Origin of the sequence: Leptospira gomenensis (assembly GCF_004770155.1) — a bacterium.
Lineage (GTDB): Bacteria > Spirochaetota > Leptospiria > Leptospirales > Leptospiraceae > Leptospira > Leptospira gomenensis.
Map to the genome: position 1 here is coordinate 1 of NZ_RQFA01000028.1, position 42,500 is coordinate 42,500.

44 protein-coding genes are annotated in these 42,500 nt (G+C 46.4%); 24 read left to right on the forward strand and 20 right to left on the reverse strand.

Features of this window, described 5'->3' with window-relative positions; translation table 11 throughout:
- Positions 1-312: 312 nt before the first annotated feature.
- The 3 genes from EHQ17_RS05735 to EHQ17_RS05745 are packed head-to-tail and all read left to right on the forward strand — an operon-like array spanning position 313 to position 2,452.
- Positions 313-777, forward strand: coding sequence for a hypothetical protein (locus EHQ17_RS05735; protein WP_135590459.1), 465 nt, complete (start codon positions 313-315; stop codon positions 775-777).
- Positions 774-1,178, forward strand: coding sequence for a pyridoxamine 5'-phosphate oxidase family protein (locus tag EHQ17_RS05740; protein WP_135590458.1), 405 nt, complete (start codon positions 774-776; stop codon positions 1,176-1,178). Before EHQ17_RS05735 ends, EHQ17_RS05740 begins: the two co-directional genes overlap by 4 nt.
- Before the next feature lie 2 nt (positions 1,179-1,180).
- On the forward strand, positions 1,181-2,452 hold the full coding sequence (locus EHQ17_RS05745) for an adenylate/guanylate cyclase domain-containing protein (protein ID WP_135590457.1): 1,272 nt from the start codon (positions 1,181-1,183) through the stop codon (positions 2,450-2,452).
- Between the two features lie 70 nt (positions 2,453-2,522).
- Here the strand turns inward: EHQ17_RS05745 and guaA are convergent, their stop codons facing one another.
- Complete coding sequence (gene guaA / locus EHQ17_RS05750; RefSeq protein ID WP_135590456.1) at positions 2,523-4,334, reverse strand: glutamine-hydrolyzing GMP synthase; 1,812 nt, start codon at positions 4,332-4,334, stop codon at positions 2,523-2,525.
- A gap of 97 nt (positions 4,335-4,431) precedes the next feature.
- Here guaA and queF point away from each other — a divergent pair, with 97 nt between their 5' ends.
- Together queF and EHQ17_RS05760 are read left to right on the forward strand one after the other, a co-directional pair.
- Entirely contained in the window at positions 4,432-4,833 is a 402-nt protein-coding gene (gene queF / locus EHQ17_RS05755; protein ID WP_135590455.1) for a preQ(1) synthase, read from the forward strand.
- A 16-nt stretch (positions 4,834-4,849) separates the two neighbouring features.
- Entirely contained in the window at positions 4,850-5,116 is a 267-nt protein-coding gene (locus EHQ17_RS05760; protein WP_135590454.1) for a SemiSWEET transporter, read from the forward strand.
- A 114-nt stretch (positions 5,117-5,230) separates the two neighbouring features.
- Here the strand turns inward: EHQ17_RS05760 and lsa33 are convergent, their stop codons facing one another.
- The gene (gene lsa33, locus EHQ17_RS05765) at positions 5,231-6,160 is read right to left on the reverse strand and encodes a surface adhesin Lsa33 (RefSeq protein WP_135590453.1); all 930 of its coding nucleotides are present in this window, start codon (positions 6,158-6,160) and stop codon (positions 5,231-5,233) included.
- 243 nt (positions 6,161-6,403) lie between these two features.
- On the opposite strand from lsa33, the gene EHQ17_RS05770 reads away from it, so the two are divergent.
- Positions 6,404-6,625, forward strand: a complete 222-nt coding sequence (locus EHQ17_RS05770; protein ID WP_069607179.1) for a ferredoxin — start codon at positions 6,404-6,406, stop codon at positions 6,623-6,625.
- An 85-nt stretch (positions 6,626-6,710) separates the two neighbouring features.
- On the opposite strand, the gene EHQ17_RS05775 is transcribed toward EHQ17_RS05770, so the two are convergent.
- The 8 genes from EHQ17_RS05775 to EHQ17_RS05810 form a co-directional block, all read right to left on the reverse strand.
- A complete protein-coding gene (locus EHQ17_RS05775; protein ID WP_135590452.1) occupies positions 6,711-7,352 on the reverse strand; it encodes a class I SAM-dependent methyltransferase in 642 nt (213 codons plus the stop codon).
- A 63-nt stretch (positions 7,353-7,415) separates the two neighbouring features.
- A complete protein-coding gene (locus tag EHQ17_RS05780) occupies positions 7,416-8,237 on the reverse strand; it encodes a helix-turn-helix domain-containing protein (protein WP_135590451.1) in 822 nt (273 codons plus the stop codon).
- A gap of 95 nt (positions 8,238-8,332) precedes the next feature.
- The gene (fliM, locus tag EHQ17_RS05785) at positions 8,333-9,358 is read right to left on the reverse strand and encodes a flagellar motor switch protein FliM (RefSeq protein WP_135590450.1); all 1,026 of its coding nucleotides are present in this window, start codon (positions 9,356-9,358) and stop codon (positions 8,333-8,335) included.
- Positions 9,355-10,338, reverse strand: a complete 984-nt coding sequence (locus EHQ17_RS05790) for a hypothetical protein (protein ID WP_135590449.1) — start codon at positions 10,336-10,338, stop codon at positions 9,355-9,357. Before EHQ17_RS05790 ends, fliM begins: the two co-directional genes overlap by 4 nt.
- Positions 10,339-10,391: 53 nt before the next feature.
- On the reverse strand, positions 10,392-11,033 hold the full coding sequence (locus EHQ17_RS05795; protein WP_135590448.1) for a hypothetical protein: 642 nt from the start codon (positions 11,031-11,033) through the stop codon (positions 10,392-10,394).
- A complete protein-coding gene (locus EHQ17_RS05800; RefSeq protein ID WP_135590447.1) occupies positions 11,030-11,923 on the reverse strand; it encodes a peptidylprolyl isomerase in 894 nt (297 codons plus the stop codon). The genes EHQ17_RS05795 and EHQ17_RS05800 overlap by 4 nt, the downstream gene beginning before the upstream one ends.
- On the reverse strand, positions 11,920-13,332 hold the full coding sequence (argH, locus tag EHQ17_RS05805; RefSeq protein WP_135590446.1) for an argininosuccinate lyase: 1,413 nt from the start codon (positions 13,330-13,332) through the stop codon (positions 11,920-11,922). Before argH ends, EHQ17_RS05800 begins: the two co-directional genes overlap by 4 nt.
- A gap of 14 nt (positions 13,333-13,346) precedes the next feature.
- The gene (locus EHQ17_RS05810) at positions 13,347-13,787 is read right to left on the reverse strand and encodes a heme-binding domain-containing protein (RefSeq protein WP_135590445.1); all 441 of its coding nucleotides are present in this window, start codon (positions 13,785-13,787) and stop codon (positions 13,347-13,349) included.
- A gap of 110 nt (positions 13,788-13,897) precedes the next feature.
- On the opposite strand from EHQ17_RS05810, the gene EHQ17_RS05815 reads away from it, so the two are divergent.
- The 3 genes from EHQ17_RS05815 to EHQ17_RS05825 are packed head-to-tail and all read left to right on the forward strand — an operon-like array spanning position 13,898 to position 16,266.
- Positions 13,898-14,368, forward strand: coding sequence for an NfeD family protein (locus tag EHQ17_RS05815; protein WP_135590444.1), 471 nt, complete (start codon positions 13,898-13,900; stop codon positions 14,366-14,368).
- Positions 14,369-14,393: 25 nt separating this feature from the next.
- On the forward strand, positions 14,394-15,332 hold the full coding sequence (locus tag EHQ17_RS05820; RefSeq protein WP_135590443.1) for an SPFH domain-containing protein: 939 nt from the start codon (positions 14,394-14,396) through the stop codon (positions 15,330-15,332).
- A 1-nt stretch (position 15,333) separates the two neighbouring features.
- Positions 15,334-16,266, forward strand: coding sequence for an SPFH domain-containing protein (locus EHQ17_RS05825; protein WP_135590442.1), 933 nt, complete (start codon positions 15,334-15,336; stop codon positions 16,264-16,266).
- Between the two features lie 185 nt (positions 16,267-16,451).
- On the opposite strand, the gene fliN is transcribed toward EHQ17_RS05825, so the two are convergent.
- Positions 16,452-16,970 carry a flagellar motor switch protein FliN gene (gene fliN / locus EHQ17_RS05830; protein WP_135590441.1) on the reverse strand — a complete coding sequence of 173 codons (519 nt, stop codon included), beginning with the start codon at positions 16,968-16,970 and terminating at the stop codon, positions 16,452-16,454.
- A gap of 95 nt (positions 16,971-17,065) precedes the next feature.
- Here fliN and EHQ17_RS05835 point away from each other — a divergent pair, with 95 nt between their 5' ends.
- From EHQ17_RS05835 to EHQ17_RS05850, 4 genes are all read left to right on the forward strand, one after another.
- Positions 17,066-18,361, forward strand: a complete 1,296-nt coding sequence (locus EHQ17_RS05835; protein ID WP_135590440.1) for an AAA family ATPase — start codon at positions 17,066-17,068, stop codon at positions 18,359-18,361.
- Between the two features lie 135 nt (positions 18,362-18,496).
- Positions 18,497-19,324, forward strand: coding sequence for a flagellar-coiling protein FcpB (gene fcpB / locus EHQ17_RS05840; RefSeq protein WP_135590439.1), 828 nt, complete (start codon positions 18,497-18,499; stop codon positions 19,322-19,324).
- A gap of 60 nt (positions 19,325-19,384) precedes the next feature.
- Complete coding sequence (locus tag EHQ17_RS05845) at positions 19,385-19,816, forward strand: hypothetical protein (RefSeq protein ID WP_135590438.1); 432 nt, start codon at positions 19,385-19,387, stop codon at positions 19,814-19,816.
- 6 nt (positions 19,817-19,822) lie between these two features.
- Positions 19,823-20,593 carry an RsmE family RNA methyltransferase gene (locus EHQ17_RS05850; protein WP_135590437.1) on the forward strand — a complete coding sequence of 257 codons (771 nt, stop codon included), beginning with the start codon at positions 19,823-19,825 and terminating at the stop codon, positions 20,591-20,593.
- Between the two features lie 6 nt (positions 20,594-20,599).
- Here EHQ17_RS05850 and EHQ17_RS05855 read toward each other — a convergent pair whose 3' ends face one another.
- A complete protein-coding gene (locus EHQ17_RS05855) occupies positions 20,600-22,258 on the reverse strand; it encodes a hypothetical protein (RefSeq protein ID WP_135590436.1) in 1,659 nt (552 codons plus the stop codon).
- Between the two features lie 299 nt (positions 22,259-22,557).
- On the opposite strand from EHQ17_RS05855, the gene EHQ17_RS05860 reads away from it, so the two are divergent.
- From EHQ17_RS05860 to metW, 3 genes are all read left to right on the forward strand, one after another.
- Positions 22,558-23,862, forward strand: a complete 1,305-nt coding sequence (locus EHQ17_RS05860) for an O-acetylhomoserine aminocarboxypropyltransferase/cysteine synthase family protein (RefSeq protein ID WP_135590435.1) — start codon at positions 22,558-22,560, stop codon at positions 23,860-23,862.
- Positions 23,863-23,980: 118 nt separating this feature from the next.
- The gene (metX, locus tag EHQ17_RS05865; RefSeq protein ID WP_135590463.1) at positions 23,981-25,081 is read left to right on the forward strand and encodes a homoserine O-acetyltransferase MetX; all 1,101 of its coding nucleotides are present in this window, start codon (positions 23,981-23,983) and stop codon (positions 25,079-25,081) included.
- A 15-nt stretch (positions 25,082-25,096) separates the two neighbouring features.
- Complete coding sequence (gene metW, locus EHQ17_RS05870) at positions 25,097-25,714, forward strand: methionine biosynthesis protein MetW (RefSeq protein ID WP_135590434.1); 618 nt, start codon at positions 25,097-25,099, stop codon at positions 25,712-25,714.
- A gap of 215 nt (positions 25,715-25,929) precedes the next feature.
- Here metW and EHQ17_RS05875 read toward each other — a convergent pair whose 3' ends face one another.
- The gene (locus EHQ17_RS05875; protein ID WP_135590433.1) at positions 25,930-26,979 is read right to left on the reverse strand and encodes a D-alanine--D-alanine ligase; all 1,050 of its coding nucleotides are present in this window, start codon (positions 26,977-26,979) and stop codon (positions 25,930-25,932) included.
- Between EHQ17_RS05875 and EHQ17_RS05880 the strand changes: the two genes are divergently transcribed.
- Genes EHQ17_RS05880 through EHQ17_RS05900 form a run of 5 tightly spaced genes read left to right on the forward strand, consistent with a single transcriptional unit; the run spans position 26,935 to position 31,680 of the window.
- Positions 26,935-28,437, forward strand: coding sequence for a hypothetical protein (locus EHQ17_RS05880; RefSeq protein ID WP_167881145.1), 1,503 nt, complete (start codon positions 26,935-26,937; stop codon positions 28,435-28,437). The genes EHQ17_RS05875 and EHQ17_RS05880 overlap by 45 nt on opposite strands.
- On the forward strand, positions 28,434-29,213 hold the full coding sequence (locus tag EHQ17_RS05885) for an MlaE family ABC transporter permease (protein ID WP_135590432.1): 780 nt from the start codon (positions 28,434-28,436) through the stop codon (positions 29,211-29,213). The genes EHQ17_RS05880 and EHQ17_RS05885 overlap by 4 nt, the downstream gene beginning before the upstream one ends.
- A 1-nt stretch (position 29,214) precedes the next feature.
- Positions 29,215-29,979, forward strand: a complete 765-nt coding sequence (locus tag EHQ17_RS05890; protein WP_135590431.1) for an ABC transporter ATP-binding protein — start codon at positions 29,215-29,217, stop codon at positions 29,977-29,979.
- A 33-nt stretch (positions 29,980-30,012) separates the two neighbouring features.
- Positions 30,013-30,762 carry a mammalian cell entry protein Mce gene (mce, locus tag EHQ17_RS05895; RefSeq protein ID WP_135590430.1) on the forward strand — a complete coding sequence of 250 codons (750 nt, stop codon included), beginning with the start codon at positions 30,013-30,015 and terminating at the stop codon, positions 30,760-30,762.
- A gap of 30 nt (positions 30,763-30,792) precedes the next feature.
- A complete protein-coding gene (locus EHQ17_RS05900; protein ID WP_135590429.1) occupies positions 30,793-31,680 on the forward strand; it encodes an NAD(P)-dependent oxidoreductase in 888 nt (295 codons plus the stop codon).
- Here the strand turns inward: EHQ17_RS05900 and EHQ17_RS05905 are convergent.
- The 6 genes from EHQ17_RS05905 to EHQ17_RS05930 all read right to left on the reverse strand — a co-directional run bounded on the left by EHQ17_RS05905 (position 31,640) and on the right by EHQ17_RS05930 (position 37,278).
- Positions 31,640-32,179 carry a GDYXXLXY domain-containing protein gene (locus EHQ17_RS05905; protein ID WP_135590428.1) on the reverse strand — a complete coding sequence of 180 codons (540 nt, stop codon included), beginning with the start codon at positions 32,177-32,179 and terminating at the stop codon, positions 31,640-31,642. The two genes, EHQ17_RS05900 and EHQ17_RS05905, sit on opposite strands and share 41 nt — an antisense overlap.
- On the reverse strand, positions 32,176-33,348 hold the full coding sequence (locus tag EHQ17_RS05910; RefSeq protein WP_135590427.1) for a DUF2157 domain-containing protein: 1,173 nt from the start codon (positions 33,346-33,348) through the stop codon (positions 32,176-32,178). The genes EHQ17_RS05905 and EHQ17_RS05910 overlap by 4 nt, the downstream gene beginning before the upstream one ends.
- A gap of 87 nt (positions 33,349-33,435) precedes the next feature.
- Positions 33,436-34,290, reverse strand: coding sequence for a M48 family metalloprotease (locus tag EHQ17_RS05915; RefSeq protein WP_135590426.1), 855 nt, complete (start codon positions 34,288-34,290; stop codon positions 33,436-33,438).
- Positions 34,291-34,440: 150 nt separating this feature from the next.
- Positions 34,441-35,292, reverse strand: a complete 852-nt coding sequence (locus EHQ17_RS05920) for a DUF2797 domain-containing protein (protein WP_135590425.1) — start codon at positions 35,290-35,292, stop codon at positions 34,441-34,443.
- Positions 35,289-36,047: an LIC_11883 family protein gene (locus EHQ17_RS05925; protein ID WP_135590424.1), complete on the reverse strand. Its 759-nt coding sequence runs from the start codon at positions 36,045-36,047 to the stop codon at positions 35,289-35,291. Before EHQ17_RS05925 ends, EHQ17_RS05920 begins: the two co-directional genes overlap by 4 nt.
- Positions 36,016-37,278: an exo-beta-N-acetylmuramidase NamZ family protein gene (locus EHQ17_RS05930; RefSeq protein ID WP_135590423.1), complete on the reverse strand. Its 1,263-nt coding sequence runs from the start codon at positions 37,276-37,278 to the stop codon at positions 36,016-36,018. The genes EHQ17_RS05925 and EHQ17_RS05930 overlap by 32 nt, the downstream gene beginning before the upstream one ends.
- A 65-nt stretch (positions 37,279-37,343) precedes the next feature.
- Between EHQ17_RS05930 and EHQ17_RS05935 the strand changes: the two genes are divergently transcribed.
- Entirely contained in the window at positions 37,344-38,585 is a 1,242-nt protein-coding gene (locus EHQ17_RS05935; protein ID WP_135590422.1) for a lipoprotein LipL46, read from the forward strand.
- 1,002 nt (positions 38,586-39,587) lie between these two features.
- On the opposite strand, the gene EHQ17_RS05940 is transcribed toward EHQ17_RS05935, so the two are convergent.
- Complete coding sequence (locus EHQ17_RS05940) at positions 39,588-40,058, reverse strand: hypothetical protein (RefSeq protein ID WP_135590421.1); 471 nt, start codon at positions 40,056-40,058, stop codon at positions 39,588-39,590.
- Positions 40,059-40,923: 865 nt separating this feature from the next.
- On the opposite strand from EHQ17_RS05940, the gene EHQ17_RS05945 reads away from it, so the two are divergent.
- Together EHQ17_RS05945 and EHQ17_RS05950 are read left to right on the forward strand one after the other, a co-directional pair.
- Positions 40,924-41,457 (forward strand): c-type cytochrome, encoded by a 534-nt coding sequence (locus tag EHQ17_RS05945; protein WP_135590420.1) that lies wholly within the window; start codon positions 40,924-40,926, stop codon positions 41,455-41,457.
- Between the two features lie 109 nt (positions 41,458-41,566).
- The gene (locus EHQ17_RS05950) at positions 41,567-42,076 is read left to right on the forward strand and encodes an HPP family protein (protein ID WP_135590419.1); all 510 of its coding nucleotides are present in this window, start codon (positions 41,567-41,569) and stop codon (positions 42,074-42,076) included.
- Positions 42,077-42,500: the final 424 nt, after the last annotated feature.

A 42,500-nucleotide genomic window follows, 5' to 3' on the forward strand; every position in this document is an offset into this window, starting at 1 on the left:
CGAAAACGAAAACGAAAACGAAAACGAAAACGAAAACGAAAACGAAAACGAAAACGAAAACGAAAACGAAAACGATTTTTTCCGAGACATTAAATCCAATCCGTTCAAATTAAAAAATGAACTTATCGATTTCTCACAAAAAACGATTTATTTGGAATTAAATTCTAAATTTAGAATATTCTATCCTTTGCATACAAAAAAATCGGAATACATTTTTCAACGATATATCGTTCCGTACGGAAATTTATACTTGCTGAAATCAAGAATTCCAAAACCGTACAAACACTTTTCTAAAGGAAAAGTGGAGGAACGATGTTATCATCAGAAGATACGGGAGAATTACACGGTCCCTTATCCATCAGTATCGCGACGAGGGACGCGGATCTCAAACCTCATTTCGTACGAGGATTCGGAATTCGTTTGAGTGAAGATCATCAGCACGCGACGGTTTTGATTCCGAGGGCGGCCTTCTCCGAGGGTTGGAAAGACATAGAAGACAATCAAACGATAGCCGCCACGGTCGCGCATATGTCTTCTTTTAAAACCAGACAATACAAAGGAAAAGTCACGGATATCCGGGAATGCGACGACTCCGATTACGAACTGATGGAATCCGTTCGAGCGGCAGGAAGCGAAAATAGTGCCTTATTTTTCGGGCCGAAAGCCGGCGAAGGCTGGAATCGATACGTACTACGCCCCGCGGTCGCTGTCACGTTCGAACTTTCCGAACTTTACGAACAGTCTCCAGGAGCCAAGGCGGGGGATAAAATCCGATGATCACAGAAACCCTACAACCCTGTCTTCAAGGAATCGTTCCCAGTATCATGGTCACCTGTTCCAAAGACGGGATTCCGAATGCTACGGTCGTTAGCCAAGTGTACGAAGTGGATTCCACCCACGTCGCGATATCCAACCAATTTTTCGGCAAAACCCACAAGAATTGTGTGGAAAATCCGAACGCCCTTTTACAGGTTTTGAATCCTGAAAATCTGGAACCTTGGATATTAGAAATTTATTATCAAAGAACGGAAACCGAAGGCGAACTTTTTGAAGCGATGGAGATGCAATTGGAAGCGATCGCCTCGATGTCCGGAATGAGCGACGTATTCAAACTCAAAGCGGCGGACATTTTCGAAATACGTTCCGTGCGGAAATTGACCGAGGCCAAGGAGCAATAATCGTGTCCAACGACCAGGAAATCGAAGACTTCAAAAAACAATTCGTGGAAAATCAAAAAGGAATCGAAGAGCTCAACCAAAAGCTGCATCGAAAAACCCGGGAGGTAGAGATCATTCAATCGATCTCCGCGGAGATCCTCAATACGTTGGATTTGGATCAGATTTTCGACCGAATCATGAAAGTGATGGATGAGGTCTTCGGTTTTAAACACGCGATGATCCTGCTCGCGGACGAAGAATCCGAAATTCTCAGAGTGGTTGCCAGCCGCGGTTACGAACAAGGAGGAATCGGGGCCAAAGTAGAATACGGCAAAGGTGTGATCGGAGTCGTAGCAAAACGAAAAAAGATCATGCGTATGGTCGGAATTTCGACACAGATGCGTTATGCGGGACAGGTCGGTCAATCCATGGGAATGGAGGAAAAACAGATCGAACTCCCCGGACTCAAAGAAGCCAAAAGTCAGATCGCGATCCCGCTTCTCGTAAAGGAAAAACTTCTCGGGGTCTTTGCCGTGGAAAGCGCGGAGATCAACGCATTCAAATTGTTGGACGAGATGATTCTGAGTATCGTCGGAAATCAAATCGCGGTCGCGATCGAAAACGCCGCCGCCTATCATACACAACAAAGACTTTCGGAAGCATACAGCCGTTTTGTTCCCAAGGAAACTCTCGCTCTTCTGAGTAAAAAATCCATCTTAGAAACGCAACTCGCCGATCAAACCGAAGGATTGATGACGGTGATGTTTTCCGATATACGGGGATTCACCACACTTTCGGAAAGAATGACTCCGAGCGAAACGTTCCGTTTTATCAACGACTATCTCGGAATGATCGCTCCGATCATCCGGGAACATCATGGTTTTATCGATAAGTTCATAGGGGACGCGATTATGGCGATTTTTCCGGCCAGAGCGGAAGACGCCGTTGAGGCCGCTTTGAAAATGCGGGAAGTATTAGCAAAATTTAATAGTCTCAGAAAGGAACGCGGAGAAGAAACGATCGATAACGGAATCGGAATTCATACCGGCCATCTTATGCTCGGGATCATAGGTCACGAAAATAGGATGGAATGTACGGTCATCGGGGACAGCGTGAATTTGGCATCCCGAATCGAAGGTCTCACCAAACAATACGGAGCGGCGATCATCGTAAGCGAAGTGACCGTCGCCTCCTTAAAGAATCCGGAAAAATTTCCGAATCGATTTTTGGACGAGGTGACCGTAAAGGGAAAATCGCAAGCGATCAAAATCTACCAAATCGAAAGTTCGTATTAAAACGATCCTTCTCCTTCGATCCATTGCTGCCGAGTTTCGAAAACTTGGCGAAAATCTATCGAAGAGAGAATCATTCCCACTCTATGGTTCCGGGAGGTTTGTTGGTAAGATCGAAAAATACGTATCGAATTCCTTCGATTTTTAAAACCTCTTCCCGGATCCGTTTTAATATTTCCCGATCCATACGGAAAAAATTGGCGGTCATCGCTTCTTGGGATTCGACCGGACGGAGTACGATACTCTTCTGCGTTTCCGTTTCTCCGATGGGCAATAAAACCACGGGCATCTGCCAGATCCGGTCGTACAACCCCGCCTCCCGAATCACGGATTCCACCGTATGATCTGCTTCACGCAAAAGATCCGAACAAATCTTGTCCAGCTTCATTCCCGTAAAACGAAATTGTAACCTTTTTAAATCGGGTTCGAAGGGAAGCAAAACTACACGATTGATAAAGGAAAAACGGTTGGAAATATGAGTCGCGACCCGATCCAAAGTATTCCAATCCGTTCCGATATCGTTTAACACCGCGCAGTTGGCATAAGAACGTCTGTCTCCCTTGACACCCACGCTCGCAACGGGAAGAATTTTTCCGGCCAATCCGTTTTGGGTCGCCAGATAGGAATCGATTTCTTTCTGGTATTCTTGCGTACTCTTCTTTTCCACAGCCAACATACGCACGACCAAACCCGGACCGGGGAAAGGATGGCGCCCCACCCATTCCGGGTCCAGACCGAGTAAAACACCGAGTTCACGAACCTCGTCCTTATACAAATCGCGGATCGGTTCGATGACCTTTCCTTCTTCGATCAATTTTTGAATCGCTTCCACCCGGTTGTGGTGGGTTTTGATCGTATGAGAATGTCTGGTTCCCCCCGATTCGATCGTATCCGGATAAATCGTTCCTTGACCCAAAAGCCAATCTCCGTGTTCCAGATCGAGATCCTTGACGGCGCGGTCCCTTGCTTCCAAGAAAAGATTTCCTACGATTTTGCGCTTTTCCTCCGGATCGGTTTTGTCCATTAGATTTTTATAAAATAGTTCCGATTCGTCCCGGACGGTAAGGCGGATGTTCTGAAGTTCCAACTTCCTTTGTAACGGAAGGACCTCGTCCTTTCTCATAAATCCGGTATCGATCAAAAAACCTAGAACACGATCCGTTCCCAAAGCCTTACAAAGAAGAAGATAGGAAACGGTGGAATCCACTCCTCCGGAAACGAGCATAAATACTTTCTGCTCGGGTCGAACGGTCTCCCGGATCTCCTCGATTTTTTCCTTCAGAAAACGATCGATCCCCCAGGTGCGAGAGGCTCCGCAGATTTCCACGAAGTTATCCAGAAGTACGGAACCTTTTTCGCTGTGACTGACTTCCGCGTGAAACTGAATCCCGAAAATTTTCTTGGAGGAATTTTCGACGATCGCATAACCGCAATCCTGGGACGACGCAACTCGTGTAAAACCTTCCGGAAGTTTCACGACCTCGTCCGCGTGATTCATCCAAACACGTTCCCCGCCCACGAAATGTTTCAAAAGCGGATTTTCCCCGGAAGTATGCAATCGTAAGGAAGCGGGTCCGTATTCGCCGGTGCCGGATCGTTTTACGTCCCCGCCTAAAAGTTTGATGATGAGCTGGTGGCCGTAACAGATTCCCAAAACGGGAATTCCTAAGTCGAAAATTTCCGTGTCGATGCTCGGAGAATCCGTTTCGTAAACGCTTTCCGGTCCGCCGGAAAGAATGATGCCGGAATATTTTTTATACTTGGTTATGGGTTCTTCGTTGGAAAGAATTTCCGTATAAGCGCCGAGCCTTCGGATCCTGGAAGCGATCAAGTGAGCGTATTGTCCTCCGAAATCGACTACGGCTATCTTTTTGTGAACTTCCATTCCAACCTCTTACGACGATTGATTCGAACCGAGTTTCTGGAAAAAGAACTTTCGCAGGAAAGAGACCCGAAAAGTCTGGTCTCAAAGGATACAATCCATGGAAACAAACAATCCAGAGACCTATGACGGAAGACAGGATCATATTCCGGCTTTAAAAACGCCCGAGATCGAATCTTTCACCAATGTTTACGGAGGAAGGGATTATACAATCGATTTTACGGTTCCAGAGTTTACCGCGGTTTGTCCTAAGACGGGACTTCCCGATTTCGGAACGATCTACGTTTCCTACGTTCCGACGGATCGTTGTGTCGAATTAAAATCCTTCAAAGAATACATTCTCAGTTATCGTAACGTGGGAATCTTTCACGAGTTCGTCGTTAATAAGATCCTGGACGATCTCGTAAAAGCGATCGACCCGAAATCTCTGAAAGTGATCGGAGATTACAACGCTCGAGGCGGAATCAAAACGATCGTTACACGCGAATACAAAAAGGCCTAACTTAAAAGAAGGATTTATGGACTCGGTCACATTTCTCGGCTATGTAGCTTCTTTGTTGACTACGATCTCGTTTTTACCGCAGGTGATCCGGGTAGTGATGGGAGGAAGTACGAAAGATATTTCTCGGAATATGTACGTCGTATTCATCGTAGGTGTAGTATTCTGGTTGATCTACGGATTTTTGATACGCGATTTTCCGATCATTCTCGCGAACATCTTTACCCTACTTTTCACATCGATCATCTTATTCTTCAAACTGAAAAACGATCGACGAGGCGTGTAAGTTTCTTTATCGGAAACTTTTGGAAGAGCGTTTCTTCGATTTTTTAGAAATCCCGGCCTCGTTTAACGACGAGGCCGAGCGCAAATCGAGAGAAAAAAACCTCGAGTCCAAGTTTTATTGCGGTTTCACTTGATCCTTGAGGGATTTTCTGGAATTTTCCAAAGCCTCTTTGTCCTTGTCGATTCCCGCCTTGATGTTCTTCTTTTCCTCGTCTGCGGCGTTTTTGATCGCCTCTTTTTCCGCCTTACCGGACTCTTTTACGTCCTGAATCAGTTTCTGATTTTCCTCTTTGGTTGATTGGATCAGTTCCTGATTTCTCTGTTTTTGATCCTCAAGTCCCTGGAGAATCCTTTGTTTGTTCTCCTGAAAATCCTTCAAAATTTCCTCGATTCTTTGTCTCTGCTCTTCGGTAACCGATTGAACGGTTGCGGCGTCGTTCTGTAATTCTTTGAGTTCTTCGTCGGTCAATTTCTCTTCGGATTGTGTTTTTCCGTCGGAAACCACTTTTTCGCCGCCATCGGCTACGCTCGTCTGATCGGGATTGTCGTTGTCCACGACTTCCACAGAACCTTCGGACACGAGAGTATTCGTTTTGTTTCCATCGGCTTCCACTTGAAAGTCCGTTCCTCGGACCGCTGCGGTAACGGTCGGAGTGCTGACCTTAAACCCGGAGGTTTTGCCGAGTTTCGCCCCTACCTTGGAGAAAATTTTTCCTTTGTTGAGGGAAAGGTTCGCGTAAATTTCTGAATTTTTGGAATCCACGAAAATCTGATTCAACGTAAGAATCGTATTTTCCTTCACTCGAATGATGACTCCGTCCATCAGTTGAATGTCCGCATACGAAGACTTTCCCGTTTCGATCTTGTCTTCGGGAAGAATGAACTCGGACAGAGCCGCCTTTTTTTCTTTCCCCGCTTTATCGGTCAGCTTCACCGATCCTTTGATAAAGGTAAAGACCCCGCCCTGCAGGTCGTCTTTTTTGGATTTTCCGCATTCAATTGTGAAAAGGACGATCAAACCCAGGCATAAAACCTTTTGAATCATTCTGGTTCTCCCATTGATAAATTCTTTCCGGGCAAAGTAACACGAAATTTAATTCGAGTCGAGAGTTTTCCATGTTTTCCGGTTTGTAGGAAAATCGACCGATCGTAAATCCCTCGACGGAAGAAAACTTACAAACCGAACAACTTAGGAAAAGGACTTGCCGTCTAAAGCACGATTAGAAAATTGAACTTGGAACCTGTTTTTAAGCGGACCGGGAGAACCTACCCAGGAGAATCGAAGCCTATGGCGACTAAAATTGCGTATGTAGATAAGGACAACTGCACTTCCTGCAATCAATGTGCGGACAATCTTCCGAAATATTTCCAGATGGACGACAATGACACCTCGGAAACCCATATCGGAGGAGAAACGATCAACAACGCGGCGATTCCGGAAGAGGATTGGAAAATCGTTCAGAAAGAAATGGACGAATGTCCCGGCGAATGTATCCAGTGGAAAAAATAATCTCCGATTTTAAAACGAAGTTTCTCTAAAAGAAAGACGTTCTTCAGTTTCGAATCGAATTTAAAAAAGCGGCGTAGCCGCTTTTTTATTGTACTGATTCCGGTTCGGCGATCCAGTAGGTTGCGGTTCCCGCTGCGAGAGTTCGGACTTCGGAAACTCGAAACCCTAAACGTTCCAATAAATCCCCGTATCCGTTTTCCACGCAGATTCGCACACTCGGAGGTTCGAGTTTGAGTAGAAACCATTTCCAAAATCGCGAAACGTTTCCTTGTTTCGGTACGGAATGGTCGAGTATGACGATTTTTCCTCCGGGACGGAGATTACGTTTATATTTCTCTAATACGTTTTCACGCGACTCTTCGTCTAACTCGTGCAATACGAAGGCGAAAACTACGAAGTCGAAAGTATCTTCGCTTTCGTAGTTTTCGATAAAGCCGATCGAAAATTTTGCGTTAGGAACCTTAGAAGACGCGCGTTTCAACATTTTTTCCGATCCGTCGAAAGCGGAAACGATACATCCCGATTCGTATAAGAATTTCGTCATACTCCCCGTTCCGCAACCGGCTTCCAGCACCCGTTTTCGGGGGAGATGGATGAACGAATTCACTGTTTCACGTCGAATGTTTCCGATTCCACCGAACGGTAAAAACATGACGAAAATTAGACAATCATACAAAAAAGGGACAAAACGTTTTTCATAGAGAGCGATGGATAGATTTCGATTCATGGAAAAACATATAACGAGATTCTAAAAAAAGGAATTGTATAAAAACGACAAAGAATCGGTTTGTTATTCCATCGGCGTCGGATCCGCAACGGGTTGTTCCGTTTTTCCCGAAAAAAAATCCTTCGGTAAATATCCGGAAAACTCACGGAATTCCCGAATGAAATGCGATTGGTCGTAATAACCGGAGTTTTGGGCAAGCTCCGTCAAGGTTCGACGGTTGCCGAGTTCGAGCACCGATTGGAATCTCGCCAGTCTCGAATAAAATTTCGGACTAAATCCGACTATCTCTTTGAAGTCTCGTTCGAACTGCCTACTCGACCTTGAGAATCCGGAAACCAAATCATCGATGGGCAGATTTCCGCTCCGATCACTTACAGTCCGCGCTGCGGCTCCCATTCGGAGAGTTTTCAGCGTTTCTTTTTCCGATACGGCTCTTCGTATGAATTCGGTCACGATCCTGATACGTTCCAAATCGTCCTCGGCTGAACAAACACGTTCCTCCCACAAAACCCCCGTCCGACCCAGGATCTCTTCGAAGGTCAAGATTCGGCGGTTCGCTTCGTAGGAAGGAAGAGAAGATAGGACGGGAAATAAGGAAGGATATACGTAAACTCCGAAAATTCCGAACGGGGCGTAGGAAACGAAATCACGAAACCGATCCGATTGCGCGTAAAAGCCGGATGGAATCGTCGCCGTTTTCGGATCTACTCCCGCTTCCAAAAAACTTCCCCGATAAACGAACAACAATTCCGCACATCCGTCCGCCATGATCCGATAGGAAAACGGAAAACTCGGAGATGGGGAGGATTCCAAAGACCAAAAAAAACGAACGTAATCCCGAATCCCCGGAGGTGCGGGCGACATTCGATATCGAAACGGATTCAAGTCAGTACCGTCGTTCTCCGATTTTGGGGAACGTATTCTAAAATTCCCGCACCGGTCATACTTAAATTAATTCCGGATTCGTATATTGTAAATCTCTAATATTCTTGCTCCGATCTCGTGGAACCCAAAAGTTCGTCCGGAATGTCCTCGACCCGATCCCCGATTTGAATGGCCAGTCGGCTTCCTACTCTTCCCGGAAGACATTTGAATTTTTTGCGTTCCCCTACTTTTACGATCATTTCGGAACGTGTGGACGTATTCTCCAACTTGACGACGTCTCCGATGGAAAGATTCATAAAGTCGTTGATCGATACGTCCACGGAACCGACTTCCGCAATCAGAGGAATGGCGACCTGATCCAATCGTTCCTGGATCACGGCCCGGTTTTCGTCCAATTCCCCCTTTCGAATCGAAGAATACCAGTATTGTGCGGAAAGTTTGTTGATGATCGGTTCGATCGTGATGTAGGGAATACAAAGATTGGTCATTCCCTCCACCTCCCCGATCTTGGTTTCCAAGGTAATCAAAACCACCATGTCGTTCGGAGGAACCACCTGCGCGAACTGAGGATTGGTTTCTATGTTCCCCAAACGAGGTCGTAGATCGATCACCGTAGACCAGGACTCCCGCATGTTTCCGAGAATACGCACGATGATTCCTTCCATTACGCTCATCTCGATCTCCGAAAGTTCGCGGGAGATTTTTGCCTGTTCCCCTTTTCCTCCGAACAGACGATCGATGATGGTGAAGGAAATCGACGGGTCGATTTCCAAAATCGCGGATCCGCGCAACGGATCCATATTGATGACGGCCAGCGTAGTCGGATTCGGAATCGAACGGATGAATTCCTCGTAGGTCAACTGATCCACCGATGCTACGTGAACGGATACGAGCGCTCGCAACTGCGCCGATAAACCCGTGGTGGCGAGTCGCGCGAAGGTTTCATGCATCATCTGCAAGGTGCGGATCTGATCCTTGGAAAATTTATCCGGACGTTTGAAGTCGTAGATCTTTACTTTTTTCTGTTCGGAAACGGAGGCATAATCGGACTCGTTTACTTCTCCGGAACTGATGGCGCTGAGGAGCGCGTCGATTTCATCCTGCGATAAGATCTCTGTCATTTTTTTACCTTCGCTACCAAGTTAGACACTTTCCAAAAGCCTCCCTGTTCGTCGGGAACCCTTCTCAGGGTATACGTATATTCGTATTTGGAGCGTAATCGATTCAATTTCCTTTCCACAAAAACCGTAACCTTCGCCAATCCCGGAGAAGAATGTTCCGTATTCAAAATCCGATACGACTGCAAAAGTCCAGCTCTGGATTCGGTGAGATATCGTTTAAAATTCTCCAGGAGAAAATCCCGCTCGGATTCCTCCGCGCGATTGTATTCCTCCGAATACTGATCATATGCCTGCACGTATTCCGGAAAATAAATCCATTTAAAATGATTGGTCCAATTCCTTTTTTTTTCGGAGCCCAAAAAGAGATGAATCACTTCTTCCGGTTCTAATCCGTCCACGGCAGGATCTTTCTCCGGAACCGAGGTCGATACGGATTCGTTATGTTTTTGTTCGAAGAAGAAATACGGCTGATTTTTGGAACGTACAAACAAGGAAGGCATTTCCTGGACGTTCGGATGAAAATACGCGGTCACGAAATATTTTTTCCCGGGAATCAGATCGAACCGGGAACCCAAATCGATTTCCTTGGAAAAAACCTCGTCCTTATGGAGGATGATTTCTTTGACTTCTTTTCCTTCCAAGGATTCGATCGTGTTTCTCCGTTTTAGGACCGGATCGATCCGTTTTTCGTCGTCCCTCTCGGGAACCTGCAATCCGTCCTCGTCCCGGACCACGATTCGATAGGATTCCAGATCCCTTCCGGAAGGAAAAATCCGTACGGCTTCGTGTCCCGTGTTCGTTATGGAAAGTCGTACGGGGATCCGATCGTTTTCCCGGAAATGTATCTTTTTGAGATCCAGGGTGATGATCCCCTGTTGTCGTAAATAATTTTCCGATACCGAGCCGCGCGCGTCCCGTTTCGGATAACTTTCCAAAACCAAAGGAAGACAAATCGATGCGATTAGAAGAATGCGAATCATCCTGGTTTATTTTCGGCAAATCGGACGGGAAGAAACGAAAAAATCCGGAAAAATCAGGGTTTGGGAACCGTTCCTCCGGCGTCTTCGATGATCATTTCCGCGATCCGAATCAACCGCTTTAGGATCGGTTCCGCGGTTTCGTAATCGAGGTAACAAACGACCAGCTTTTCCACGGGAGGTTGAATCAGGGAAATCGCCTTCGCGGACAAAACCAATGTGGAAAGATTGGTTTCGTTTAACAGATTCAAGGATTCGAACTCGGAAAGAAAACGGTGGATCTCCTTGATCAGAGCCTCGTCGGCGATGTCGTTCTTTTCGAAAAAAGATTCTATTTTTAGAATATAATCCGTAAGAGTCTGTTTGATTCTGCTCTCGTCGTCGCTGGGTCTTCGTTTTGCGGTGAGAGAATTTACGATTCCGTAACGGGACATCGCCGCTTCGTAGTAGGAATTCACTTCCTGCCGTTTGGACTGGACGATTCGAAACAATCGCAAAACTCCGACCAATCGATCCGGAAGATTTTTTCCGTGATCGGATTCCAAAATCGCGGTTCTGGAATCCTGATCGTGCGAGGGCAACACGGACAATCGATCGAGGATACGATTCGCGCTCGAACCCGCGTTGTAAGACGCCAATTCCCGGATGACCGCGAGATAGTTCCCCGCCTGGGATTTGTCCGTATCGGCGGTGCTCATGGGGTTTGTGGGGCGGCCGGCTCGGAAGCGGGAACGTTCCGCTTATCCACGATGAAAACCTTTTTGATCGTGGTTTTGGAATTGCCCGCTCTTACGATACGATCCACGACTTCGCTTCCGGAAATCAATTGTCCGAATACGGTATGCAATCCGTCCAAATGCGGAGTGTCCACTTGGTTGATGAAAAACTGGGAACCGTTCGTGTTTGGTCCCGCGTTGGCCATCGCTAAGGAGCCCTTGAGCGCACGATGGGAAGTTACGGTTTCGTTGTATTTGTATCCGGTACGATACAAAATCTCGAGAACGGAAAGTTTTTTCGCGTCTTCGAACGCCTTTTCGATCTGCTCGCGTTTGGCTTCCGCCTCTTCTCTCGTTTTGATCTGAAGTTCGTTGGCGACCGCTCTTTGCAGTTGATACTGATAATACGGAGCTTGTCCCGCTTGTATCTTATCCAAACCCAAAGACTTTGCATTGATCTCGTCCTCGAACCGATATCCCGGTCCGCCGGTTCCGTCTCCGTTCGGACATCCGCCTTGGATCATAAAATTTTCGATGACACGATGAAAGGTCAAACCGTCGTAGAACGGCTTCTTCACCTTTTGTCCGTTTCGCGCCAAAAATTCCTTTTCTCCCTGCGCCAGGTCGATGAAATTTTGCACCGTTTTCGGAGCGTCCTTATCGAAGAGTTCCAAGACTAGATTTCCCTGTGTCGTAGAAAGTACGGCGTAGATCGCCGGCTTTTCGGGAAGAGAAACCGGAGAAACGTCCTGTTTCGGAACCACCACGGAGGAAACGTTGTACGGCTCGGGTTGATAACGGGATTGCGCGAACGGATTTCGGTTACACGCGAAAAAACAGATAAAAAGAAATAGTCCGAAGGTTTTTCTCATAGACGCAAGTTTTCAGCTTCCTCCAAAGATTCCAACGCAATTTTTAATTGTTCCTCTTGTCTTTTACGCGAAGTTCCTCCGTAGGAAATTTTTTTATCCGCGGATAAGGAAAGAGAGACGGCGTCCTCGTATTCCTGACCGACAAAAAATTCGGAAATTTTTTTCCTCTCCGTCTCCGAAAGATCGAAAAGAGTCTTTTTTTGTTCCACACAAACTCCCACCAAGGTGCCTACGAGTTCGTGCGCCGTTCGAAACGGAACGTTTTTAACGCCCACCAGAAAGTCTGCGAGATCGGTGGCGGTTGCGAATCCGTTTTTCAAGGAAGATTCTGCGCGTTCCGGAACCCAAACCCAACCTTCCACCATCGCCCGAATTCCTTCCAAACTGATTCGTATCGTTTCGATGGAATCGAAGAGGGCCAGTTTATCCTCTTGTAAATCCCGGTTGTATGTGGAAGGAAGACCCTTGAGCATCACAAGAACGTGATTCAGATTTCCGATCACCCTTCCCGCTTTTCCACGGATGAGTTCCGCGATATCCGGATTTTTTTTCTGAGGCATGATCGAAGAACCGGTGGTCAGAGAATCCGGCAGACGCAGAATTCCGAACTCCTGGGAGGAATACAAAATGATATCCTCGCAAATCCGAGACGCGTGAATCATAAATTGAACCCCCGCGAACAAAAACTGCAGGATATGATCCCGGCTCGAAACCGCGTCCATTGAGTTGTGAGAGATTTTGGAAAGACCCAATTCCTTACGGAGAATCTCCCGATCCGTAGGATAGTTGACTCCCGCCATAGCACCGGCACCTAACGCAAGTTCGGCGGAAGCGCCTAACGCAAAACGGAACAATTCCTGATCGCGTTCCAGAGCCCAAAACCAGGAAAGCAGATATTGGGAGGCCCGGATCGGCTGCGCCACCTGCAAATGTGTATAACCCGGAAGGATCACGTCCACACTCCGTTTCGCTTTTTCATAGAACGCCCGTCGTAGGGAAACGACCGATTCGAGAATTTCCTTTCCCTGATTCAAAATAAAGAGTCGTACGTCCTGCGTGACCTGGTCGTTTCGGGAGCGGGCCGTATGAAGTTTTTTACCGGTTTCTCCGATGAGTTCCGTCAATCTGGATTCGATGTGCATGTGAATGTCTTCGAGTTCCGGTTTGAATTCGAGTTTGCCTTCCTCGATTTCGCCGAGGATCTGCGCGAGGGCTTTTTCCAAACGGGCACATTCCTCTCCGCTGAGAATTCCGATAGCCGTCAACATCCTCGCGTGCGCGATACTACCTTGAATATCTTCCTTATAAAGTTTATGATCGAAGGAAATCGATTCCCCGATCTTCTCCAAAACCGAAGAAGCCTTCTCTTGAAATCTTCCGCCCCAGAGTTTTTTTTTGTTTTGTGTCATTTCGATCCGACCGTTTATTTTTCCTTTTGATACTCTTCGTTGACGAAGGAGATCCAGTCTCGGAGAACTTCCAAATCCTCTGCGGATAACTTCGCCTCCGGATGTAAAAATAGATAATCACGCAAAGGCATTTCTCCTTCTTCCAAAACCTCCGAAACGGAATCCGCTTTGGTCGCGCGCTCCTTTCGTGTTAAGGATTTCCACTCGGAAAAATTCAATTCGGCCCTTCCCTCCTCCACGTGATGATAGAGATAAACGTTCACTGGAAACAACTTCGTATACCAGGGCCATTCGGTCAGATCGGAATGACAATCGTAACAGGATCTTCTCAATATTTTTTTGACTTCTTCGGGCGCTTCTATTTCCCCCGAGTTATCTCCGGAAGGAACCGAAAACGGAAAAAATTGAAACAGCACAAAGACCGTGAAGACAACGATCGCAATTTTTTTTTTCATACGTCTGGATTGGATATTCCGTTCGATTCCCTTTTTTTTAAAATAGAAAAAACGGATTGAACTCTGAAAAAAATTTACGATCTTGTTCCACTCGGGAGAATCCAGATTTCATGCCTGACTTATTTTCCAACCTACCCGTTGCACTTTGGATCGGAGGGGGCGTTTTGTTGATTCTTGCGGAATTTTTTATTCCGGGAACCTTCGTCGCCTTTCTGGGTACGGCCGGGATTCTTACGGGAATCTTGGTTTATTTTTTCGATCTCGTTTTGGGATGGCAACTCGGTATTTGGGCGATCCTTTCGACGGTTTTGATCTACGCGGGAAGTCAGACGATCCGAAAAATTTTTCCCGCTCAATCCGAACATACAATTCCGCGAGAGGATCAGATCGGAAGATTGGTCCCGGTCGTAAAAGACGTTCTCGTGGAACGTAAGGGAGGAAGGATTCTCTTTCAAGGAGTGGAATGGGACGCTATCTCGAAAAAGGCGCGCATTCCCAAAGGGAGCAAGGCAAGGATTCTCGGCAGGGACAATCTGACCTTCGTCGTGGAACCCTTGGAAATTCCCGAAGAACCGATTTAATAAAAAAAATACAAAGGAGAATTTCATGTCCGCAGGATTTTTATTCACGTTATTTTTTATAGCGTTGATTTACCTGATTCGTAAGACGTTCATCATCGTCCCGCAGCAGTATTGTTATGTGGTGGAACGAGTGGGTGTGTTTAAGGGAGCTCTGGAAGCGGGATTTCATTTTCTTTGGCCGGTGATCGAAGTGGTCAAATACAGACAAAACCTAAAGGAGATAGCGATCGACATTCCCCCGCAGATGTGTATCACCAAGGACAACGTATCCATCGCCGTGGACGGGATCCTATATCTCCGCGTAGTGGACGCCTACAAGGCGTCGTATGCGATCGAAAACTTCATGTTGGCCACGCAGCAACTCGCGCAGACTACCTTACGTTCCGAAATCGGAAAACTGATTTTGGATCAGACGTTTGCGGAACGCGACGACATCAATTCCCACGTTGTGCGCGCTTTGGACGAAGCCACCGATCCATGGGGAATCAAAGTGACACGGTATGAAATCAAAAACATTTCTCCTCCTAAGGAAATTCTCCACGAAATGGAAGAACAGGTAAAAGCGGAACGTGTGAAACGCGCCGAGATTACGATTTCGGAAGGAGAAAAACTCGCGCGTATCAATCGTTCCGTCGGGGAACGGGAGGAAGCGATCAACATCTCCGAAGGGGAAAAGATCAAAAAAATCAACGAAGCGGACGGAAAGGCTTTGGAAATCCAACTCATCGCCGCGGCAAAAGCAAAGGGAATCCAGATGATTGCGGAATCGATCTCCAGAGAGGGAGGCTCCGACGCGGTCAACCTACAAATCACGGAGGACTATCTGACCGGGCTCGGAGGAATTTTGAGCGATTCCAAAACCACGATCCTTCCGGCGGAGCTCGCCAATATCGCCGGGGTTTTCGAAGGACTTTCCAAAATCACCGGAAAACTGCCGGATTTGAAAACGGACAAAGAGGTTTAACATGGAATCGATCCAAAACATTTTCGTCACAATATTCTGGACCCTGTTCGGAATTTACTTCGCTTACAAACTCTACCGTTCGATTCGGATCGTCTCCGCACAGGATTGTATCGTCGTCGAAAAATTCGGAAAATACAGTAGAACCTTACACGCAGGATTACACCTCCTTTGGCCTTTTATCGAAAAAGACGCGTATTATCACACCTTAAAGGAACAAGCTACGGACGTACCTCCGCAGACTTGTATCACAAAGGACAACGTAAAGGTAGAGATGGACGGAATTCTCTACATCAAGGTTTTAGATCCGCACAAGGCGAGTTACGGAATCAACGACTACCAGTTCGCGGCTTCGCAGTTGGCGCAGACCACGATGCGGGCGATCATTGGAACGATGGATTTGGACGTGACGTTCGAAACGCGGGACGCGATCAACAGCAAGATTCTGGAAGTTTTGGATCAGGCCGCCGAACCTTGGGGAATCAAGGTAAACCGTTACGAAATCGTAAACATCACTCCTCCGAAGTCGATCTTGGAAGCGATGGAAAAAGAGAAAAAGGCCCAAATTTCCAAAAAAGCCCAAATCTCTTTATCCGAAGGGGATCGGGACGCAAAGATCAACCGCTCTCTCGGATTCAAGGAAGAGGCGATCAATAAATCCGAAGGGGAAAAACAAAAACGGATCAACGAAGCGGAGGGAGCCGCCAAGGAAGTTGAAGCCATCGCCGTGGCGACCGCCAAAGGAATCGAACTTCTCGCGCAATCCATCAACACGAAGGGTGGAAAGGAAGCGGTAAAACTCAGGATCGGTCAGAAATTCATCAAGGAATTCGAAAAGATCTCCAATCAAAAAACGGATATCGTACTTCCTCTCAACTTGGCGAATTTCAAGTCCATACTCAAATCGGTCTTGGGGACTTCGGATTCCAAAAATTAGAAGTTTGGAATAGACTCCGGAGATTCCAATCCGAAACGGGAAAATGGAACAACGGACGTTTCGAAAAAACGACGGCAGAAACGTTTTGTCGAATCGGAAGTTTCGTAAACTTATCGATCCGGAACCGTCTCGATCCGAACAAAAAAACCGAAACGCCCTTCTCCGGCGCGTTTCGGATTCGTATATTATAATCTTCTACTTTGTTCTACGATTTCGGTGATTTGAATCCCGTAAAAATCGTCCATCGCGACCAACTTGCCTCTTCCCACCAAACGGCCGTTTGCTAGGATATCCAGGTCTTCTCCTACGTTTTTGTCCAATTCGACGACGGTTCCTTCGTTGAGACCGTTGACATCCTTGATGAACATATTCGTTCTCCCCAGCTCGACCGTAAGAGCCAGGTTTACGTCCATAAGAAGATTCAAGTTCGTGGACTGGGAGGGCGCCGATTGTCGCGAGGAGGATCGGGGAGGTGCGGACGACGGCGTGGGAGAAGGCCCGAGGGCTGCGGAAATATCCGCAAACGAAGGGGAATCGGAGGAAGCAGAGGCACCGGCTCCGCCTCCGGATTCGCCTCCCAAAAGGGAATCCAATTCACCGCTGAGATTAAAATCGGATCCGCCTCCCGCACCGGAGGGGGCGTCCCCGCCTCCGCCCGTTAAAAGCGCGTCGATGTCTTCTTGTGAGAGCGAACCTTCACCCATTTTTCCAACTCCTAAACGAATCCGATAGTAAAGAAATCGACAGAATCCAAGATTCCTACAAGAGTATTTTCACGGTTTATCGAGGTAATACACGTTTGAATTCCCCTTCTCAACCAGAATCTTCCGAAGATCCCTCCCTGCACGCGGTGGATTTTACCAAAACGAAAAGTTTTCTCCACTCCGAACTGAGCGCCGCCGGTGTTTCCTCCGCCGATTTGCCGACGGTAACTTCGGACAAAAAGGATCTCAAAATCGAATTTTCGGTTCCCTCGATTTCCAAAAGCGCTCTGTTGGATTGTCTACAAATCCTAAAAAATCATATCGAAAATCTCAGGATTCATACCTTCGAACCGGGATACTATTGTATCCAAGCTCTGAACGAAAATCTATTCGAAACCAAAAATCTACTCGATACGATCCGATTTCGATTCCATTCCGGCAGAACAAAAAACCGAGTCGAAATCACCAAAAAAGGCGATTTTACGCGCCAGGAATTGTTTGCCACCGTTTCCCTCTTTCGATTTCTCAAGTCGGGAAATTCCGCAGAAACCGCAAAACCCGAGGAGCTTTTGGCGGCTTTGGGAGTGGAAGTTTTCCAACCCGCCGAGGCCGAAAAACGAGGAAAAGCGATCACCTTCGAGCACATAGCCGGTTACGAAGGGGTCAAACGACAGATTTTAGAATCCATCATTCATCCTCTGAAAAATCCGAACCTTCTTTCCGAAATTTCCAAACTGACCCGAAAATTTCCGAGCGACACACGACCGCGAGCCGTTTTGTTCGAAGGGGATCCGGGCGTGGGAAAAACTACGATGGCGCGGGTCGTATCCTGCATGACCGGACTTCCTTTGATCTATGTTCCGGTGGAATCGATCATGAGCAAGTTCTACGGAGAAAGCGCGCAGAATATGGCGTATGTTTTCGACGCCGCCGCCCTCTTTCCGGCTTGTTTGATTTTTTTGGACGAGATCGATTCTCTGGCGGGAAACCGGGAAGAAGGTATGTTTGAAGCCACGCGCAAAATTTTGTCGGTATTACTACGAAAGATCGACGGGTTCAACAGCCAGCGAAACTCCGTAACGATCGGGGCGACCAATCGTAAACAGGATCTGGATCACGCGCTCCTCTCCCGATTCGATCGGACGATTTATTTTCCTCTGCCGGACGTCGAGGAAAGGAGCAAGGTTCTAGAGACATATGCCCTTCACCTAACGGCGAAAGAACGAACTCGGATCGCGGAATGTTTGGAGGGAAATTCGGGAAGAACGATCCGGGATTTCTGCGATTTGGTGGAGCGGAAGTGGGCTTCCTATCTTGTGGAAAAAGGATTGAACCCGATTCCACCGCCGTTTGAATTGTATTTGGAAACTAGCTCCGCACCCCGGAAATAATTGCCGATTTTTCAATAAAAAGTAGTGCATTCATTCAATCCGGAGTCTATTATTCCGATAATACACATAGGGTTCTAGGGTCGGAATTTGCCGATCCTGGATTCAAATATCCGTTTCACTAAAGGACAAGGGGAAATGAAACTTCAAAAGCTATTTTTAGTGGTTCTCGTCGCGATTTCTACTGCGGTATTTTCTCAGCAGAATTCAAACTCGGATCAAAAATCGCCGTCGGACGCCCAGTTGGGTCAGTCCATTTTGGAAACAGAAAAGAAATTGGACGAAAAAGTCTTCGAGTTAAACCAAAGACTTACGCGTCATACCGTTCTCATGAAGATGAAAGTGCGGGTCCTTCCGTTTAGGACCGTTCTGTTTAAGGGAAAGGCGAATAACGACGAATGTCTACCTTCCCTCAATCAGGAAGATCCCGCCAACAACTGTATCCGCGTGGAAGTTTACGACTTTATCCGCGACGAGGAAAGAGGCCTGAACAAGGTCGTTCAAGGTTCTCTCGCGAAGTATATGGAGATCTACTTCGAAGGGCAAAACAGCAACGATCCAGAACCGAGAACGGAAGCTCCGAGAAACATCAATCGACTTAAATCCAAGATATATAAGAATAACATGATTTTGGAAGATAAGATCGTTTCCGAAGTGATCGACAGAGGACCGAACACACAACCTTCTCACAACGACAAGGTGGAAATTTTCTTCCAGAAAGACGGATATCCCGAATACGGTCGTCCCGAAACTCCAGCCGAAAAAGGCGTAGGGAAATATATACTCGCGGGCGTGGAAAACACCAAAACCAATCCGATTCGGAACACGTTTAAAAAAGAATTTTACATCAAACATTTGGATCAGTTCGACAGACTTTTCACAAAAATTTTCGATTATAACGATCAGTTAGGAAACGAAAATTACAAAGAGAACGTGGATGCTCTGAAGGAATCGCTCCGCTACTAAAAAGTGCGTTACATTCTCCCCTGTCCCCGATGCCAGACGGAACTCAGGATTCCCATTGATTTGGGAAAACTGACCGTCCGGTGTCCGCGGTGTTACGAATCCTTCCTTTTCGACCCGGAGCTCACTCCCAAACAATCCTCAGGAAGATTCGATCGGGATCCTCGACAGGAGAACCCGTATCGCAAAAACGTTTTCGAAATCTTTCTGGAAAATTTTCGTTCTTCGTTAGGCGGTTTAACGGAACGTTTTCGTGAACGCGGAACGTTAGGCGAAATCCCCGGCAAACGACTCGCCAAGAATCTGCTCCTGTTTTTGCTCGCCGTAGGAATCGTTCGAGCCTGTTTTTATTCCCCCTTTCCAGATTGGAACGACAAACCTGCTACCGAGCGACAAAACTCCGAAACGCAGAAACAACCGATCCTACCCGAAGAAAATTCAGAACCGTCCAATCCGGACGAGCAGATCGAACCCAAACCGAAATTCGAAATTTGAAACGATTTGAATCTGCTTTTGTGTAGAAAGGAATGGAGGATCGGAAACGGGGATCGTTTTTTGATTCAAGAGCCGAAACGAATTTCGCATATTACAAAAATCTTAAATAAAAAACCGGGAGATAAAATCAAAGCCGGAATGTTAAACGAGAGCCTAGGCGTTTTCGTTTTGGAGGAAATTTCATCTTCTTCGATCGTAGGAAGATACCGTCCCTTGTTCCGTCCTCGGCCCCGCGTTTTTGAAGTGAATCTTCTTTTGGCGGTCAATCGTCCGCCTACGGTTCGGAAGATTTTACAATTGGCCGGAACCTGGGGAATCGCTTCCATTACCTTTTTTCTCGCCAAAAATTCGAGACGGGAATATCTTACTTCGCCCGTTTGGAAACGGGAAGAGATGGAAGCCGAACTGATCGAAGGTATGGAACAGGGAAAAAACGTTTTTTTTCCCGTAGTCAAAACGGAATTTCGAAACGATACACGATCTCTTCTTTCCGAGTTGGAAACCGAACGCAAATGCTCGCAATCGTTCGTGTTGGATCGAAAGGGTGATTCGTTGTATTCCGTTCTTTCGAAAAACGGAATATTCACTACCTTAGGCCCGGGGCGCGACATTGACCCTATCGGTTCGTTTTTATTCGTCTTAGGTCCGGAAAGCGGACTCGTTCCTGAGGAACTGGATTTCTGGAAAAAGAGGGGGTTTTCCGGAATCCGCGTTTCAAAACGAGTATTGCGTACGGAAACGGCTTTAGCCTTTCTCTTATCTCAATTAGAATTTTAGAATATTCTAAAAACTTACATTGCTTGAGAAAAGCACTTTCTGTTCGTCTTTGGCTTCGTATTCGTTGGTCGCCGTGTCATAAACCCATTTTCGAACGTTCTGCAAACGGATCGCCGCAAATCCCAGTTTGATCGCGAGTTCCAAGGCTCCCTGGGAACGGTCGTCCAAGATAAAGGCTTCCTTATTTTCGTTGAAACCCTTTTTCATATAATATCCGTTGAGCAAAACCAAGGTTCCGAAAGGGATATAAATTCCCACGAAAATTCTGGAGTTGTCCGGTCCGGAATAGTTTTCGTAGTTGGTCTCGAGTGCGATCCGGTAAAAATTGAACAACACGGTCGTGAAATATCCTTTGACCTTGGGGCCGTCGGGATCGGCGAGTTTTGCGTTCTCTAACTTCGTCATCGGAATATTACTCTGCAAATTTCCCTGATATCGTTCCAGTTCGTAGAAACTGTCGAAATACATCGGAATGTATGTGGCGCTCATGTTTCTGTATTCCGGTTTTACGTTCAGATAGATATCCTTCCCGCCGAAACGAAACATTACTCCGTAGTGGGTTCCGGTCGCTCCGTCGATTTGTTTGATCTTGTTTACGTCATAATACGGAGTCATTTCCACGTATTTCGCTCCGATCAATTTGTATTCGATATCGTAACCGGTGATACTCACCTTTTCCACGGATTTTACGAGAGGATTGTTGTTCTCGTCCACGCGCAATTTTCCTGTGCTATCGAATTTCAATTCCAGAGGCGCCTTGCTGTCGAATGCGGTCGTATAACCGATCGCGAAACGATTGGCCCAATTGTCCTGGTTGAATAACTCCCGTAGCCCTTCCTTTTGCCCCCCGCCTTTTTTTTCGGGGATCTTATCCGAAAAGACGGTTCCTTCCCGTTTTTCGTTGGTTTTTTGATCCTCGATTAAGGCGCGATACGATTCCTTTTCTTCCGCACCCACTTCTTCATAGACCTTTTTTCTTCCGGCCTCATCCGCTACGTTTCCTTGTCCTATGGTGAGTAGGGAAACCGTTCTCGACCTGCCTCGGATAAGATCGATCGCCTTCATGGCGATTGCAAACGGTCGGATGTAAATTCTCGCGGAATTGACTTCTCGTGTATAAAGAGAGTTCGTAAAAACCTGCACCCCTCCGTAGTCGCTGTTGAGGTCCGCCTGAAGACCCAGGTTGTAAACGTCCAATCTTTGGTTGTTCACATACCGGTTGAGAATCGTCCCGTGCCCTACATACCCGTCGAAAATTCTACCGATAAACGCCGAATACGTGATTTCCCCGGGTTTGTATGTTCCAAACTGACCAAACCAAATATTGTTGATCACACGAAGATAATCACTCTTTTCATTGTAATCGAAGGCCCGCAACTTTCCGATTTTGGAATTTTCCTGTTTGGGATCTACGTCATACATCAAAAAGTTAAGGGGAACTGTGAGAGAAGCTCCGAAATCCCCTCCGAAATTCAGATTCACGGTCGGTGCGACATAAAGGTAATAATCCTTATCGAATTTATTGATTCCGATATCGTACGTAAACGGATCCGGAGGGTGCATGTACTGCCTTCCCGGCGGGATCCAAAATTGTTGCGCCTGCGTGGCGGCAGGAACGGAAAGAAATAGAACGATTGCTAAAAATAAATGCGAACGTTGGATCATAAATCGGTGCGATTCTCCACCCAAAAATACGAAGAAATGTTTTCTACGACTTTTCCAAGTCGGTCTTTCCTAAGTATCGTAGAACAAATCTCCCTTTCTAAACTTCTAACAGCGGAAACCGTCCGAATTTCGAGGTTTTTACGCATTGGGTGAGAATGGAATCAGAATGCTTAGAAATTGCAATGGAAATTTTTTATTCCCTCTCCGCATAAACAGATTCCAATTTCAATATAACAGATTTTTGTTTGACTTTTTGTGCAAGCCCTCTATTTTACGACCAAAAAGGAGAACTTGATTCCATGCCAAGAAATTATAAACCAGAAACCATTGCGCTTCACGGAGGCCAATCTCCCGATCCCACCACAACTTCCCGTGCGGTACCCATTTACCAAACCACGTCGTACGTATTTAAGGATACGGATCACGCCGCCCGTCTTTTCGGTCTTCAGGAATTCGGAAACATTTATACCCGCCTGATGAACCCTACCACGGATGTTTTAGAGCAGCGTGTGGCGGCTTTGGAGGGAGGAGTCGCGGCTCTTGCGACTGCTTCCGGTCAAGCGGCCGAAACCCTAGCACTTTTGAATATCGTGGAAACCGGTCAAGAAATCGTGGCTTCCGCTTCTTTGTATGGAGGGACCTACAACCTTTTGCACTATACCTTTCCTAAACTAGGAATCAAGGTCCATTTCGTGGATCCATCCGATCCGGAAAATTTCCGCAAGGCCGTGAACGACAAAACCAGGGCGTTTTTTGCGGAAACATTAGGAAATCCTAAACTAGACACTCTCGATCTCGCGGCCATCGCCAAAGTTGCCCACGATTCGGGGGTTCCGTTCCTCGTGGACAACACCCTTCCCTCCCCCTATCTGGTCAATCCGATCGAACACGGAGCCGATATCGTAGTCCACTCCCTGACCAAATTTTTGGGAGGTCATGGAACTTCCATCGGAGGGATCATCGTGGATTCCGGTAAATTCAACTGGGGTAACGGGAAATTTAAAAACTTCACCGAGCCGGATCCGAGTTACCACGGTCTGAAATACTGGGAGGTATTCGGTAAGTTCGAACCGTTCGGAGGAATCAATATCGCCTACATCCTCAAGGCGAGACTTCAAGGTTTGCGCGATATCGGAGCCGCACTTTCTCCGTTCAACGCTTGGCAAATTCTCCAAGGTGTGGAAACTCTTCCTCTGAGAATGGCCAAACATTCCGAAAACGCTCTTGCAGTCGCGGAGTATCTGAGCAAACATCCCAAGGTTTCCTGGGTCAACTACCCCGGTTTGAAATCGAACAAACACTATGCGCTTGCGAAAAAATATCACAAACGGGATCAATACGGCGCCATCCTCGGTTTCGGAATCAAAGGAGGGATTGCGGAAGCGAAGAAGTTTATCGACGGACTCGAACTGTTTTCTCTTCTTGCGAACGTAGGGGACGCGAAATCGCTCGCCATTCACCCGGCTTCTACGACACACCAACAGTTGACTCCGGAAGAACAAGCGTCTGCGGGAGTGAGCCCTGACTTCGTCCGTCTTTCGGTCGGTCTGGAGAATCTAGAAGATATTTTGTTCGATCTCGAAGAGGCTTTAAAAAAGGTCTGATCTTTTTCGATCGAACTTTTTTTAATCGGAAATCGGCCGCTTTTCTTTTCCGTAACCGGTCCAAGAAAGTAACTGAAAAGTTACCCGGCGAAAAGAAAAGTGGCGTTAGAATATTATGATTCGGGAATCGGATTCGATAGGCGTCGTAAAGACCCAGTTTGCGGAGTTCAAAGAACTTCCGTTGGACAACGGATCGATTTTATCCCCCGTAGTGGTCGCGTATGAAACCTACGGAACCCTTTCTCCTTCCAAAAATAACGCCATCCTGATCTGCCACGCCCTTTCGGGAGACGCACACGCGGCCGGATATCATTCCGAAGCCGATAAAAAACCGGGTTGGTGGGACGATTACATCGGCCCCGGAAAATCCTTCGATACGAATCAGTACTTCATCCTCTGCTCGAACGTGATCGGAGGTTGTAAAGGTTCTTCGGGACCGCTTTCCCTTCATCCGGAAACGGGAACTCGGTATGGTTCCCGGTTCCCCTTCGTTTCGATCCGGGACATGGTGAGAGCGCAAAAACTTTTGGTGGAATCGTTTGGGATCGAAAAACTCTTCTGCGTCGCGGGAGGTTCCATGGGAGGTATGCAGGCTCTCGAATGGAGCATCGCCTACCCGGACGCACTGTTGAATTGTATCGTGATGGCCTCGACCGCGGAACATTCGGCGATGCAGATCGCGTTCAACGAAGTCGGAAGACAGGCGATTCTTTCCGATCCGAATTGGCAGAACGGTTTGTATGAGGAGAATTCCCCCCGTAAGGGGCTGGCGCTCGCCAGAATGGTCGGTCATATCACTTACCTTTCCGACGATAAGATGCGGGAAAAATTCGGCAGAAATCCTCCTCGGGGAAATATCTTAACTACGGACTTCGCCGTGGGTAGCTATTTGATCTACCAAGGGGAAAGTTTTGTGGATCGTTTCGATGCGAATTCCTATATCTACGTCACCAAGGCGCTCGATCATTACAGTTTAGGAAAGGGGAAGGTTTTGACGGAAGCGCTTTCTCCGGCGACCTGCCGCTTTTTGGTCGTATCCTACAGTTCGGATTGGTTGTATCCTCCGGAACAATCGCGGGAAATCGTCAAATCCTTGGAAGCCGCCGACAAACGAGTGTTTTATCTCGAACTTCATTCGGGAGAAGGACACGATTCCTTCCTTTTGAAAAATCCGAAACAGATCGAAATCCTCAAAGGGTTTTTGGAAAACCCGAATTAACGAAACATAGATACGATGACCCCTCTGGAAAAAAAAACTTCCATCGATTTAGCGTTGCGAGAAAGACCCGACTTTGCCTACATTCTGAAATTGATTCCCTCCGGTTCCCGTGTTTTGGATCTCGGTTGCGGGAACGGAACGTTACTCTATCTTTTGAAGGAAAAAGGAATCCGAGGCCAGGGTATCGAAAAAGACGAGGATTGTATCGTAGAATGTATCCAACGAGGTGTGTATGTGCACCACGGGGATATCGACGAAGGTTTGGAACACCATCAGGACAAACGATTCGACTATGTGATTCTCAATCAGACGATTCAAGAAACGAGAAATCCCGGTGAGATTCTGAAGGAATCCCTACGAATCGGTAAAAAGGTGATCGTTGCGTTTCCCAATTTCGGTCATTGGAAGGTGCGCTGGAAAATTTTGACCACGGGAAAAACGCCGGTGACGGATCTTCTCCCGTATCGTTGGTTCAATACGCCTAACCTTCATTTTCTTTCCGTTTTGGACTTTATTGAATTTTGTGAGATTCAAAAGTTTAAGATCGAAGACAGCGCGTATTTTAGGGATTTGAGCCAGGTTCGCTTCCGACCCAATTTTTTTTCCAAACTAGCGCTCTTTGTGATTTCGTGAGGCGATGATGGATTGCGGGAGTTCCCGCACTGCTTTGTCGGAAAAATCTTTCACACGCGAGAGTTCCCGCACTGCTTTGTCGGAAAAATCTTTCACACGCGGGAGTTCCCGCACTGCTTTGTCGGAAAAATCTTTTGCACGCGGGAGTTCCCGCACCGCTTTGTCGGAAAAATCTTTTGCACGCGGGAGTTCCCACGTGGACGAGCCTTCCTCCCTTAACGAACGGAAAGCGCGATCTCGATCAAATCCGAAAACACCTCCTCCATCAAAATTCCGGCGGCCCTGGCTTGCTGCGGAATCAAACTGGTTTCCGTCATACCGGGCAAAGTATTGGTTTCCAAAATAAACGGCTTTCCATCCACAAGAATAAAATCGGACCGGGAATAACCCCGGCAACCCAACGCACGGTGCGCCAAAATAGCGAGTTCTTGTACTTGTTTTCTTTGAATTTCCGGAATTCGCGCGGGAGTGATTTCGTTCGAACCTCCGGATTTGTATTTCGAATCGAAATCAAAAAACTCCCCTCCGGGAACGATTTCGGTCGGGGGCAGCGCAATCGTTTGGAATTCTCCGTTGCGAAATCGGTCCAACACACCACAGGAAACCTCAGTTCCGGCCAAAAAAGCCTGACTCATTACCTTGGTATCGTTCGAAAAAATTCGGACCAAAGAATCCGCAAGCTCCGTTGGATCCGAGATCTTAAACGTGGAAACGCTGGATCCTCCTTCCACCGGTTTTAAAAATTGAGGGAATCCGAGCGAAGCCAAACGTTCAATACAATTTCCCGGAGAACGAAGATAATCTTCCTTGGAAATTTCCAGATACGGAGCGACATTCTGCCCCGTATGCTCGAAAATCCGGTTCGCCCGGGTTTTATCCATAGCGATCGCCGATGCGGTAACCTCGGAACCGGTATAAGGAATCCCTAAAACTCGCAAAAATCCCTGAACGGAGCCGTCCTCTCCCATACCGCCATGAAGTCCTAAAAAAACGAGATCCGCATCCAAAACCGGAAGTTGTTTGGATTCTACAATTCCGTATCTTTTTTGAAAATCCTTCGCAAAGGAATCGGGAGAATTCACTGACTCAAACGGAATCTCGATCCGATATTCTAAAGGAACCAACCAAGCCCCGTCCTTGGTCCAGAGAATGGGTTTGACCGAATGTCCCATAGAATGCAAAGTCTTACAAATAAAACATCCGGTTCGAATCGAAATACTGTGTTCCGTAGAACTGCCACCGAAAAAGACTGCGATCTTAGCCAAAAGAAATTCTCCCCGAAGAATCCGAATCGAAACCGTTTTCGGTTTCGATTTTTTTTCCAAAAGAAATTTAGAATCCTTTGCACCGTAATTCTACTGCTTTCCTCTGAAAACCTATTTTCAGAATATCCCTCCAAACCAATCGGGGAATTCAAATCCGAATACGACCAGTTTTGGTTTTTGTATCAAAAGGAACTCCGACCCGGCGAAAGCGAAATCATCCTCCGTCCGTTTTATTCCAGTTATCGGGAAGAAAAATCGGCGTATCAATTCCGGACCGTACTGTATCCGATCTATTACAGTGAAGAAACCAAATACTGGAAGGTATGGACGTTCCTATTTTTCATTTCGGGAACGAGCGCTTTGCACGAAGACACAGGAGAGGATTCGGACGTTCTAACCCCACTACTGTTTTGGGGATCGGGAGATACGAATAGGGAAAATTACTTCGGCTTTTTTCCCCTAGCCGGAAAACTAAGGAATAAGATCGCGTATTCTGAATTGAGTTTTTATCTTTTTCCTCTTTATACGAACTGGAAACACAAGGACTACGAAGCTCACGCGGTTTTATGGCCGTTTTTTTTATACGGCTCCTCGGAAACGCGGGAAGAATTCAGGATATTCCCTCTTTTTTCCAGGAAAGTCCATCGGGGAAAATACGAACGTTATTCGCTCTTGTGGCCCTTTTTTCAATGGGGAACCACGTTCCAAGACAAACGCGAACCGGTTCATTACAAATTATTTTTTCCTTTTTACGGCGCCAAAGACGGAGAATCCGGCAATATGAAATCCAGAGCCTATTTCGTATTGCCGCTGTTAGGTTCTTTTATAGGATACGGATACGACAACCGAACCGGGGAAAAGGACTTTAACGCGCTCTTTTTCCTGATTCAATACGGAACGAATCAGGATGAAGATTATAAAAAGCTGATATTGTTCCCGTTTTACGGGCATTACAGATTTGCATCCAAACAGACCACCTTCGTAACACCTCTCTACTTCCGTCTTCAATCGGACACGTATCACATCCAATCCGAAGATACGTTTTTCATACCGTTTTACTTTAATTCCAAACGCCACTACGTACAATGGGACCGAGACGAATCCTACCTCAAACTCTGGCCTTTGTTCAAATATCAAAAGGATCGGGAAGGCAACGTAGTGTGGAACCTATTGTCTCTGTTTCCGATCAAATCCGAAGTGGTCGATCGTATTTGGGACCCGCTTTGGTCTATCGTCGAATATCAGAAACTTTCCAACGGAGAAAAAAGGGTTTCTATCCTGATGCGGGCCTATACACAGAGGTGGACGGAAACCGAATTTCACGCGAGCGTCCCCTTTCTTCTGGAAGTATCCCTGACGCCCGAAAAAACGTCCTGGAAATTCCTTTACGGTCTTGTCGGATATGAAAGAATCGAATCCGACCGGAAACTACAACTTCTCTGGTTCATCAAAATATGATAGAAACCCTGAAAACGAAATCGACCGAATTCTTCTATGCGAGCGGCTTTACCATACTATTAGTATATGAGAGTATTCTAAATCTTCCATACGGATTTTTCAAACGGAAGGAAATTTTGGATCAGATGTACATCACCGGAGTAGGAAGTATATCCGTAGTATCGATCGTGGCCGTTTTTACGGGAATGATCATGTCGCTTAACACCGGGTTGGGATTAAAGGACTTCGGAGCGGAAGGTCAGATAGGACTTCTGATGACGATCACGCTTACTCGGGAAATGTCCCCCTTTATGACCGCGTTGATCCTCGCGGCGTCGATCGGTTCGGCTATGGCCGCGGAAATCGGAACGATGAAAGTTTCCGAGGAGATAGACGCGCTCGAAGTGATGTCCATAGACCCGGTGCGTTATCTGATCTTTCCGAGAATATTCGGATTTTCGATCATGGTACCCGTATTGTGTGTATATTCCACCGTACTCGGAATATTGGGCGGAGCTATCGTGGGATATTTCCAATTGGGAATCGATTATTTCACTTATTTTCGAGACGTATTCGATCGAGTGGCGTCGATACCGGGACTCAAGGATTTGTATGTGGGAATTTTCAAAGGATTCGTATTCGGAATCATCGTATCCGCGATTTCCTGTTCGCACGGACTTAGAACCTCCGGCGGAGCGATCGGGGTAGGAAGAGCAACGAGAGAATCCGTCGTGGCATCCTTTTTGATGGTCATTTTTACGGGATATATGATCACTGCGTTATTGTATCGGGAATAAGATGGAAACGTTTGCGATCGAATTAAAGAACGTCCACAAAACTTTCGGGAAACGACAGATTCTTGCCGGATTGAATCTACAAGTACACAAAGGGGAAACCCTCGTTATCCTCGGTCCGTCGGGAACGGGGAAATCGGTCACCCTAAAACATATCACCGGCTTGATAGAACCCGATGCGGGAGATTGTTTCATTTTCGGTCAAAGTATATCGAGAGCGGACACAAAGACGAAAAAAAAACTCCGCTCTAGGATGGGAGTCCTTTTCCAATCGGGAGCGCTCATCAACTGGCTGACCGTCTTTGACAACGTCGCCCTTCCCCTCCGCGAGCATAAATTGGCCAACGAGGAACAAATCGAAAAAATAGTATTAGAAAAATTGAAACTAGTTGATATGCTCGTGGCGAAAGACAATTTTCCGAACGATATTTCGGGCGGAATGAAAAAAAGGGCTGGGATCGCGCGCGCCATAGCCGCCAATCCGGAAATCATCCTCTACGACGAACCGACTTCCGGTTTGGATCCGGTGATGTCAAACGTGATCAACGAACTCGTATTAAAGATTCAGAAAGAAACGGGTGCGGCGCAGATAGTGGTCACGCACGATATGGAAAGCGCTTATATGATCGCGGATCGGATCAGCTTCGTATATAAGGGAATCATCGTTTTTACCGGAACTCCGGACGAAATACGGAGTTCGCCGAACGAACTGATACAACAATTCATTCACGGAAAAACAAAAGGACCGATGATCCTGGAGACAAAATGAAACGTTTCACAAAACGCATAAGGAGATCCTAATATGAGCTCGTTACGTTATCTTCTCGTCGGAATTATTTTCACCGCCGCGGTCGGAATCGTGGGATATTTTACGATCGTAACCGAAGGAGGCCCCGTAAAAAAAAGGGGAGAATTCATGAAGATCACGTTCCGCAACGCGGAAGGTATCAAAGTGGGAAATAAAGTGACCGTCCAAGGAGTTCCCTTCGGATATGTTTCCTCCATTCGACTGATCCAAATCGACGAAAACGGTGCCGAAGTGCCCGCCGGAGAAACAGGAATCGCCACGAGAGTGGAAATCACCCTGCTTCTGCGGGAAAAAATCAGATTGTATGACAACTACGACGTGATCATCAAAAACGAAAGTCTTCTCACTGGAAGAGTGATTTCCATAGATCCGGGGACGGCCGATCCCGAATCCGATAAGTTGAAATCCAGATCCACGCCCGTTATGGTCGTCGATTACAAAAAATCCGGAGCACTTAAAGGAAGGGTTCTTCAGGATCCGCTCGTCAGTCTTTCCGAATTGATTTCCGAAAACAGGGGCGACATACGGAAGACGTTTTCGAATATCGCGGACATAACGACTAAGATCAATACGGGAGACGGTAGCCTCGGAAGATTGATCAACAACGACGACGTTCATAAAAACGTGAATACCGTTTTGACGGACGCACAAATCGTCCTGAGGGAACTCAGGGAAGGGTTGGAAGACACGCGAGAACAGGCGCCCGTCACGAGTTTCATCCGTGCAGCCCTCAGTGCTTTCTAATATACGAATTTAATTTTATTTTATATTCTAATGAACAAATATACCGTATCGATCATAGGAGCCGGGATCATGGGTTCCGGTATTGCCCGCAACCTCGCAAATGCCGGATATTCTCCGAAACTGTATGCGAGGAATCCCGAAAAAATCCGGAAACTCGAAACGCTCGGATGTACGATCCACGAGAACCCGTCAGAAGCCGCACACGAGGCGGATCTCGTCGTTCTTTGCCTTACCGAAGACTCGATCCTCAAAAAGGAAGTTTTCGACTCCGGTCTTCTTGAGTCTAAACCGCGGATCGTTTTAGATTGCGGTACGACTTCTCTGCCTATGACACACCTCCTTGCGAAGGAATGTGCCGCACGGAACATTCGATTTTACGATTGTCCTATGACCGGTTCCAAGAACGCGGCCGTAGACGGGCAGATTTTATTTATGATCGGAGCAACGAAAAAAGATACGGAGGATCTGCGTTTTTTTCTGGAGATATGCGGAAAGGATACGGTGTATTGCGAAACAATCGGTTCCGGACAAAAAGTCAAACTCGCCCTGAATATGATCCAGGCGGGAATTTTTCAGGTTTATATGGAAGGTTTTTCTTTGGCGCAAAACTCGGGTCTGGATCCGGAAATTCTAAAAACCGTTCTACTACAATCCGCGGCGAAATCCGGCATCGCGGAATTTAAATTTCCGTTCGTTTTTTCGGGAAACTACGAAACCCATTTTTCACTAAAAAATATGAGAAAAGACGTCTACCACGCGATGGAATTGGCGCAAACAAAAGGAACCTCCCTTCCCCTCTGCAAAAATCTTCCCGCAATTTATGATTCCGGTATGAACGCCGGGTTTGCGGAAAAAGACTTTTGCAGTTTAAACGAGGTTACAGCGAAGATCCGTCCTCCCAAATCAGAACATCCGTAAGCGCTTTTCCCTGCGGATCCACCTTCAAGCGGATATGCACATTTTCTTTCCGCAATCGGTCCTCGTATTCTTTGGCCCTTTCTTCGTTCACGTAATAACGTTCGTTGCCGATCGTAAATCGTCCGTAAACACATTTGCCTCGGAGATGAACGCGGCATAAACTTCTGTTTTTCAGAAAGTCTTCGTTGCAATCCGGAACGAAATACCCGTCGTTTTCGAAAATTTTACCGGATCGTGGATAACACACGCAATGTTCCCGTTCTTTCGAAGTTTTCAATCCCTCTCCGGTTGCGTCCTCCTTACAAAGAGCGTCGCTTTGAAATACGATATTGTAACGAAGGTAGTGACCCGCCAATAGATCGCGAGGATCGTATCCCGTGATCGGAAGAATCAAATCCTTTCCCTGGTTCTTAAATGTTTCCAGATATACGATCTCCGCGGAAAAAAAACCGATCGGAATCAAAAACGCGAGCAACAAAACACGGTGTAAGGCCTTCATTCTTTTTCTCCCAATAAGGTTCTCATCTTTCCCTTCAAACGTAGATAACTTACCGTAACCCCGATGATGAGAAGCCCGGAGAAGATCAGACCGAATCCAGTATAAGTCAGGGTTCCGAACACGTCGAAGTAATAGAACAAGAAGCGGACTCCTATGATCGCGACCGATAGATCGAAAATACGTTTGTGCGAACGGAAGGCGGACGCGATTCCCAACCAAAAGAAAATGAACAACAGAGAAGGAATCAAAGCCAAAAAGTAATTCCAGACGTGCGCACGAAACGTATCGGCCATCACGTATTGAAACGGAAGCGGGAAATAGGATAAAAACAAAAAGAAAAAACTGAACGTCAAAGACTTTCTCTGTGTCGCGGTTACCGAAGTGTTCCGGAATAAAAAGTATATAACCGGAATCAGAATCGCCAGACGAAGTCCTACGTTCCACCAAGGAAAACGATACTCGGAAGATAGCCAGCCTTGTTCGATGAGAACTTCATAGGGTCGTCCCTCGAAAAATCCCCGGTAACAACTTCCTGCGACCAGAAACAACATCGTCCATTGAAAGAGGCTTCCTTTCCGGGATTCCCAAGAGAATCGCTCCGCCATCTGCCACACGATAAAAAAGACCACCGCGGAAAAATAAAAGTATTCGTTCCAATAGGAGGTCGTAACCGGATGCTCTTGTTCCCAAATCCAACCGGTTACGAAAATTTGAAACCCCACGATCCATAGGTGCAAAAACGTCTTCGAATCGGTGGCCCATAAAAAAAGGGCGTTCAAAACGCACCACAAGGCGGCGGCTTGGTAATACTTTCCTTCCAAGTTGTAAATCTGGGAAACGAGTCCGATCATTCCCAAAACCAAAATCGAATACAAAACGATAATTACGGTCGATAGATTGGAATTTTCCCGTTTCCAAAATGCGACCGCAGCGGTGGAAACGAGAAGGGAAAGGGCGAATCCTAATTTAAAAAAATCGGATATATCCTCCCAGTTTGCCGCGACGATCGCGATGACGCCGATTCCGATCACGGAAGCCCCGAGTATCAGAAATGAATAATATAGATACGGGGTTTTTTTGTGTTCCTCGAATCCTAAAATGGCCTCGGATTGATCGGCACGAATCAAACCCGCGTCCACCCACCGTTGTAATTTTTGTTCCAAACGCATAGAAACAAAAAGTTAACTTCGACGCGGGGAAATACAAGAAATTTTCGTTTCGCTCTCGATTCCCACGGAAAACGAAACCGTGTTGTTTCAGTCGGAAGTATCGTCCCCGAACGCTCTGGCCATCGCGACTCGATACCGCTCCCGATAAAGAGTTTCGGGAGTCGGCTTAGGATCGCCGATTTGTTTGAGTCGTTTTCTGTTTTCTTCGATCCGTTCCTCGTTTAGGGGGTGTGTGGAAAGGAACTTGATCATACGTTTATCCGGATCCGTTCCTCCCTCCTCCTTTTCTTTTTTTTCGATGAGAACGAAGAACGATTCGAGAGCTCCGGGATAGTATTTCGTGGATTTCAAATATTCGAAACTCATGGAGTCCGCCTCGGCTTCCGCCGAACGGCTGTTAGCTAAGGTTAAAATTTCTCCTCCCATACGAGAACCGAGATTGATGAGATTGGCAGCGTCGGAACCCAGAAAAATCGTGAGAGCTATGTAAATCGTAAAATAAATTCCCAAAGAGCTGATGATCTGTTTTACGGAATGTCTTTTTTCCGCGTGGGCGATTTCGTGCGCGAGGATGGCGGCTAACGTAGCTTCGTCCTGAACGAGTTTCAAAAGACCGGTATAAACAAAAATATAACCGCCCGGTGTACAAACCGCGTTGATCGTATCGTCGTCGTCCAAAATCGAAATTTTATACGGAAATTCCTTTTTGTACTGGATCTGGTCCGACTTTAAGATTCGATCGGCGACGGATTTGACGTATTTTTCCAAGGCAGGATCCTTTAGGATATGCATCCCTTCCTTTCCATCTTTTGCATTCTCCAAAAAGGATTTACCGATCTGAAGATCCAACTCGACCGGAACGACGGCCTCCACCACCGCACCGCAGTTCCAAAAAACTACGGCGATCCAACTTAAGGCGAAAATACGAAGGGAACGTTTCATAGCGGCATTCTCTCCGCGGCCGATTTCGGATTCAACGCGGAATTTCCGATTCGTGTATAAAATAGAATGAGAACACTCGTTCGGAAAACATGGAAACTCCGGAATCCGCATCCAACCGCGATCCGTCGAAGGTGTATCGCGAACGGCCGATTACTCGGAGCTTAGAATCGTCTCGTAACCGCCGTAGGCGCGCACATTGATGACTCCGGATCCAAACAACAGATACTGTCCTTTGATACCGGTCAGAATGTCTTCGATCACAGGATTTTTTTCCGGGGCCAGAGATTGGATTTTTTGCGGATAGGCCTCGACCGGATAACGGATTCGAGTCGGAGAATTCTGGGGAGAAATTTTATAATCGAGATCCAAGTCCAAGGATTCTATCAGTTGCAGAAATTCTTTTTTCTTTTCAGAAAGATCGATCGGTTCAGGATCTCCGGCTACCATCCTTTGCCAAGTGGTACGATCGGATAAAACCTTGGACAACTCCTTTTCCACGATTCCCGCGTCGCGACGCGAAGTCACTTCCACCAATGCGATTCCTTGCACCGCTCCCTGATCGACCCATCGATTGGAGACCGGATTTTCCTTGGTGATTCCTACCTTGATCGCGGAACTGTTGGCGAGATACACCGTGTGCGGAATAAAACAATGCGAATCACCCCAATCGGGTTCCCTACAGGTTCCGAGATGAAAATGACAAGTGTCCGGTCTCAAAATACAAAGATCGTTTTCGGCGAGGGTTTGAAAACAGGTGAAACAATTCCCCTGATTGAAACTTTTTTTAGTGACCCGTCCGCAGGAAATACAACGGATCCTTCCGGTAAACTCGAGACGGACCGTTTTTCCAAGATAGTTTAGAATAGTATGATTTTCTTGAATTTTGGCTTCCTGCTTTTCGGTGGACTCGGACGGGTATTCCGCCGAGACCCAGACGTATTTCACGGGATCGATTCCCTCGTGATCCATCATCCGCAAAAAACCGGAGGCGATCGTCTTCATCGGAAATAAAATTCCCGACCAGAAAGGGGTCTGAGGCCGGAATCCACCCTTACTTCCAAAATGGAATTCAATCTGGAACCGGACCAATCAAAAATGACCACTTTGTCCCTGTATTCGTAGTGGCTGATCTGACCGTTGGTGAGATAAAAGGCGCGTAACGTTTCTTCACCGGAATCGAAGCGCACCACGTTTTTTCCGGCGATCGTGGTTCCCGCGTATAATTGTATATTCTTATATTCTTTCGGAATCGCATTTGCCGACAGAGAACGAGAAACCTTCGGACCTCCGTTCGAAACTTCGGCTGAGGATCCGGAAACTCCGGACGCGGAAAACGTCGGTCCTTGCCGAACGGACCCGGAATCGGTCCTTGTGTCGCCCGCCGAGAGGGGCGTAGAAGTAGAAGAATCGGGAAAGGAGTTCGCCAAACCCGTGTTAGCTCCGACTTGGTGTCGCAACAATCCGCAGAAAAAAGGACCGGGCAATTCCGGAACAGGCGAGGAACATTCCTGATTCTCCCAAACCTGTTCCTGATGGGAAGGATAGTTCCCCCGTAGGCTCTGCGCCACTTTTGCGAACGTATAATATTTTAATCTTCCGATCAATTCCCTCAGGGAATAATCCTTCCAAGGAGGAGTTTCCTCCGCAACTAAGGAAACGGAGAAGAATAAAAACGAAAACAGAGTCGCGGCGACTAGGATTCTACCCGCGTTTCGCGCCCCGAACTTAGTAGAGATAGTATTTTTTAATCGTATCATTGTATTCCTTTTCGACGGAATTTAGAATTTCTGAATATTGTTCGTATGTTTTTCCGGAATCGATCGCGTTTCGAAATGACGTTGTTCCCCAGAGAAAATCTATATTGTAGGTTCCGTCCGGATACGACCTCCATTTAAACTCCTTATAACTCGCTTTCATAGAAGCGATGAGCTGATACGCCATCTTCAGCGGATCGTATTTTCGATTTACCACCGTTAGGCGTAATCCCCTGCATATCTCGTTTTTATACGGTCCGAATACCGGTTTAAAAAAAACGGTCTGATAGTAGTAGTCCCCGTTGGAACGTCGATTCAATTCCTCGACCAAGGATTCGGGTTCGGTCATCCAGGGTGCGCCGAAATACACGAACGGTGCCGTGGTTCCCCGCCCGACGGAGACGTTCACTCCTTCCAACAAAACCAGACCGAGATAATTGATCGCGGAGTCCACCATCGGAAGATTGGGAGACGGCGTGGTCCAAGGAATTCCTTCCTTGTCCCAATCGAAGGAACGTTTTGCGTTCTTGGGAGCGATCACTTCGAGTTTGATCTTTTGGTTTAAAAATTCGGAGTTGTAATACGCAGCCGACTCCCCGAGAGTCAAACCGCTAAAAAAGAGGGAAGGAAATTCTCCGGCGAAGTTGAGGTATTTTTTATCGATCATCTCCCCTCTTCCCTTTAAATACAAAGCGGGATTGACGTGGTCCAACACGATCAATTTCGTTTGTGTCGGTTCTGGAATTCCGTCCATGATACGTTTCAAAACGGTAAGATACGTATAACATCTCATTCCCATATCTTGCACGTCGAATACGATCGCGTCCACACCTTTGAGGATGGCGGGAAGTTCTGAATTTTTCACTCGATAGATATGATAAATGGGAAGATTAAAAAATTCGTCCACGGTAACGGGGGATTTGCTGAAGTCTTCTTCCAAACCCAAAAAGCCGTGTTCCAAACCGATGAGATGTTTGATCTTTACGTCGTTCTTTTTGAATTCCTTTAGGATCTTCTCCGGACTTCTACCGATCCCGGAAGGATTGGTGATCAGAATCACGTTTTTTCCGGAAAGACCGGGCAGTACGGCGGAATAAAATTCGACTTCGGAGGGAACAAGTTTCGCGTCGCCGATATGTTTGCGAAAACTTTTCTCGGCGCAGGCAACGGAGGGAAGAAAGAGAAAAAAAATGACTAAAAGGAAGAATTTTTTCTTTATTTTTGTGTAGAGCATCCTAAAGTTCCTATTTTGTTTACAAAAATCCCTCAAACCTATTCTTCAAGGAGAAAAACGACACAATGAATCGTTTCCCTATCACCCGCCTCATCGCGGCATTAGCAGTACTTTCATTCGCAGTGAGTTGCGGTTCCTCATCCGGTTCCACTCGCGGGAAGAAAAAAGAATTCTACGAAAAAGAAGGTAACAAAGTTACCGTAATCGGCGAAGCTCCCATCTATAATGGAGACAAACAAATCGCCAAACAAAGAGCGTTGAAGGACGCTAAGATCAACGCGGTCCGTAAGGTCATCGGGGAAGAGATCAGCAATAAAAGCAAGGCTTCCGATGGAGAAAGTTTAGGATCCAGTCTTCTTTCCAAAACGGACGCGTTCGTAAAGAGTTACGATATCATCGATGAGACGGAAGGTAAAATCGATACACAACCTATGTTGAAACTTACCGTTCGTTGCGAAGTGGAAGAATCAAAAATTTCCACCGCGGTGGACAATCTTCTGGCGGATGTAGGAAATCCTAGAGTCGCGGTTTTGGTTCTCGGTAAAGTGGGAGGAGCTCCCGTATTTCCCGCAAGCCCGAACAATTTCGGAGAAGCGGAGATCATCAAAGCTCTGAAAAAGAACGGAAACAAAATCATCGATCCGGCTCTCACCGCTAAAAAAGTGAACAAAAACCAAGTCGATCCCGAAAAGGTAGAAGGTTCTCCGTTGATTAAACTTCTTGCGGACGCACTGCAAGCGGAGGTCCTCGTATTGGGAACCGTAGAAACGGAAGACCAACAACCCCTGGATTCCGTAAACGGTAAGGCTTTGGAAAGAACCATCTACAACACCGCGGCGACCGGAACCTATAAGGTCGTTCTTCTTTGGGGAGACGGAAAGATCGTGGACAGCGGAAGCGCGGACGGACGCGGAGCGGACATCACTCAAAAAGTTTCGAGAGAAAAAGCGATCAGCGAATGGGCCACTTCCGTTTCTAAAAAAGTCAACGCGCAGCTCAAAGACGAATGGTTCAATCTTACCGAAAACAATCCGATCGTTCTGAAGTTTACCGGATTGAACGCGGATGAAGCGACTAAGTTCAAAGATGATTTGACGGAATTCACAGCCGCTAAGGAAGTGAACGTTCGCACTTCGGACGAAAGAGGTTCCGAGTGGGAAGTGATTTATCCCGGTAAAGACGCGCTCTTTCAAGAGGAATTGGTCTACAAAAAGGACAGAGGGTTTTCCTTTCTCGCTACGAAATCTTTGGAAGTAAAATCCGCTACCCGCGGAGTTGTCACCTTAGAATTCAAACCTTTGAAGTAACTCGTTTCCGTCGAACTTCGAAAATCCCCGCGATCGTTTTGCGCTCGTGGGGATTTTTTATATCCGTATCGCTCCCCTTACTCGATACGATCCGTCCTTCCTGAAAACGATTTTTCAAACGACCGCCAAATTCATTCCGACACAATCTCTGCAAATTAGTCCGAATTTTCCCAGACATTGGTCTTCGCAATTTTTGGAGTATATAGGCGCAAACGTTCGGAGATGTACACTTTTTTTTACCAATCGAATTATAGACCGGCTTTCTGAAGCAACACCTTTGCGTCTGATTCATTGATCTTTGTCGGATTGGATCCGTGAGGAGCAAGTTTTTTTTCTATCCAAACAATCGTGTATCGATTGTTTTGCGCATTGATCCAATCCACAGTCATGCCGCGTGTCCGGGATGGAAAAAAATAATATCACATCCAGCTTGATCAAAGTCCGTTAAACTTTGTTTTAAACGTGAATTAGGATCTCCTTGACTCTCGATACCGATTGTCAATCCGTTAACACCCTTCATGATTATTTTGACGTCGCCCTGGTCGATAATCGGATGGATTGACGCGGAAGGGTACTTCGATTTCAAAAATTCGAATACTAAATTAATAGTTTGTGATTTTCCACAATTGGATTTTCCGCAGAGAGCATAGATCGTTTTCATTATTTTCATTAAGAAATTAGCTTTCTTGAATTCAAACTAAAATATCGTTCTCAAATAAATATATTCGAAATCGAAAGAATCTTTGAATGCAGAGGTAGCCTAACGATCCAGATTTCTCTACGTTTGTTTCCCGCTCACCCTTCTGCTCGATAAGAATTGGTACGAAAAAGGTCGAACGGGCTATCGCGAATCGAAAAAACGAAACAATCTGTTCAAGGCCGAGAAAGTCCCGAGAACCTCGCCTCGCGAATGGAGCGAAAAATCTTCGTTAGGTGAACTGCCGCTACCGATTCTCCCTAACGACCTTTGGAATTTTTCCGAATAATCTACGTTAAGCTAAATTATAATTTTTTAAACCCGAATTCCAATATTGCTGAATTAAGCAGAATCTTATCTTTCGAATTTAGTTTGCGACGTTTTTCGTTTAATAACGAAATAAAACAGTCAACATATTGGTTTCTATAAGCGTCTCCATTTTTGATTGAGAAATTAATTTCTAAAAAAACTCTGCCTTCTTTAACAATACTTTTATATTCAATCTCTTTGTGATATTCACCATTTAACCGAATCGACAGGATGGAAGCAAATTTAGATGGAAAATAGTCGTTTGAGCCAAGGACGATTTGATAATTTCCCACGCCTTTCGTTTCCAAACGAATCGTAATATACAGATTTTCAGTAACATTAAAATTCATATAAAGAGGATAATCGGAAGCTACTTTATATTTTTGTTTTCCCTCCTCGCTCGAGATTGGTTGGGTCGCGGATAAGTAAGCAACGATAAAACTAAGCAATATTAAATCGAACTTCATAAACTTTTGAAAAAACCGATTTGTCATTCTGGCTGCAACTATTTTCCTTTCGCATCTAGTTACAAGCCACAGTAAGCCCCCTTGCAGAATTTACGATCCCTCCTCCGGTGGCCGACGAATCTACGAACTGCGTGTAAACGCGCTCGAACGACACTGCAACGCAGATTCACGACGGTTTATGCGAACTTCGTGTAAACGCGGGTGTATGAGGTACCACGAAGTGGCTCCACAGACGAATCTACGAACTTCGTATAAACGCACAAACTCACTTCCGAGCCTCGTAGAAACCACGGCGGATCGGAGCTTTATGCGAACTTCGTGGAAACGCGCTTGAACGGCACTGCAACGCAGATTCACGACGCATTTATGCGAACTTCGTGTAAACGCGGGTGTATGAGGTACCACGAAGCAACTCCACAGACGAATCTACGAACTTCGTGTAAACGCGGCAGGTATGAGGTACCACGAAGCAACTCCACGGACGAATCTACGAATTGCGTGTAAACGCGTAAACTCACTTCAAACGGACAAAAAACACTCTCTATTTCGAATATTCAAAATTTCTTTTTTTTATAAGTTACATTCATACGATTCAAAATTTATCGGTTCGAAACTTTGTTATAAAAACCAATACAAAGAAAGAAATCGACTGCGAAATACGCCAGAAATACTGAAAATATTCATAACTTAAGAAACAAATTATAATCATAGAAACGCAAAATAAAAAATACGATTAACGAATGATATTCATCCCATCGAGGTACAGATTTTCTGCGTGAAAACAGATCTTGAACTTTGAATTCTGCACCGCGATGGGAAAACTACGTATAGGATTCCGATCAGAATTTTAGTAGGAACGTTTACGATGAAAAAAATCTATCTACTTCTTCTGACGTTCGCCGTTGCGGCGAATTGTTCGAAAAGCGATGAAACCTCTCGAATCAAACGAGGAGAGAAACTGGTTACCATCGGAGGTTGTGCGGATTGCCACACTCCGAAAAACATGACGGCGCAAGGACCGGTTCCGGACATGGACAAATGGCTTGCCGGCTATTCGGAAAACAACAAACTACCGGACTATAAAAGTTTCAAAGGAAGTCCTTGGCTTTTGTTCAACGGAGATTTGACGGCAGTGGTCGGTCCTTGGGGAGTCTCATTCGCCAAAAACCTAACTCCTGATAAGGAAACTGGGATCGGAGGTTGGACGGAAGAACACTTTATCCAAACCGTTCGCACACAAAAAAGGATGGGAGTGGGAAGACCCTTGCTTCCTCCTATGGCTCCGATCATGGCGGCCAACGTAAATTCTTTGAGCGACGAAGATTTGAAGGATATCTACGCGTATCTCCAATCTTTAAAGCCCGTTAAAAATCGCGTTCCCGAGCCGATTTTGAACTAAGTCGAACGAATCGGATTTGCTTCGGACGCGTGGAAAGTGTTCGACGCAAATCCCCTCCTTCTTTCAAGATTCTAAAAACAGAAATCGATTTTTTAGAATCAGAGATACCATGAAACGAATCCTCAAAAAAATGAAAACCGAAGCAGTCTCTCCTCCCCGTCCCGCGTATCGACAAATCCTATGGTCCTGGATCGGAGGAACACTCGGTATTTCTCTGATCGCTCTCCTTTCCAAAACGTTCGACTCCCCGTTGATTATGGCCCCCTTCGGCGCATCCTGTGTTCTTTTGTTCGGGGTCCCGGAAAGCCCGCTTTCTCAGCCCAGAAATCTGATCGGAGGACATCTAATCGCATCTACGATCGGTCTTCTTTTTTTGAACAGCTTCGGAAACGATTGGTACATTCTCGGATTGGCGGTGGCCACTTCGATCGCCATCATGCAATTGACGAAAACGACTCATCCTCCTGCGGGAGCCGATCCGATCGTAATTCTAATGGGAAACGAAACGTGGAGTTTTGTTTTGACTCCCGCACTCAGCGGCTCCTTGATTCTTTTGATCCTTGCCCTCGTATTCAACAATTTAAACAAGGACCGCCAGTATCCCAAATTCTGGAGATAAAGTTCTTCGTTCCCAAAAGGAATATTATAATTTTCGTAAGCGATTTATTCTCTTAAAACGAACCGATCCTCAATCTGCAGTTCTGACGTTTTCGTTTCCGTGAAGAAAAACGAGAACTATTTTTTCCTACCCTACCTTCCCCGCACGCGCACGAACAACCCAAAACAGACGCGAAGTCTCAACCTCCGTTGCCCAATTCCAATTCCACGAATCGAACAGGACGGACTTTGAAAAAAACTGTTTTTCCGGAAATATTAGGAAAGGTTACGGAAATTTCCGCGAAGAAGGTGGAACGGAGCTTGCGAATTCAAAAACGGCATTCTATTTATAAACGAAGAAAAGGCGAAACGAAATCGACAAATCACGAATGATAGTACAATCCTCTTTGTACTTTTTTTTGGATGATCGTCCTAATTTCAGATCG

Coding starts and splice junctions, on each gene's coding strand:
- EHQ17_RS05900 (WP_135590429.1), top strand. CDS start 30,793: ATGAACAAATATACCGTATCGATCATAGGAGCCGGGATCATGGGTTCC.
- EHQ17_RS05915 (WP_135590426.1), bottom strand. CDS start 34,290: ATGAAACGTTCCCTTCGTATTTTCGCCTTAAGTTGGATCGCCGTAGTT.
- EHQ17_RS05860 (WP_135590435.1), top strand. CDS start 22,558: ATGCCAAGAAATTATAAACCAGAAACCATTGCGCTTCACGGAGGCCAA.
- EHQ17_RS05760 (WP_135590454.1), top strand. CDS start 4,850: ATGGACTCGGTCACATTTCTCGGCTATGTAGCTTCTTTGTTGACTACG.
- EHQ17_RS05945 (WP_135590420.1), top strand. CDS start 40,924: ATGAAAAAAATCTATCTACTTCTTCTGACGTTCGCCGTTGCGGCGAAT.
- queF (WP_135590455.1), top strand. CDS start 4,432: ATGGAAACAAACAATCCAGAGACCTATGACGGAAGACAGGATCATATT.
- EHQ17_RS05815 (WP_135590444.1), top strand. CDS start 13,898: ATGCCTGACTTATTTTCCAACCTACCCGTTGCACTTTGGATCGGAGGG.
- EHQ17_RS05930 (WP_135590423.1), bottom strand. CDS start 37,278: ATGCTCTACACAAAAATAAAGAAAAAATTCTTCCTTTTAGTCATTTTT.
- EHQ17_RS05770 (WP_069607179.1), top strand. CDS start 6,404: ATGGCGACTAAAATTGCGTATGTAGATAAGGACAACTGCACTTCCTGC.
- EHQ17_RS05775 (WP_135590452.1), bottom strand. CDS start 7,352: ATGAATCGAAATCTATCCATCGCTCTCTATGAAAAACGTTTTGTCCCT.
- lsa33 (WP_135590453.1), bottom strand. CDS start 6,160: ATGATTCAAAAGGTTTTATGCCTGGGTTTGATCGTCCTTTTCACAATT.
- EHQ17_RS05800 (WP_135590447.1), bottom strand. CDS start 11,923: ATGAGAAAAACCTTCGGACTATTTCTTTTTATCTGTTTTTTCGCGTGT.
- EHQ17_RS05890 (WP_135590431.1), top strand. CDS start 29,215: ATGGAAACGTTTGCGATCGAATTAAAGAACGTCCACAAAACTTTCGGG.
- EHQ17_RS05925 (WP_135590424.1), bottom strand. CDS start 36,047: ATGATACGATTAAAAAATACTATCTCTACTAAGTTCGGGGCGCGAAAC.
- EHQ17_RS05935 (WP_135590422.1), top strand. CDS start 37,344: ATGAATCGTTTCCCTATCACCCGCCTCATCGCGGCATTAGCAGTACTT.
- EHQ17_RS05810 (WP_135590445.1), bottom strand. CDS start 13,787: ATGAAAAAAAAAATTGCGATCGTTGTCTTCACGGTCTTTGTGCTGTTT.
- guaA (WP_135590456.1), bottom strand. CDS start 4,334: ATGGAAGTTCACAAAAAGATAGCCGTAGTCGATTTCGGAGGACAATAC.
- EHQ17_RS05740 (WP_135590458.1), top strand. CDS start 774: ATGATCACAGAAACCCTACAACCCTGTCTTCAAGGAATCGTTCCCAGT.
- fliN (WP_135590441.1), bottom strand. CDS start 16,970: ATGGGTGAAGGTTCGCTCTCACAAGAAGACATCGACGCGCTTTTAACG.
- EHQ17_RS05825 (WP_135590442.1), top strand. CDS start 15,334: ATGGAATCGATCCAAAACATTTTCGTCACAATATTCTGGACCCTGTTC.
- EHQ17_RS05855 (WP_135590436.1), bottom strand. CDS start 22,258: ATGATCCAACGTTCGCATTTATTTTTAGCAATCGTTCTATTTCTTTCC.
- EHQ17_RS05885 (WP_135590432.1), top strand. CDS start 28,434: ATGATAGAAACCCTGAAAACGAAATCGACCGAATTCTTCTATGCGAGC.
- EHQ17_RS05735 (WP_135590459.1), top strand. CDS start 313: ATGTTATCATCAGAAGATACGGGAGAATTACACGGTCCCTTATCCATC.
- mce (WP_135590430.1), top strand. CDS start 30,013: ATGAGCTCGTTACGTTATCTTCTCGTCGGAATTATTTTCACCGCCGCG.
- EHQ17_RS05920 (WP_135590425.1), bottom strand. CDS start 35,292: ATGAAGACGATCGCCTCCGGTTTTTTGCGGATGATGGATCACGAGGGA.
- EHQ17_RS05905 (WP_135590428.1), bottom strand. CDS start 32,179: ATGAAGGCCTTACACCGTGTTTTGTTGCTCGCGTTTTTGATTCCGATC.
- metW (WP_135590434.1), top strand. CDS start 25,097: ATGACCCCTCTGGAAAAAAAAACTTCCATCGATTTAGCGTTGCGAGAA.
- EHQ17_RS05820 (WP_135590443.1), top strand. CDS start 14,394: ATGTCCGCAGGATTTTTATTCACGTTATTTTTTATAGCGTTGATTTAC.
- EHQ17_RS05795 (WP_135590448.1), bottom strand. CDS start 11,033: ATGAGCACCGCCGATACGGACAAATCCCAGGCGGGGAACTATCTCGCG.
- EHQ17_RS05910 (WP_135590427.1), bottom strand. CDS start 33,348: ATGCGTTTGGAACAAAAATTACAACGGTGGGTGGACGCGGGTTTGATT.
- fcpB (WP_135590439.1), top strand. CDS start 18,497: ATGAAACTTCAAAAGCTATTTTTAGTGGTTCTCGTCGCGATTTCTACT.
- EHQ17_RS05940 (WP_135590421.1), bottom strand. CDS start 40,058: ATGAAGTTCGATTTAATATTGCTTAGTTTTATCGTTGCTTACTTATCC.
- EHQ17_RS05950 (WP_135590419.1), top strand. CDS start 41,567: ATGAAACGAATCCTCAAAAAAATGAAAACCGAAGCAGTCTCTCCTCCC.
- EHQ17_RS05790 (WP_135590449.1), bottom strand. CDS start 10,338: ATGATTCGCATTCTTCTAATCGCATCGATTTGTCTTCCTTTGGTTTTG.
- fliM (WP_135590450.1), bottom strand. CDS start 9,358: ATGACAGAGATCTTATCGCAGGATGAAATCGACGCGCTCCTCAGCGCC.
- argH (WP_135590446.1), bottom strand. CDS start 13,332: ATGACACAAAACAAAAAAAAACTCTGGGGCGGAAGATTTCAAGAGAAG.